Consider the following 56,021-nt stretch of genomic DNA (forward strand, 5'->3'; position numbering starts at 1 on the left):
AAGCTCAGGCTGGTCGAGGCGTTGAGGCGCCAGGGCGCCGTGGTGGCGATGACCGGCGACGGCGTCAACGATGCGCCGGCGCTGAAGGCTGCCCATATCGGCATCGCCATGGGCCGGCGCGGCACCGATGTCGCGCGCGAAGCGGCCAGCCTGGTGCTGATGGACGAGGACCTGGGCCGCCTGGTCGACGCGATCCGCCTGGGCCGGCGCATGGCCGACAACCTGCGGCGCGTGTCCGCCTACATCGCCGCCATCCACGTGCCCATCGCCGGGCTGGCGCTGCTGCCCCTCGCCATCGGGCTGCCGCCGCTGCTGCTGCCGGTGCATGTGGTGCTGATCGAGATGATCATCGACCCGATGTGCTCGCTGGCCTTCGAGAACCTGCCCGACGACCCGCAGGTCATGCGGCGGCCGCCGCGGCCCGCGCACGAGGCCCTGATCGGCTGGCCCAGCTTGTGGCGCGGCCTGCAACAAGGTCTGTTTCTGCTCGTGGCGGTGCTGGCCATCTATGGTCTGGCACTGCAGGCGGGGCGCAGCATTGACACGGCGCGCACGCTGGCGGTGCTGTCGCTGACGGCAGGCAACCTGGCGCTGGCGGCGCTGAACGCCGGCGCGCTGCGGCTGCGCCACCGCGGCCTGCGCCCGTTCTGGTGGGTCGCCGCGGCCACCTCGGCCTTGCTGGCGCTGGCGCTGGCCTGGCCGGCGGCGCGAGCGCTGCTGCGCTGGGAGTTGCCAGCGGGGTGGGACGTGGCGTTGGCGCTGGCCGGCACGGCACTGGCCATCGGACTGGCGGCGCTGCGGACAGGACGACAGGGCAGGGGGCTGCCGCGCTGACGCCACAGGCCTGCTGTTAGGATGCCCCTCGCCATGCGTCCCAGACCCGTCATCCCCCACCGCGCCCAACGCACCGCGCTTCACCGCGCGGGGGCGGGAGCGTGGTGCCTGGGCCTGATGCGCTGGATGCTGGTGCTGCTGCTCGTCGTCGATCAAGTCGGCGCGCCTTTGCACCGGCACCACCACGACTCCGGCATCGATGCGCTGAACTTCGGCGCCGCGGCGCTGCAGGCCGGACCGGGCGGCCTCAGCGTCGTGGAGACCACGGGCCATGACGAGGCCTATGGCCATCCCATGCTGGCCGTGCGCCCGGCCGGCGAGACCAAGACCTCGCTCGCGCAGCCGGACGACGACGCCCGGGACTTGGGCCCGGCGGCCTTCGCTCTTCTGGCGGCGCTGAGCCTGGCGCTGCAGCCCGACGCGGGCGAGGCACGGCCGTTCGACCGCTTCCGCCCACCCGCTGTTTCCGTCCATCGCAGCCTGCCACCGGCCGGCCGCGCCCCACCGCTCCACGCTTGAAAGTCATCGCCGCCAGGGACTGAGTCCAGCCTCCGGCCGCTCGCTTTCGACCGCCGCTTCCGCCTTGGCCGAGGCGCGGTGCCTCCGTGGAGTCTTTCATGTTCGACGCTTTCTTCCGGCGTCCGCTCGCGCATCGTCGCGGCGGCGTGGTCGCGGCTTGTGCCGCCATTTTTCTCCTCTCCGGCCCACCCGCCGCCCAAGCCGGCGAACGGCCCGCGGCCTTCGCGGTAACGGCCGCGCAGATGCGGGCCCTGGGTATCCAGCTGCGGGCCCTGGACGCTGCCACCGACGTTGCCGGTCCGAGCTATCCGGCGCGCGTGGTCGTGCCGCCAGGGCAGCAGCAGATCGTCAGCGCGCCGCTGGCGGGCGTCGTCGACCGGCTGCTGGTGGGCGAGAACGAACGCGTTCGCGCCGGCCAGCCGCTGCTGCGCCTGCTCAGCCCGGAGCTGGGCGAATTGCAGCTGCGCCTGATGGAGGCTGGCACGCGCCAGGCGCTGGCGGCGAAGACGCTGCAGCGCGAACGGCAACTGCTGGCCGAGGGCATCGTCGCGGAGCGGCGCGTCCAGGAGGCCGAGGCCACGGCGGCTGAAGCGTCGGCCCGGGTGAAGCAGGCCAGCGCCGCGCTGCGCCTGGCCGGCCTGGACGAGGCGCAGATACGCCGCCTGGCCGATGGCGGCAGTCCGGTGGAAGGCGCTGTGCTGCTGCGCTCCCGGGTCGCGGGCGTCGTCAGCGAACTCAAGGTCAAGCCCGGCCAGCGCCTGCAGCCGGCCGATCCCGCCGCCGTGGTCGCGGATTCGGCGACGCTGTGGCTGGACGTGCAACTGCCGGTGGCACGCCGCACCGAGGTCGCGACTGCCAAGGGGGCCGCCGTCGCCGTGCTGGGGCGCGAGGGCGTGGAGGCGGTCGTCGCCAGCCTGGGCTCAGCCGTCGACGAGGGGCAGCACCTCGTGCTGCGCGCCGAGGTCCGCAAGGGCGCGCAGGCCTTGCGTGCCGGGGAATTCGTGCAGGTGCGCCTGCCCTTCGCCGACACCCAGGGCTGGGCGGTGCCGTTGCAGGCGGTGGCGCGCGATGGCGACCGGGCCTATGTGTTCGTCCGCACCACCGAGGGCTTCGTGGCCCGGCCGGTCAGCGTCATCGCTGGCGGCGGCCCGCTGCTGCGGGTGCGCGGCGACCTGCAGGCGGGCCAGCAGATCGCCATCTCCTCGGTGATCGCGCTGAAGGCGGCCTGGCAGGGCAAGGGCGGAGGCAATTGAGATGCTGACACGCCTGATTCAATTCGCGCTGGCGCAGCGCCTGTTCCTGCTGCTGGCCGGCGCGCTGCTGGCCGGCGCCGGCTGGTTCGCCTTCAGGAGCCTGCCCATCGATGCCTTTCCGGACGTCTCCAGCACCCAGGTCAAGGTGATCATGAAGGCGCCGGGCATGACGCCCGAGGAGGTCGAGGCCCGCATCGCCGTGCCCATCGAGGTGGAGATGCTGGGCATTCCCAACCAGCGCGTGCTGCGCTCGGTGTCCAAGTACGGCATCGTCGATGTGACCGTGGATTTCCAGGACGGCACCGACATTTACTGGGCGCGCCAGCAGGTGTCCGAACGCCTCGCCAACATCGCCGCCGAGCTCCCGGCGGGTATCAGCGGCGGCATGGCGCCGATCACGACGCCGCTGGGCGAGATGTTCATGTTCACCGTCGAGGCACCGCAGCTGACGCTGGACGAACGCCGCAGCCTGCTGGACTGGGTGATCCGCCCGGCCTTGCGCGCGGTGCCAGGTGTTGCCGACGTCAATGCGCTGGGCGGCAAGGTGCACAGCTTCGAGGTCGTGCCCGACCCGGTGAAGCTGGCCGCGCTGGGCCTGTCGACCGCGCAGGTGCGCGCCGCCATCGAGGCCAACAACCGCAATGACGGCGCCGGCCGGCTCGCCGAGGGCGACGAGGTGCTGCTTGTGCGCGCCGAGGGGCGCATCCGCACGCCCGACGACCTGCGCGGCATCGTGCTGCGCAATGCCCAAGGCGCCTCAGCGCGGCTGGGCGACATCGCCCAGGTCCGCGATGGCAGCGTCACGCGCTACGGCGTCGTGACGCAGGACGGCAAGGCGGAAGCGGTCGAAGGCCTGGTGCTGGGCCTGGCCGGCGCGAACGCGCAGAAGGTCGTCGACGGCGTGACCCGCAAGATCGCCGAGATCCAGCCGACGCTGCCCCGGGGTGTCGAGCTGAAGGTGTTCTACAACCGCGCGGACCTGGTCCGCAAGGCCGTCGCGACGGTATCCAGCGCGCTGATGGAAGCGACCGTGCTGGTGCTCATCCTGCTCGGCGCTTTCCTGGGCAATCTGCGCGCGGCGGTGGTCGTCGCGCTGGTGCTGCCGCTGTCGGCGCTGTCGACCTTTCTGCTCATGCGCCAGGCCGGCATGTCGGCCAATCTGATGAGCCTGGGCGGGCTGGCGATCGCGCTGGGCATGCTGGTCGACGCGGCCGTGGTGGTGGTCGAGAACATCGTGCAGCACATGGGGCAGGACGGGCCTTCGTCCAAACTGCCCAGGCTGCATGTCATCTTCCGCGCGGTGCGCGAGGTCGCCACGCCGGTGGCCGCCGGCATCCTGATCATCGCCGTGGTGTTCCTGCCGCTGCTCACGCTGCAGGGACTGGAAGGCAAGTTCTTCGTGCCGGTGGCGATGACCATCGTGTTCGCGCTCGCCAGCTCGCTGCTGCTGTCGCTGACCGTGATCCCGGTGCTGTCGTCCTTCCTGCTGAAGCGGGTCTCGCATGCGGAACCCTGGCTGCCGCGCCAGCTGCAGCGCGCCTACGAGCCGGTGCTGGCCTTTGCGTTGCGGCGGCAGAAGGCGGTCGGCATCGTGGCCGGCGTGCTGCTGCTGGCGGCCGCCGGCGTGTACACCCAGGTGGGCAAGACCTTCATGCCGACCATGGACGAGGGCGACCTCATCGTGGGCATCGAGAAGCTGCCATCCATCGGCCTGGAGCAGACCGCGGCGCTGGACCTGAAGATCCAGCAGGCGCTGTTGAGCCAGGTCCCGGAGATCACCGGCATCGTGGCACGCGCCGGCGCCGACGAAATCGGCCTGGACCCCATGGGGTTGAACCAGAGCGACACCTTTCTGGTGTTGAAGCCGCGCGCCGAATGGCAGGCACCGAGCAAGGACGCGCTGATCGACAAGATCCGCCAGGTGCTGGACCAGCTGCCCGGCATCAGCTACAGCTTCACCCAGCCCATCGACATGCGCGTGTCCGAGATGATCCTCGGCGTGCGCGGCGACCTGGCCATCAAGGTCTTCGGGCCCGATCTCGCCACGCTGAATCAGTTGGCCGGCGAGATCGAGACCGTGATGAAGCAGGTGCCGGGCAGCCAGGACGTCTACACCGTGCAAAACGACGGCGTGCAATACCTGCGCGTGAGCGTGGACCGCCTGGCGGCGGGGCGCCACGGTCTGTCGGTGGAGGAGGTGCAGGACGCACTGCGCGTTCAGATCGAAGGCCAGCGCGCCGGCCTGGTCATCGACGGCAACCGCCGCATCCCCATCGTCCTGCGCGGCCCGGATGCGGTGAAGCTGTCGCCGGCCGAGTTCGCCGCGCTGCAGCTCACCGGCGGCGACGGCCAGACGGTGCCTTTGCAGGAGCTGGCACGGCTGGAGCGCGAGAGCGGCCCGGTCAAGATCGACCGCGAGATGGGCAGCCGCTACAGCGTCGTCATTGCCAACGTCAGCGGACGCGATCTGGTGGGCTTCGTCGAGGAAGCCAAATCCCGGGTGGCGGCCGCGGTGAAACTGCCCACCGGCTACCGGATCAGCTGGGGTGGGCAGTTCGAGAACCAGCAGCGCGCGGCCGAGCGGCTGACGCTGATGATTCCGCTCGCGCTGGGCATCATTTTCCTGATTCTGTTCTCGACCTTCGGCTCGCTGCGCCAGGCCTTGCTGGTGCTGTCCAACGTGCCGTTCGCGCTGGTCGGCGGCATCGTGGCGCTGTGGGCGGCCGGCGAATACCTGTCCGTTCCGGCCTCGGTCGGCTTCATCGCGCTGCTGGGCATCGCGGTGCTCAATGGCGTGGTGCTGGTGAGCTACTTCAACCAGCTCCATGCCGAGGGTCATGCGCTGCTGGACTGCGTCACCCAGGGCGCGAGACGGCGGCTGCGGCCCGTGCTGATGACCGCGCTGATCACGGCCTTCGGCCTGATCCCGCTGCTGTTCGCCAGCGGACCCGGCTCGGAGATCCAGCGTCCGCTGGCGATCGTCGTCATCGGCGGCCTGATCACCGCGACGGCGCTGACGCTGCTGCTGCTGCCCATCCTCTATCTGCGTTTCGCGCATGCCGCGCCCGGCCGCGCCACGGAGGTTTCCGCCCATGGCTAAGTTGTGCCTCACCCTGCTGTGCCCGCCGTCCGTCGAGGAGGCGCTGATCGACCTGCTGCTCGCCCAGGCGGGCGACGAGACCTTCGTCACCAGCGCCGCGTTCAGCCACGGCCTGGCGCATGCGCGGCTGGCCCCGAGCGAACAGGTGCTGGGCCGCAGCGCATCGGTGGCCATCCAGATCCTGGTCGAGCCGGCCGCAGCCGACGCGCTGCTGATGCAACTGAGAACCCGGTTCAAGGGGACCGGGCTGCGCTACTGGGCCCATGCCCTCGCGCTCGAAGGAGAGATCGAATGAAGCCGCTACTTCTGTTGTCGCTGCTGCTGGCCGGCGCGGCCGGCATGGCCCAGCCGGTGATTCGTCCCGCGCCGCCCGACCTTCCGGACGATGCCGTGAGCCGCCAGCTGATCGGCGAGGAGCCGGCCGTCGTGCAGACGCGCCATGCGCTGGAGGCCGCGCGCCAGCGCGCGCAGGGGCTGTCGGCGGGCGCGCATGAATGGACCGCGCGCGGCAGCCTGCAGCAGCGGCGCGAGCGCTCGTCCGGCGTCGACGCCCGCGAGTGGACGGTCGGGCTGGAGCGCGCCATCCGCGTCGCCGGCAAGGCCGGCATCGACCGCGAGCTCGGTGAAGCGCAGCTGCGCCTGGCGCGGGCCCGCCACGATGAAGCGCGCCACGAGGCCGCGCGCGAGCTGCTGACCCTGTGGCTGGACTGGACCGCGGCGCAGCGCGTGCTGCGGCTCTGGCAGGAGCAGCAGCAGGCGGCGCAGGACAACCTGGAAGCCGTCGACAAGCGGCGCAGGGCAGGGGACGCCTCCCGGCTCGAACTCAACAGCGCACGCGTCGATCTGGCCGAGGTTCAGCGGCAGCAGAGCGCGGCGCGTGCGGACGAGGCCCGGGCGCGCGCGCGTCTGCGCGGCCGGTTTCCAGACCTGTCGCTGCAGCCGGTGCCGGACACGGTGCCCGAAGCGCTGGGCGGCGAGCTGGCAATGTGGCGTGAACGCATCCTCGACGAAAGCGACGCGCTGCGCATCGCGCGCGAAGAGGCGCGCGTCGCCGCGCTGCAGGCGGCGAGGGCGCGCGCCGACCGCGTTGCCGATCCGACGCTGGGCGTGTACGCGAGTTCGGAGCGCTCCGGCGCCGAGCGCGTCGTCGGCCTATCGTTCAGCATGCCGATCGGCGGCGGCTACCGCCGCGCGCAGGAGCTCGAGTCACAGCAACTGGCGCAAGCCGCGCGGGCCGGGGTTGAACGCCGACAGCGCGAGCTGGACGCGGAGATCGCCGCCGGCGCTGCCGAGGCGAGCGGCAGCCTCGAGCGCTGGCACATCGCGGCGCAGGCTCTTGAGGCCAGCCGCGAGAACCTGCGGCTGACGCAGCGCGCCTATGCGCTGGGCGAAGCCGACCTGCAGACGCTGCTGCTGGCGCGCCGCCAGGGCATCGACGCGGCGCTGGGCGCCGAGCAGGCGCGCATCGACGCGCAACGGGTGCGCTATCGCTTCTTCGTCGACGCCCATCTGATCTGGGGGCTGCACGATGAATGACCGCCGCGAGGGCGACCGGGTGCGGCGCCTCGTCGCCGTGGCCGCGCTGGCGTGCTCGGCCTGCGCCAGCGGCACTTTGTATGACGACGAACACCGCCACGCAGACGGCTGGCGCCAGGGCATCGTGCAGCAGGTCGGGTCGCTGACCACGCTTCGGCTCGACGCGGCTCAGGACTGCCGCGCCGGCGCGCTGGCCGGTCAGCGCTTCGCGCTCGTCTGGGTGCGCAGCAACCACGCGATGCGGGCGCTGGTCCTGCCGCTGGCCGAAGGGGCGGAGCCGCGGCCGCGCGACTGGGTCCTGGTGCGGCCGGGGCACTGCGTGCCGCCGGTGTCGGCCGGGGGCTGAATTCAGCCGATCAGCTGGACAACCTGATCCTGGACGCTGCCCTTGAGCACATAGGCCTTCATCTTTTCGAGCAAGCCGATGTAGATCTTGTCGGCCGCCGCCTTGAAGGCGAACTGCGGCACGGCGTCCAGGCTGTCGATGTCGTTGTACCAGTAGACCCGCGTCGCGCCGAAGAGCTCGGTCCCCACGCTAATCTGGAAGCCATAGGTCTTGTTGACGTAGGCGGCCAGCTCGAGTGCCGTCTGCAGCGCGGGGGCGATGCCGGCGCCATGTTCGATCGTGACGGTGCGGGTATAGCGGAACATAGCGACCTCTATTGGTTTACATAATACACATTGTCGACAAATCACATGGACGGATGGCGGCCCGTCTTGCCAGATCAGCGATACCCGTCGGCGAAGCTGTGCACATAGCGCCGCAGCGCATTCAGGCTGGGAATCTCGATGTTGCGGCGGCTCGGCGAGTTGAAGCGAATCAGCTGCTCCCGCTCCAGATTGGTCATCGCGCGGCTGACCGATTCCAAGCGCAGCCCGACGTGGCCACCGATCTCGGCGCGCGAGGTCGGCAGCAGGATCTGGTCGTTGCGCATGCCGCAGTGTTCAAGCTTGTCCGCCCAGCGGCACAGAAATGCCGCCACCCGTCCGGCGGCCGGCAAGGCATGGATGGTGGACATGGCTTCGCGTTCACGCGCGTTCTGGCGTGCAAAGGCTGCGTGCATGGCCCGCAACAAGGCCGGGTGGCGTGCCCCGGCGCGCAGCAGCGCCTCGTAGCACACGGTCAGCAGTTCGCCCACGTCGGCGGCGACGGCGCTGCAGCTGTGGCGGCCATCGGCCATGCCGTCAAAGCCCAGCCAGTCACCCTTGAACAGCATGGCCACCAGGTCCTCGTGGCCCTCGGCGCTGAGGCTGAACTGCTTGCACAAGCCCACGCGCAGCAGGTGAACCTCGCGGAACTTTTCGCCGGCGCGGTAGATCACGTCGCCGGGGCGGAGCTTGCGCCGGACGGCCCGCAGCTCGCGCTCCAACAGGGCTTCCACGCTGTCCTGTTCTCGGTCTTGCGGCGTCGCGGCGGCCGCCTGCGTCTGGGGCTGCGCCCTCCTCCACCTTGAACGCGGCCCGTCGGACAGCTTGGCGCGGTACATCGCCTCGTCGGCACGGTGCAGCAGCGTCAGCACCGCCTCGCCGTCTTCCGGGGAACAGGCCACGCCCGCGCTGATCGACAGCGGCAAAGGGCCGCCTTGGGCCCAGCTGAACGGCGCGGAACAAGACTGCAGCACCGCCTCCATCACCCGTTCGACGTCATTCGCATCGTGCAGCAGCAGCGCAAACTCGTCGCCGCCCAGGCGCGCCGCGGTGTCGGACTGACGTAGGCAACCCGGCAGGCGCTGGGCGATTGCCCGCAAGGCCGCGTCGCCCGCGCGGTGTCCGTGCTCGTCATTGATCGCCTTGAACCCGTTCAGGTCGATCAGGGCCACGGCCACACGCTCGGCACTGCGCTGGGCATGGGACAGGGCTTGCTGAAGCCGGTCGAGGAAGAGTGAGCGGTTGGGCAGGCCGGTCAGCCAGTCGTGGGTGGCCTCATGGCGCAGTTTTTCCTGGGCCGCGACGCGCTGGCTGACATCGCGGCCGCAGGACATGAAATGACTGATGCCCCCTTGCTCGTCGAACAGCGGACGTATGGTCTTTTCCTCGTGGAACAGGCTGCCGTCCCGACGCCGGTTCAGCAGCACGCCGCGAAACTCGCGACCGGCGTGCAACGTGGCCCACATCAGGCGGTAGAACTCGTCTGGCTGCCGCCCCGACTTCAGGATGGCGGGCGTGCGCCCCAGGGCCTGTTGCCGGTCGTAGCCCGTCAAGGCCTCGAACGCCGGGTTCACATACTGGATGGTGCCCACCGGGTCGGTGATGATGCCCGCGTCGCCGCTGCTTTCCAGCAACCAGGACGCGCGTTCCAGGGCCAGGTCTGCTGCCATGTCTGAGCCTCCAGGAGGAATTGCGGCTCACTGTAGAGCGCCCCTGCGCCGGTCGGAATCCACAATCCCCGCAGATCCGGCTACCGGGAAACCGGTATTTCCCGCGTCAGTCTTGCCGGGCGTCAAGCGCCAGATGCAGCGTCGCCCGCGTGCCGTCGTCCGGCACGCTGTGGACCTCCAGACTGCCTCCGATGTAGGACAGGCGCTCCCGGACGCTGGCCAGCCCGACGCCGGAGCCACGGCCGGCATCGCGCCCCTTCGCGGCGAAGCCCACGCCCGCGTCGCTGACGTGAACCGTCAGTTGCCGGCCCTCGCGCAGCAGGCTGACGGTGGCACTGTTGACCCCGGCATGTTTGGCGACGTTGATCAGCAACTCGCGCACCGCGCGGTACACGATGGAGCGGGCCTCCTGCGACAGGGGCTTGGGCGCGCCATCGTCCGCGATGTTCACGATCAGGCCGAAGCGCAGCCAGACCTCCTCGGCCAGCCACTCCAGCGCCGGCTGCAGGCCCAGCTCGTACAGCACCGCGGGCGCCAGCTGGGCGGCGAGGGAACGTGTCGAGCGATTCGCCTGCTCGACCAGTTCGGCAATCGCCACCGCTGCCTCGCGCACCTCGTCATGGGCGTCGCGGCACAGCGGCGCCAGGCGTATGCGGGCCGCGGCCAGCAGCTGCCCCAGGTCGTCATGCAGATCGCGTGCGATCTGGCGCCGCTCGCGGTTCTCCGCCGCTTCCAGTTCGGCGGCCAGGCGGCGCAGCTGTTCGGTGCGCAGCTCCACGCGGCGTTCCAGTTCGTCCGTCAACGCCTGCGCGGCCTGCTCGCGCTGGTGGCGTTGCGTGGCGTCGCGCAGCAGGGCCAGGCAGCGTCCGTCATGCAGCAGCTTGGCCGTGACATCCAGATGCCGGAAGCCGCCGTCGCTGCGGCGCACGGTCCATACGCGCGTCAGCGTGCCGCCCGCATGCAGCTCGGCGGAAAACTCCGCCAGCGCATCGCGACGAGCCGAGACCAGCCAATCGAGCGGGTTGCTGCCGACGACGTCCTCGTGCCGACGCCCCAGCAGAGCGCAGGCGGCCGCATTGGCGTCGACCACCTCGCTGCACTCGACATTGCCGATCAAGATGCCATCGGAGGCTTGGGCAAAGAGCTCGCGCCAGTACTCCTTGCTGTGGCGCAGGGCCACCAGGGCCTGGGCGCGCGACAGCAGCGTGCCCACGCGCGCCCGCAGCTCCTCGACCGCAAAGGGTTTGACCAGATAGTCCTGGGCGCCCTCGCGCAGCAGCTTCACGCGCAACTCGTCGTCGGCGCGTGCGCTCAGCACCACCACCGGCATGTCGTCGAACTCGCGTCGCTGGCGCAGCTCCTTCAGCAACTGCTCGCCGCTGACGCCGGGCATCATGATGTCGGTCAGCACCAGATCCGGCCGCAGCGCCAGCGCCTGCTGCAGCCCCTGGGCGCCATCGAAGGCGGTGGCCACCCGCCATTCGCTGGACAGACAGCGGCAGATCAGCGCGCTCATCGCGGCGTTGTCCTCGACGACCAGCACCAGCGGCCCCTGCCCTTGGGTGGGCAGCGCCGGTGGCGGCGATGCGGCGCGCAGGGCCTCGATGCGGGCGTCGCCGTCCGCCAGTTCCGCCATCGCCGGCTCGACCGCCGCCGGCGTCACCGCGACGCCGGCGGGAACCCGGCGCGGCAGCTCGACGCTGAACAAGGCCCCGCCCTCCGGCGCATCGGCGATCGTGATGCGGCCGCCCATCAGCCGCACGAACTCGCGTGCAATGGACAGGCCCAGGCCCGTGCCCGAGCGTCTCTGGTTCGCATCGGCCTGAAGCTGACGGAAGCGCTCGAAGACGGCGTCACGCCAGGCGATCGGAATCCCCGGCCCGCTGTCGGCCACCTCGAACAGCAGCGCGTCGCCACACGGCCGGAGGCTCAGCCGCACCCGAGACGCGGCGGGCGAGAACTTGAAGGCGTTTGACAGGAGGTTGAACAGCACGCGCTGCAGCATCTGGGGGTCCAGTTGCGCGTCCAGCGACTCGGGCAGCTCGACGCACCAGCGTATGTCCAGGTCCTGCGCCACGACGTCGAAATGGCTGGCCACCCGCCGCGCGAGGGCCGCCGCGTTGAGCTCCGTGTAGGCCGGCGTGGCCTTCTTCTCCTCGAGACGGGCGATGTCCAGCAGGTCCTCCACGTGGTGGAGCAGCAGCCGGGCATTGCGCTCGATCACCTCCAGGTCCTGGCGCAGCGCGGCGTCGGGCGCCTGCTGCAGCAGGCGCCGCGCCGGCCCCAGGATCAGGGTCAGCGGCGTGCGCAGCTCGTGGCTGACATTGGCAAAGAGCTGGGTCTTGAGCCGGTCCAGCTCCCGCGTCTTCTCATAGAGCCGCGACACCTCGGCGTTCGCGCTGCGCAGGTGTTCGTTGACCTGCTGCAGCTCTTGCGCGCGCTGGAAGATCTCGACCTCCATGCTCGCGCTGCGCGTGCGCAGCTCCGCCGTGGTCTTTTCCTGTTCGATGCCACGCTGCGTCAGGCGCACGAACTCGGTGACGTCCTCGACACGGTGAATCAGATAGACCAGGGTGCCTTCGCCATCGAAAACGGGCGAATTGACCGGGCTCCACCAGCGGGCCTCGAAGCCCCCGCCCTGCTCTTGCGGCCGCCGCACGTCGTACTTCTGTACTGCCATCGCGTCGCTGGCGCCGGTGCTGATCGCCCGCCCCAGCGAGGCACTGAGGTTGCGCACGCCGCTGGCCTCGGGGTCGGCCGGATTGTCCGGAAAGATCTCGAACAGGCCGCGGCCGAGAATGCGCTCGCGCTGCGTCATCGTGGCGCGCGCATAGGCGTCGCTGACGGCCACGATGGTGTAGCGCGGCGCATCGGGCCGCAGCACCAGGTACAGCCCCGGGGCGGACTCGAAGAGCAGGCGGAAGTCAGGATCGCCCATCGCCAGCCGTGCCCGCTACAGAGGCACGATGCCCTCGCGCACCGCGTAGCGCGTCAGCTCGGCGACGCTGTGCAGATCCAGCTTGCGCATGATGTTGCGCCGATGGACCTCCACTGTGGCCAGCGAGATGTGCAGGCTCTCGGCAATCGTCTGCGAGCGCGCGCCCTGGGCGATCATCCTCAACACCTCGCGCTCGCGGCGACCCAGTCGCGCGGCCTCGCCGCCATCCAGCACTTCGGAGACCACGGCGCCGGTCACGTCGGGGCTCAGATAGCCGCCACCGGCGGCCACCGCGCGCACGGCGATCACCAGCTCGGTGCCTGCCGCGGCCTTGCTGACGAAGGCCGAGGCCCCGGCGCGCAGCATCTCGGTGACAAAGCGTTTGTCGGAGTAAGCCGACAGCGCCACGATGCGCGTCGGCGTGCGCAGCTTGTGGATTCGAGCCGCCACATCGATGCCGTTCAAGTCGGGCAGGCCGATGTCCAGCACCACCACGTCGGGCCTGAGCTCGCGCACACACGCGATGGCGGCCTCGCCCTCGCCCACCTCGGCGACGACACGGACCCCGCTCTCCCGGGCCAGCGCATCGCGCAAGGCCTCGCGCACCAGTCGGTGGTCGTCCACCAGCACGACGGTGATCGGTCCCTTCGAATCGGCAAGGTCCATGGGTCCAGCGCTTCCGACACAGCCCCGCGAACGCCGCGAGAAGCTGGTCCACTATGCAAGCACAGGCTTGGGATTTGCTGACAGCGGCCCCGGCCCCCGGCCGCGGGGCGCTTGACCGCCCGTCCCGCCCCCAAGCGGGCCAACGCTCTCCCCCGCCCGCAAGCCGCCACTCGCTGGGCCACGGGAGGCCAAAAACGTGAACGACCTCACAAATGGCGACAGTCGGCCACCCAAATAAGGGGGGCGGCTACGTGTTTGCCTTCATGTGAACTTCAGTGAAGTTTTGTTAACTTAACAATCCCTTTACGCGCGAGCCATCGCCAGCGCCTTCAACCGATGTCTTCCGCTTCCGATCCCCTCGTCATCGTTCATGTCGTTTTTTCGTCCCGTATCGCCGGGGGCGAGCAGCATTGCGTGGATCTGGCCAATGCCCAGGCGGCCCTGGGCCACCAAGTCCATGTGGTGGGACCGGCCCGCTCCGCCGTCAGCGGGGCGCTGACTCCGGCGGTCCGCTACCACGGACTGGCCGTGCCGCTGCTGCGCGGCACGCGCCTGCGCTGGCTGACGGCGCGCTTGAATGCGGACATTTGCCATGCCCATCTGGGACCGGCCTGCAAAGCCGCGGCGGTCACGCGCGGCGCCGTGCGCCTGGGTACCCTGCACGTGGGCTACAAGACGCACCATCACCAGGCGCTGGACGGGCTGATCTGCGTGAACCGGGTGCAGAACGAGGCGCTGCCCGGATTCCGCGGTCTGTCCCGCGTGATCCACAACTGGGCGCCGCTGCGGGCGCAGTCGCAGCAAGGCGGCGAGCTGCGCCGCGAATTGGGCTTGCGGGCGGACCAGATGCTGGTCGGTTCGGTCGGCCGGCTGCATCCCAGCAAGGGCATGGATCTGCTGATTCGCGCCTTCCGCAAGAGCGCGCCCGCCGATGCCGTGCTGGCCATCCTGGGCGAAGGCAAGGACCTGCGCGAACTGACCCAGCTGGCCGACGGCGACCCGCGCATCCGGCTGCTGGGCTTCCGGCCCCAGGTGGAGGCGGCGCTGAGCAGCATGGATTTGTTCGTGTCGCCTTCGCGCGAGGATGCCTTCCCGCTGGCGGTGCTGGAGGCGATGCGCGCCGGACTGCCCATCGTGGCCACGGCCACCCAGGGACCGACGGAAATGCTGTCCGGCCAGCCGGCCACGCTGGTCCCCGTGGGCGACGTGGACGCACTGGGCCAGGCCCTGGGAGAGCAACTGGCGCAGCTGCGACCGCTGCCCTCCGGCCATCCGCTGCGCCGCGTTCGCTACGACCTCAGTGCCTACGACCGTGACCGCGCGGTGGACAAGGTTCTGGGCTTCTACCGCGAGCTGATGGCCTCGCGCGTACCGGTGCGGACCTGGGCGGGAGCCCTCGGTGCTTAAGCGCCCGCGCACCGACTTCTGGCGCGTGGGCATCGTACCGGCGCCCATCCATGGGCTGGACCGCCCGGCGCTGGCGGCGCTGCAGCCGCACACGGTCTGGCTGCCGGACGCCGGCGCCTGGCGCTACCTGGCCGATCCCTTCGGACTGCTGCGCGGCGACACCCTGCATGTCTTCGTCGAGGCCTTTGACTACCGCAGCAAGCATGCCGTCATCGAACGCCACGACCTTGACATGGCCGAGCTGCGCTGGCGCCGCAAGCGCACCGTGCTGGCGCGGCCCTTCCACCTGTCCTACCCCTTCGTCTTCGAAGATGAGGGGCAGACCTACATGGTGCCCGAGAGCCACCAGGCCAACGAGATCGCGCTGTACCGCGCGACCGATGCCAGCCTCGATCACTGGGAGCGCGAATGCGCGCTGCTCAGCGACCTCCCGGGCGCCGACGCCTCGCTGCTGCAGCACGAGGGCCGCTGGTGGATGTTCTACACGCTGGTCGGTCCCAACGGACGTGACCAGCGCGAGCTGCACCTGGCCCACGCCCCGTCGCTGAAAGGGCCCTGGCAGCCGCTGGAGCAGAACCCGGTGCGGGTGGACCTGGCGGGCGCGCGCCCGGCGGGCCGGCCCTTCCACGACGACAACGGCAGCGTGCTGCTGCCGGTGCAGGACAGTTCGACCGGCTACGGCGGCGCCGTGCGCATGCTGCGCTTCATGCGGCTGTCCCCCAGCCAGGTGCTGCTGCAGCCCACGCCGCTGCACCTGACCGGCGAACTGCTCAGCACCGACCATGTGCAGGGCCTGCATACCTTCTCGGCCTGCGGCCCCTTCACGCTGGTGGATGTGAAGCGCGTGGACCATTCGCGCCAGAAGCAGTGGCTGGACCTGAAGCGCCGCGCACGCCGCCTGCGGGGACAGCTTGCCGGGCTGCTCGGATTGCGCGCCGCCTGAGGCGGCGGCACGGCGCATCGACCGCGGCCGCTCAGCCGCGCTGCACGGACACGCCGCCGTCCACCAGCATGGCCGTGCCGGTCATGAACGAAGACGCCGGCGACGCCAGGAACAGCGCGGCCTGCGCCAGTTCCTCCGGCTGGGCCAGGCGCTTGAGCGCATGCAGCTGGGCCACCTGTGCCAGCGACTCCGGGCTGGCATTCATCTCGCGCGCCATCGGCGTGTCGGTGCCGCCCGGCAACAAGGCGTTGACGCGCACGCCCTGGGCGCCGAACTCCGTGGCCAGGGCCTGCGTGAGGCCGACCAGCCCGGCCTTGCTGGCCGCGTAGGCCGCCGTGCAGGGGAAGCCGGCGGTATGGCCGACGAAGGTGGACGTGAAAATCAGGCTGCCACCACCGCGCCGCAGCAGTTCGGGGATCTGGTGCTTGGCGCCCAGGAAGGCGCCGGTCAGATTGGTGTCCAGCGCGGCCTGCCAGGCCTCGCGCGAAACCTCGGGCGTGGGCTGCAAGGGGCCCAGCGTACCGGCGTTGTTGAAGGCGATGTCCAGGCCGCCGAAGCGGCTCACCGCCAGCTGCACCAGGGCGCGGGCGAAGTCTTCGTCGCCGACGTCGCCGGCCAGCCGTACGCCGGTGCCGCCGGCCTGTTCGATCTCCTGCAGCAGCGCGTCCAGTGGCGCCTGACGGCGGCCGCCCAACACGACGGCGGCGCCTTCGCGCGCAAAGAGCAGTGCGGCAGCCCGACCTATGCCGGTGCCGGCGCCGGTGATCAGGGCAATCTTGCCTGCGAGTGCGTTCATATGTCCTCCTGGGTTGAAACAGGCGACAGTGTCTCGATTGCCCCGCTCCCGGTCTGGCCGCTTCCGGACATGGAATTCCGGTCCGGGAGACCGGCCTCAGGCGGCGCGCAGGCGCCGCGCCGCGTCGACCATGCGTCGCAGCGCGGCCTCGGTCTCGGGCCAGGCCCGCGTCTTCAGCCCGCAGTCCGGGTTGACCCAGAGCTGGGCGGCCGGAATCACCGCGCCCGCCTTGCGCATCAGGCGCAGCATCTCCTCCGTCGTCGGCACGCGCGGCGAATGCACGTCATAGACGCCCGGGCCGATGCCATTCGGGTAGCGGAAGGCGCCGAAGGCCGCCAGCAGCTCCATGTCGGAGCGGCTGGTTTCGATCGTGATCACGTCGGCGTCCATCGCCGCGATCGCCGGCAGGACGTCGTTGAATTCCGAATAGCACATGTGGGTGTGGATCTGCGTGTCGTCGCGCACCGCGCTGGCGGCGATGCGGAAGGCCCGTGCCGCCCAGTCCAGATAGGCCGGCCATTGCGCGCGGCGCAGCGGCAAGCCCTCGCGGAAGGCCGGCTCGTCGATCTGGATCACCGCGATGCCGGCCGCTTCGAGGTCGGCCACCTCGTCGCGCAGCGCCAGCGCCAGTTGCAGCGCGGTGGTCTCGCGAGGCTGGTCGTCGCGCACGAAGGACCACTGCAGCAGCGTCACCGGTCCGGTCAGCATGCCCTTCACCGGCTTGTCGGTGAGCCCCTGGGCAAAGCGCGTCCAGTCCACCGTCATCGCCTGGGGACGCGACACATCGCCGTACAGCACGGGCGGCTTCACGCAGCGCGACCCGTAGGACTGCACCCAGCCGTTGGCGCTGATCGCATAGCCGGCGAGCAGCTCACCGAAATACTCCACCATGTCGTTGCGCTCCGCCTCGCCGTGGACCAGCACGTCCAGCCCCAGCGCCTCCTGGCAGCGCACGGCACGCTCGATCTCGCGCTCCATCGTGCCGCGGTAGGCCGCGTCGTCCAGTGCGCCGCGGCGTCGCGCCGCGCGCGTGGCGCGGATCTCGGCCGTCTGCGGGAAGGAGCCTATCGTGGTGGTCGGGTACTCCGGCAGCGCCAGTCGGTGCTGTTGCAGCGGCTGGCGCTTGGCATAGGGCGAGGAGCGCCGGTCCAGGTCGGCAGGCAACTCGGCCAGGCGGCGCGCGACCGCCACATTGCGCACCCGGGCGCTCGTGCGCCGCGCCGCGACCGCCGCGCGCGACCGCGCCAGCGCCTCGGCCACGCCCGCCTCGTCTCCCCACAGCGCGCGCTGCAGCAGGCGCAGCTCGTCCAGCTTCTCGTCGGCGCCGGCCAGCCAGCTGCGCAGTTCCGCATCCAGCCCCGCGTCGGCCGACAAGGCGTAAGGCACGTGCAGCAGCGAACACGAGGCCGACACCCAAAGTCGCCCGCCACGCAGCGCGCGGACGCGCTGCAGCGTGGCCAGCGCCGCGTCCAGGTCGGTGCGCCAGACATTGCGTCCGTCGATGATGCCCACCGACAGTTCGCGCTCGGGCGGCAGCTGCCGGGCCACCTGCTCCAGCTCCTGGGGCGCGCGCACCGCGTCGACATGGAGCCCGGCGACGGGCAGCGTACAGGCCAGCGCCAGGTTGTCCTCCAGCGGCGAGAAATAGCTGGCCAGCAGCAGTTCGCAGTCGGCGCCGGACAGCACCTGGTAGGCGCGCCGCAACGCGTCCCGCCAGGCCGGGGCCAGGTCCAGTCCCAGGATGGGCTCGTCCAGCTGCACCCAGGTCACCCCGCGCGCCGCCAGCCGCGTCAGCAGCTGGGCATAGACGGGCAGCAAGGCCTCCAGCAGGTCCAGCCGCTCCCAGCCCTCGACCTTGGACTTGCCCAGGAACAGAAAGCTCACCGGCCCCAGCAGCGCCACCTTGGGGCTGGCCGGCAGCGCGATGGCCTCGTCCACCTGGGCCAGCAGCGGTTCGGCCTGCAACGCGAAGCGCGTGGTGGGGGCGAACTCGGGAACCAGGTAGTGGTAGTTGGTGTCGAACCACTTGGTCATTTCCAGCGCGGCTTGTGGCTGCGAGGTCTCGTGCTGGCTGCAACCCTCGCCGTCGGAGCTGGCGTGCTGGGTGCCGCGCGCCATCGCGAACGCGCGTCGCAGCGGAGAGTCGTCCGGCCCGAAGCAAAAGCGACTGGGCTCGCAGCCCAACAGCTGGATCAAGTCCAGCACCTGGTCATAGAGCGCGAAGTCCCCGACCGTGACGAAATCCAGCCCCGCTTCGCGCTGGCGCTGCCAATGGCGCCGACGCAGTGCCCGGCCGGTTGCCTGCAGCGCGGTTTCGTCCAGTTCGCCGCGCCAGAAGCGCTCCAGCGCCTGCTTCAGTTCGCGTTGGGCGCCGATGCGCGGGAAACCCAGAACATGAGTCTTGATCATGAAAATTTCGGTGAACATGAAATTGATCGTTGATCATCGAGGGTCTCCATCTATGATTCAAACGAATTGTTTTCTTGAAATGATTGAATTTCATTCATGACAACACCCTTGGAACTGCGCCATCTGCGCACCCTGATCGCGTTGCGCGAGGCCGGCAACCTGTCGCGCGCGGCGCAGCTGCTCAACCTCACCCAGTCCGCGCTGTCGCACCAGCTCAAGGCCCTGGAGCACTACTACGGCGTGCCGCTGTTCGAGCGCAAGTCCTCGCCGCCGGTGTTCGGCATGGCCGGGCAGCGCCTGCTGCGCCTGGCCGAACAGGTGCTGCCGCTGGTCGATGACGCCGAGCTGGACCTGCGCCGGCTGGTGGCCGGATCCGCCGGGCAGTTGCGCATCGCGGTGGAGTGCCACACCTGCTTTGACTGGCTGATGCCGGCGATGGATGCCTTCCGTGCGCGCTGGCCGGATGTCGAGTTGGACATCGCGTCGGGCTTCCATGCCGACCCGGTCGGCCTGCTGCACCAGGGGCGTGCAGAGCTGGCCGTGGTCTCCGAGGTGGACGCCGGCGAGACCGGCGTGCAGGTGCACCCGCTGTTCAGTTTCGAGATCCTGGCCTTGCTGCCCAAGGGCCATGCGTTGCTGGACAAGCCCTGGCTGGAGGCCACCGACTTCGCCGCCCAGCCGCTGATCACCTACCCCGTCCCCGACGAGATGCTGGACCTGGTGCGGCGCGTGCTGCAGCCGGCCGGCGTTTCGCCGCCGCGGCGCACCAGCGAGCTGACCGTGGCCATTCTGCAGCTCGTGGCCAGCGGGCGCGGGCTGTCCGCCCTGCCCGCCTGGGCCGTCGAGAGCTATCTGAAGCGCGGCTATGTGGCCAGCCAGCGCATCGGCGAGCAGGGCCTGACCGGCAGCTTGTATGCCGTCAGCACGCGCGCGCTGGCCGAGCGGCCCTTCCTCGCCGACTTCGTGCGCATCATGCGTGAATCCTCGCTGCTGAACCTGCCCGGCATCAGCCTGCTGTGATCCTGGATCCCCGCCGTGGCGGCTCAGCCATGGGCGGGTGCCGGCGGCGGCGCGAAGCGCTGTAGCACATGGCCGCTCATGCCCCGGGCCAGTTCCTCTTCGCCATAGAACACGGTGCCCAGGCCCTCGCGGCGTAGCAGCTGCGAGGTCTCCTCGCTGTGGGTGCGCAGCACGACCTCGATGCCCGGGTTGAGCAGGCGCGCCGTCTCCACCATCTTGCGCGCGCCCAGCGGGTCCGGCGTCGCGACAACCAGCATCGCCGCGTTCGCGATGTGCGCCTGGATCAGCACCGCGGGGTCGGCGGCGTCGCCGGACACCGCGGCCTTGCCGGCGGCGCGCAGCGCCTCCACCAGCTCGCGGTTCTGCTCGGCCACCACGTAGGGAATGCCGCGTCCATCCAGCGCCTCGGCGATGCGCCGGCCGACCCGGCCCAGGCCCACCAGCACGACCTGACCCTCCAGGTATTTGCGCTCGGTGTCGGTGGGCAGCTCGGCATAGGGATCGCCACGCTGCTCCAGCCGGCGCGCCAGCGCCGAACGGTCCAGAATCCAGCGCCGCAGCGGCTGGACGGCCGCGAACAACAGCGGGTTGAGCGCGATCGAGATCAGCGCGCCCGCCAGCATCAGGCTCATGCCCTCCTGCGGCAGCAGCCCCAGCGACAGCCCCAGCCCGGCGAGGATGAAGGAGAACTCGCCGATCTGCGCCAGGCTGGCCGAAACCGTCAGCGCCGTGTTCAGCGGGTAGCGCAGCGCCAGCACCAGCAGCAGCGCCGCGGCCGACTTGCCCAGCATGATGATCGCCACCACGACCAGCACATGCAGCGGCTTGTCCAGCAGGATGGCGGGCTCGAACAGCATGCCCACGGCGACGAAGAACAGCACCGAGAACGCGTCGCGCAGCGGCAGCGACTCCTGCGCGGCGCGGTGACTGAACTCGGACTCGCGCATCACCATGCCAGCGAAGAAGGCGCCCAGCGCGAACGAGACGCTGAACAACTGGGCCGCGCCATAGGCGATGCCGATGGCCGCGGCGACGACCGACAGCGTGAACAGCTCGCGCGAGCCGGTGCGCGAGATCTGCCACAGCAGCCAGGGCAGCACGCGCCGCCCCGCCACCAGCATCAACGCGATGAAGGCCGCGACCTGCAGCAGGGTCCAGCCCACGGTGCGCCACAGCGGATCGGCGCCGGCGGCCGGACCGGTTCCGCCGCCCAACACGCCGGCCAGCGGCGGCAGCAGCACCAGCACCAGCACGGTCGCCAGGTCCTCGACGACCAGCCAGCCCACCGCGATGCGGCCGTTCATGCTCTCCAGCACGCCGCGCGCCTCCAGCGCCTTCAGCAGCACCACGGTGCTGGCGCAGGACAGCGACAGCCCGAACACCAGCGCGCTGCCCCAGGACCAGCCCCAGAGCCAGGCCACGCCCATGCCCAGCAGCGTGGCCAGCGTCATCTGCACCACGGCGCCGGGCACGGCGATGCGGCGCACCGCCAGCAGGTCGCGCAGCGAGAAATGCAGGCCGACGCCGAACATCAGCAGCATCACGCCGATCTCGCTGAGCTGCGAGGCGAGCTTGACATCGGCGACGAAGCCCGGCGTGCCCGGACCGATGATGATGCCCGCGACCAGATAGCCCACCAGTGCAGGCACGCGCATGCGCTCGGCGAGGAAGCCCAGGATCAGCGCCATGCCGAAACCGGCGGCCAGGGTGGTGATCAGCGGGATGTGGTGATCCATTCAGGCGTGGCGGTGAAAAAGGACGAAGGGATGGCCGATTGTGACGGACGACACGCCCGCGCCGCGCGCACGGGCGTGCGCCGTCCGCGCAACGGTGGCCGCTGCGGTGGGGCGGCAGGCCGGGCCGCGGCGCCAAATGTGGATTCCTTCCTTAGCGGCGGCGCCATCTTGGTTTTCAATCCGGGCATGCGGCCGCGGGCGCGGCTGCAGACAATCGGACGGCCACAGGAAACGGGACTGCCGAGGGGCGCAATGTACGAACTGCCGTTGACGGGACTGGTGCTGAGCGGAGGCGGCGCGCGCGCGGCCTATCAGGTGGGCGTGTTGCGCGTGATCGCGCGCCTGCGTCGCGAGGCCTTCGGTCGCCATGTGCCGCGCAGCAATCCCTTCGGCGTGATCACCGGCACCTCGGCTGGCGCGATCAACGGCGCGGCGCTGGCCTGCCATGCCGACGATTTCGATGCCGCCGTCGAGCGGCTGGCGCAGACATGGGCCGGCATCCATGTGGACCAGGTCTACCGCAGCGACACCATCGGGCTGATGGGCAGCGCGCTGCGCTGGCTCACCATGCTGACCCTGGGTTGGGGCCCGGCGCGCGGCGTGCAACCGCGCGCGCTGCTGGACAACCGCCCGCTGCTGGGTCTGCTGGAACGCCTGGTGCCAATGGAGCGGCTGCCGCAGATGCTGCAGCAGCACCATCTGCATGCCTTCGCCGTCACGGCCTCGGGCTATAGCGACGGCATGCACATGAGCTTCTACCAGAGCGGACGTCCCATTCCCCCGTGGAAGCGCAGCCAGCGCCTGTCGTCGGCCGCGTCGCTGCGTCATGCCCACCTGATGGCTTCGGCGGCCATCCCCTTCGTGTTCGAGCCGGTGCGGCTGGACGATCCGGCCGGCGCCGCCTGGTATGGCGACGGCTCCATGCGCCAGAGCGCACCGCTGTCGCCGGCCATTCATCTGGGCGCCAAGCAGCTGCTGATCATCGGAGCGGGCCGGCTGCAGGAACCGCAGACCCTGCCGCGGCGCGACCCGGCCTTCCCCAGCCTGGCGCAGATCGCCGGCCATGCGCTGTCCAGCATCTTCCTGGACGCGCTGGCGGTAGACATCGAACGGATGGAGCGCATCAACCGCACGCTGGCCCTGCTGCCGCCCGAGCTGCGCCACCTCAGCCCGCTCAAGCCGCTCAGTGCGCTGGTCATCGCGCCCAGCGAGCGGCTGGACGCGATCGCCGCCGACCATGTGCGCGCGCTGCCGCGCACGCTGCGCGCGCTGCTGGGCGCGGTGGGCGTGAGCCAGGGCAAGGCGCAGGGCGGCGCACTGGCCAGCTATCTGCTGTTCGAATCGGACTACACGCGCGCGCTGATGGACCTGGGCGAAAAGGACGCGCTGGCGCAGCGCGACCGCCTGCTCGAATGGCTGGCGCCGCAGGCGCAAGACCTGGCCCCGTCCGACGACGAGGACGACGCCGGCACCCCCACGCTGCCCAGCATGGACAGCTATTCGCCCAGCGCATAAGCTCGCGCCGAAATCGCACAAGAACATGCCGGGGCCGGCCCTGCCCGCTCGGCACAATCACGACCGGCCCGGCGGCCGATGGGCCGCCGGCGAGCGATAGGAGACGCGCAATGCCCCCCAACCCCGCGAAGCGGCTCGCGGCCGCGGTGCTGCTGGCCGGATTCGGTTCGGCCGCCCTGGCCCAGGCCGCTCCCGACGTCCATCCGCTGCTGGCACGCAACCTGGCGGCCACCTGCGCCAACTGCCATGGCACCCAGGGCGCGTCGCACGGCGAACTGCCCAGCCTGGCCGGTCGCGACGCCGCCGAACTTCAACGGCTGCTTGCCGAATTCCGCAGCGGCGCGCGCGCCGGCACCATCATGCCGCAGATCGCCAAGGGCTACAGCGAGGAACAGCTGCGCCTGATCGTCGGCTATTTCGCGGCCCAGCCGCATCCCAAGCGCTGACGGAGCCCGGCATGGAAGCCAACAACAAGATGGAAACCCCAAGCCGCCGCGAGCTGCTGCTGGGCGCGCTGGCGCTGGGCGCGGGGCCGCTGCTGGGCTGCGCCGCCTCCCCCACCGGGCCCGGCCTGGGCCGGGTGGTCGTCGTGGGCGCGGGCTTTGGCGGCGCCACCGCGGCGCGCTATCTCAAGCTCTGGGGCGGCAACATCGAGGTGACGCTGGTGGACCGCAACCCCGCCTTCGTGTCCTGCCCGCTGTCCAATCTGGTGCTGGGCGGCCATCGTCAGATGGCCGACATCACACGCGATTACGCAGGGCTGGACGCGCTGGGGGTGCGTCGCATCCAGGCCGAGGTCGCGGCGATCGACGCCGATGCGCGCCAGGTCCGTCTGGCCGACGGCACGCGGCTGACCTACGACCGCCTGGTGCTGTCGCCCGGCGTGGACTTCATGGCCGACACCGTGGACGGGCTGCGCCCGGCGCTGGACAGCGGCCAGGTGCTGCATGCCTGGAAGGCCGGCCCGCAGACGCTGGCCCTGCGCCGCCGCCTGGAGGCGCTGCCCGACGGCGGCGTGGTCGCGATGACGGTGCCCAAGGCGCCCTACCGCTGCCCGCCCGGCCCCTACGAGCGCGCCTGCATGATCGCCAGCTATCTGAAGCAGGCCAAGCCGCGCGCCAAGCTGCTCGTGCTCGATGCCAACCCGGAGATCCAGTCCAAGAAGGCGTTGTTCGAACGTGCCTTCAAGACGCACTACGCGGACCAGCTGGAGTACCGCCCCAATGCGGAACTGAAGGAGCTGGCCGAGGGTGGCCGGCTGGCGCGGCTGGAGTTCGAGGACGTGCGCGCCGACCTGTTCAACGTCATTCCGCCACAGCGCGCGGCCGACCTGGCGCTGGCCGCCGGCGTGGTCAACGTCAACCAACGCTGGGCCGCGGTGAACTGGCTGACCCTGGAGTCCACCGCCGTGCCCGGCCTCCATGTGCTGGGCGACGCGCTGTTTCCCGGGCCGGGCATGCCCAAGTCCGGCCACATGGCCAACCAGCAGGCCAAGCTGGCCGCGGCGGCCATCATCCAGCTGCTCAAGGGCGAGGCAGTCAACCCGACGCCGGTGCTGATGAACACCTGCTACAGCTTCGTCACCGCGCAGGACGTGATCCACGTCGCCTCGGTGCACCAGTACGACGCCGCGGAGCGCGGCTTCAAGCCGGTGGCCGGCGCGGGCGGCGTGTCGGAGTCGGCCAGCGCACTGGAAGGCCGCTATGCCCAGTCCTGGGCCTACAACATCTGGGACGACATGCTGGGCGGCAAGACCTGACCCCCGGCGCGCCGGCGCTCAGGCGCCGATCAGCGCGTCCTCGCTGCGCCGGTTGCCGCGGTTGTCCACCCAGGCCACCGTGACCTTGTCGCCGGCCTTGGCGCCACGGATCACGATCTGGATGAAGGGGTTCTTGGACACCGAGGGGCCCCATTCCGCGTTGAGCAGTTCGCGGCCCTTCCAGCTGATGCGGACCTCGTTGATGAACCAGGCCGGCACCAGCGCACCGCTGCCGTCCTTGCGCTGGCCGGTTTCCATTTCGTGGGGGATCAGCACGCGCAGCGTGGCCTTGTCGCCGTTGAGCTGGGCGCGGATGCGCATCGCGTTGTTGTTCTGCGTGTCGGACATCGTGTTCCTCCGTCAGCCGCCGCAGCCGCCCAGCGTGACCTTGACCTCGCGCTGCGCATAGAGCACGCGCATGTCCTGGGTCACGGCCACCCCATAGACCAGCGAGGACTGGCTCAGCTTCACGCGCGTCAGCACCTGCGGCTCCAACTCGGGCGTCAGGTGGTAGACCGCGGCCAGCGCGGCGGGATTTTTCTCGATCAGCACCAGCAACTGGCGCACGCCCGGCAGGCTGGCGCTGACGCCCACCGGCACGGCGGCACCGTTCTCGGCGATATCCGGCACATTGAGCTGGACCTGGTTGCTCTCCTGCGGCGCCGCATAGCCCAGCGCGCGCAGCGCCTCGGCCATGGACTTGGCCTCGAACGCGGCCTTGGACGCCCCGCTACCCGTGGCCTGGGCAGGGGCAAGCGCCCCGCAGCCCAGCAGCAGCGCCGAGACACCGGCGCCCTGCTCCAGCAGCGCCCTGCGACTGATCGTCATTCCTGATACCTCCAACGCGCCCAGGCACCCCGGCCTTCGGCGATGGCGGCATTGTGCATGGGCGGCGCCTGGCTGCGGATGCGCCCACAGCGCACGGCGACGACCGCGGGCGCTCGACGCCCGGTCGACCACCCGCTAGATTCCCGACATGGCGGCCCCATCAGGAATGTCCTTGGAAAGCACAGCGGGCGTTCAGTCCGAGGCGATGTATCAGCAGCGATCCGCCTGCGGCGTGGCATTCGGCCTGGCCGACTTCACGGAAACCACGGGGCGGTCGGTCCAGCGCCTCGAACCGAGTCAGCCACGCCTGAAAATCCTCATCGCCCAACAGGACATTGCGCTGGGCGGGCTCCAGGAGGTGCTGACAACGCACAAGGCCTTTGTCGTCGGGCCGTCCTGCCCCCCGCTGCGCTCGATGCATGACGGCACCCTGAGCTGTCTCGAAATCGACCTGCCCCCCTGGGCCGGCACCGCCGTATTCGGCGAGCCCGGGCATGACGGGCCGCTGGCGCTTTCCGACCTGATCGGTTCGGCGGCCGACGCGCTGGCCGAGCAGCTGTCAGCCGCCGCGGACGCGCCGGCGCGGCTGGCTCTGGCGGAGCGCTTTGTCGCCCGTCGGCTGGAGGCCGGGGCGCAGCGCATCTGTCCGGAGATCCGCTGGGCCTGGGACAGGCTCCAGGATGGCGGAGGGCGGAACTCCATCCGGGCGCTGGCGGACGACATCGGCTGGAGCGGGCGTCACTTCGGACAACGCTTTGCCCAGCAAACCGGCCTGCTGCCCAAGACCGCGCTGAGGATGATGCGCTTCGACCGGGCCTGCCGCCTCGTCGAGCAGACACAGCAGCCGCTGGCCGACATCGCGTTCGCCTGCGGCTACGCGGACCAGAGCCATATGACGCGGGAATTCCTGGCCTTCGCCGCCCGCCCGCCCGATGCCCATCGAAAGGCCCGCCTCGCCGACCTGCCCGGCACATCGCCGGCGCCGGCGCCAGCGTAGGCTTGGGTCATTTCCGTTCAAGACGCCCACCCTCGTCGGGACCTACCCTGCCGCCACCTCAGACCCAACGGACAAGGGAGCGAACACATGACTGGAGATGTGGGCTACATCGAGATCGGCAGCGGCGACGCGGCAATCACCTCGCGATTCTTCGCCGATCTTTTCAACTGGCGCTTTCACGCCATGGGCGATGCGGGCGACGGCTGGTTCGAAACGCCGGGCATGAAGGCGGGGCTGCATGGCCAGGATGCGAGCCACGGCATGGTGGTCTACTTTCGCGTGGCCGACATCGACCAGGCGGCCGCGCGCGTGCGCGCGCTGGGCGGCGAAGTCGACGGGCCAGGGGCCGACGAACCGGGCTTTGGTCGCTTCTGCAACTGCCGCGACCCGCAGGGCCTGCGCTTCGGCCTGTTCCAGGCCTGACGCCTCCCTACCGCCGCATCCGCGAAGAAAGGGAACGCGCCGGGCGCATGCGCCCGGCCCGGTGTTGCGAGGGTGGGCGTCGGCCCGCGGTGGCTACAGCGGGCCGTGTTCCGCGAGCCGCTCCAGACCCTGCTGGTCCTGCACCTGCACGCGGTAGCCGCGCATGCTGATCAGCCCGCTGTGCTGCAGCTGGCGCATGATGCGCGAGAAGGTTTCGGGCGCCACGCCCCATTGCGACGCGATGTATTTCTTGCGCTGCTTCAGCTGGATCTGCCCACCCTGTTCGTGGTGCTGCTCCAGCAGCCAGGCCGCGGCGCGGCTGCTGGCGTCGGGCACGCTGCGGCGCTGGCCCAGCTGCACCAGCCGACGGTTCTGCGCCGCCAGCGCGGCGACCATGGCGGGCATCAACGCGGACCACAGCGCCGGCCGCAACCGGCCCAGCGCCTGCAGATCACCCAGCGAAAAGCCGTGCACCGTGGAGGCCTCGGCGGCCACCGCTTCCTCGAGATAGCTGCCGCCCAGCCAGGCGCTGGTCAGGTCCACCCACTGACCGGCGGACAGCATGCGCGACTGCTGCCACTGCCCCTTGTGGTCATGATGGCCCATGCACAGCGTGCCCGAGACCAGCAGCCACAGCTCGGTGGCCGGCTGCTGCATGGACAGCAGGGTTTCGTCCGCTTTCAGCGTGCGCGTCTGCCCCAGGCTGGCCAAGGCTTCCAGCGCCTCTTCACCGGGGTCCTGCCAACCCAGCGCCCGATGCAGCGCCTGCATCAGCGCTTCGCTGGCGGGCATGCCCTTGAGGCCTCCCAGGCCCATCGGCGCGCGTGCCCGGGCGGCCGGGCTCCCCACCCATTCGTTTCTCATGTGCTGCCTCCGACGAGATTGCCTGGCGCCACTCTTGCGCAGGCTCAAGACGGCGGCTTTGCGCTGGCTCAAGCCCCAGGTCACCCCAACCTGGGCGGGAAGCACTGGATGCAGCGAGTTTGATCTAGCTCTTGGAAGACGGCGGCGGCGCGGCGTTGGACGGCGATGATCCGGCCGGGTGGATCAAGCTCTCCATCAACGCGTCCTTTTCCTGCCATTGCTGCTCCACCCAGGCGGACAGGCGCGCGCGCAAGGCCTTGTCGGTCTGCGGGTTGCCGCCGACCAGGTCCGCCGGAATCTCGCGCCGCTGCACCCGCACCACGACCGGGCCGCTGCGCCCGCACAGCAGCTGCCAGAAGCTGGGCGCGCCCTGCGGATAGACCAGGGTCACGTCCAGCAGCGCCTCGAACTGCTCGCCCATGGTCGCCATCGCCATGCCCAGCGCGCCGATCTTGGGACGCAGCAGATGCCGGTATGGGCTGCGCTGCTGCGCATGCTTGGCGGGCTGGAAGCGCGTGCCTTCGACGAAATTGATCACCGTGGTGGGGATGGTCTTGAACTTCTCGCAGGCGCGCCGCGTCGTGGCCAGGTCGGCGGCCTGCGCGCCGGCATTGCGTCCGCGCTTCATGAAGGGGAAGTCCAGCGCCCACCAGGCCAGGCCGATCACCGGCACCCAGATCAGCTCGTGCTTCAGAAAGAACTTCAGGAAGGGAATGCGGCCATGGAAGACGCGCTGCAGCACCAGAATGTCCACCCAGGTCTGGTGATTGGGCGACACCAGGTACCAGCCGCGCTCATGCAGCCCGTCCACGCCCTGCACATCCCAGTGCGCCGGCCCGACCGCCGCGATCCAGGCGTTGTTGACCGCTACCCAGGCCGAGGCCGCGCCATTGAGCCAGCGATCGCAAGCCCGGCGCAGCGCACCGGCGGGTAGCACCAGCTTCAGCAGCGCGGCCGGAATCATCAGGCTGAAATGGAAGATCGTGTTGAGCACCAGCAGCAGGCCGGTCAGCACGCCGCGCAACGGAGCAGGGAGAAATCTCAGCATGGAGTCCTTCATCAAGACGACACAGGGCCGGGCAGGCAAAGCGGCTATTGTCCACGGCCGCTGCGCCTTCCGACCGCCCCGCCCGCCTCCGCCGTCCCCCTTGATGGCGGCCGACTTTAAGGTAGATCAAGGAGTTTGCTTTCGCCGCCCCCAGCGCTCAGAATGCGCGGGCTTGGGCGTCCACGATGGACGTGCCCGACAAGGAAGCCGATGCGACTGACCACGATGACCGACTATGCGCTGCGCCTGCTGATCTACCTCGGTCGGCACCCAGATCGCTTGTGCACCATCGCCGAAGTCGCGCAGGCCTACCAGATTTCCGAGGCCCACTTGACCAAGATCACCCACCAGCTGGGCCTGGGCGGCTGGATACAGACCGTACGCGGCAAGGGCGGTGGCATGCGCCTGGCGCTGGCGCCGGAACAGATCAGCGTCGGACGCCTGGTGCGCAGCGTGGAGCCGGACTTCGCGCTGGTCGAATGCCTCGGCGAACAGGACGACTGCAGCCTCAGCGGTCGCTGCCGGCTTACCGGCATCCTGGGCGAGGCGCTGGCGGCCTTCCAGCAGACGTTGGAGCGCTACACGCTGGCCGACCTGCTGGCGGCACCGCCAGCCCGCGCCGCGCGTCGCCAGACCGTGGTGTCGCCGCCGGTCCGGCACCGCACGACCTGACTTGGCTCAAAACCCTGAGGCCAGCGGCTTGATACGGTCCAGGGTTCCATCACCCTGCGCCCATTTCGGGCCACGACCATGAGCCAGCCCCTGTCCTCTCCTGCCGCCGCATCGCCCAGCCTGGCCCCCGATCTGCAGGACTGCTGGAGCGGCAGCGGCCTGCGCCCGCTGCAGTTGCGCGGACGCAGCCTGCTGCCCATCGTGCAGGGCGGCATGGGCGTGGGCGTCAGCGCCCAGCAGCTGGCCGGCGCGGTGGCCTCGGCCGGCGGCATGGGCACGATCAGCTCGGTGGACCTGCGACGCCTGCATCCGGACCTGATGGCGCGCAGCGCCGGCCCGCTGGGCGACCCCGAGACCAAGAAGCGCATCAACGACGCCAACCTGGAGGCCATCGCGCGCGAGATCGGCGGCGCGCGCGAGCGCGCCCAGGGGCGAGGCCTGGTCGCGATCAACGTGATGCGCGCGCTGGACGCCTATGCCGAGTCGGTGAAGCAGGCCCTGGCCTGCGGCGTCGACGCGGTCGTCGTCGGTGCCGGGCTGCCGCTGGACCTGCCCGACCTGGCCCAGGACCATCCCGACACCCTGCTGGTGCCCATCCTCAGCGATGCGCGCGGCGTGCAACTGCTGATGCGCAAGTGGGAACGCAAAAAGCGCCTGCCCGATGCGGTGGTGATCGAGCACCCGGCGCATGCCGGCGGCCACCTTGGCGCGGCGCGCATCGCCGACCTGCCCGACGGCCGCTTCGAATTCGAGCGCGTGATCCCCGAATGCCTGGCCTTCTTCCGCCAGGCCGGCGTCGAAGGCCGCATCCCGCTGATCGCCGCCGGCGGCATCCGCAGCCACCAGGACATACGCCGGCTGCAAGACCTGGGCGCCGACGCGGTGCAACTGGGCACGCCTTTCGCCGTCACCGAGGAATGCGATGCCGCGCCCGAGTTCAAGCGCGTGCTGGCCGAGGCCCGCGACGAGGACATGGTGGAGTTCACCAGCGTCGCCGGCCTGCCCGCCCGCGCGGTGCGCACGCCCTGGCTGAACGCCTACCTGAAGGTGGAGTCCAAGCTGCAGGCGGTGGCGCAGATCAAGAAGCGCTGCACCAAGGCCTTCGATTGCCTCGCCCAGTGCGGACTGCGCGATGGCTTCAAGGACTGGGGCCAGTTCTGCATCGACCATCAGCTGGCCGCCGCGCTGCGCGGCGATCTCTCCAAGGGCCTGTTCTTCCGCGGCAAGGGCGCCCTGCCCTTCGGCGACCAGGTGCGCTCGGTGATGGACCTGATGAAGCACCTGCTGACCCCGCTGCCCAGCTCCGCCACCGCCGGCGCATGACTTCCCGCATGGGCGATTGATCGCCAGACGCACCCGCGGCGGCGCGGGCGGTACAAACGACGATGCATCGGGGGCGTCGCGCTGACTATGCTGTGCGACGTCAAACCATCCCCGAAGACGTCGTCGATGAAGCACAAGACCTGGCCCTCGCCGCGCGCCGCCGCGGCGCTCGCCGCCCTGCTGAGCCTGGCCCTCCCCGCCGCCACGCAGGCCCAGAACGCCGACAAGGGCAGCGCCGAGAAAGCCCCGGGCGCCGCGCGCTGGGACGTCAACGCGCCGCCGGGCCCGTCCACCCGCGCGCAGCTCGATGTGCGCAGCGGCACCTGGATGAGCGTGGACGTCAGCCCGGACGGCCGCTGGATCGTCTTCGACCTGCTCGGCGAGATCTACCTGATGCCCGCCGAGGGTGGCGAGGCACGCCCGCTGACGCGTTCCATCGCCTGGGACATGCAGCCGCGCTTCTCGCCGGATGGGCGCCAGATCGCCTATGTCTCGGACGCCGGCGGCGGCGACAACATCTGGGTGATGAATGTCGACGGCAGCGGCGCGCGGGCGATCAGCAAGGAGGACTACCGCCTGCTGAACAACCCAGTCTGGCATCCGAGCGGCCGCTACATCGCCGCGCGCAAGCATTTCACCGGCACGCGCTCGCTGGGCTCCGGCGAGATCTGGCTCTACCACCTGGATGGCGGCAAGGGCCAGCAGCTCAACGAAAAGCCCAACTGGCAGAAGGACCTGGGCGAACCGGCGCTGTCACCGGACGGGCGCTACCTCTACTACTCGCAGGACGCCACCGCGGGGCGCAGCTTCGAGTACAACAAAGACAGCAACACCGAGATCTTCCGCATCTACCGCCAGGACCTGAAGGACGGCACGGTGGAGCCTTTCGTCACCGGTCCGGGCGGCGCGATCCGTCCGACGCCATCGCCGGACGGGCGGCATCTCGCCTTCATCCGTCGCGTGCGCGCCGACGATGATCGCCAGGCCAGCGCCCTCTTCCTGAAGGACCTGAAGACCGGCCGCGAGACGCGCGCCTGGACCGGGCTGGAGCGCGACATGCAGGAGTCCTGGTCCATCCAGGGCGTCTACCCCGGCATCGCCTGGACGCCGGACAGCAAGGCCGTGGTCGCCTGGGCCGAGGGCAAGCTCTGGCGCATCGATCCGTTCAAGGGCGCGGCGGCCGAGATTCCCTTCCATGTGAAGGACAGCCGGGAGGTCCGCGAGGCGCTGCGCCTGCCGCAAGACCTGACCCCGAAGCCTTTCGAGGCACAGCAGCTGCGCTGGGTGAAAGTGGCGCCGGACGGCCGCCGCGTGGTCTATTCGGCGCTGGGCCAGCTCTGGCTACGCGATCTGCCGCAGGGCGAGCCGCGGCGGGTCACGCAACAGAATGACCAGCTGGAGTTCTTCCCCAGCTTCTCGCGCGATGGCCGCGAACTGGTCTATGTGAGCTGGAGCGACGCCCGCCAGGGCCGCGTGATCCGCCGCGACCTCGCCAGCGGCCGCGAGACCGTGCTGACGCCCGAGGCCGGCAAATACCTGAGCCCGGTGTTCTCGCCGGACGGCCGCCAGGTGGCCTATGTGAAGTCCCGAGGCGGCTACCTCACCGCGCCGTGGAACGGCATGGACCCCGGCGTCTACCTCGTGTCCGCCGACGGCAAGGGCGAGCCCCATCGCATCACCAAGGACGGCGAGGCGCCGCAGTTCGGCGCCGATCCGGGCGAACTCTATGTGACGCGCAGCAAGCGCAGCAGCGAGGTGGACATGCCCCGGCTGCTGGTGCGCATCCGGCTGGACACGCGCGAGGAGACCGAGCTGGTCAAGAGCGAGCATGCCAGCGCCTTCGCGGTCTCGCCCGACGGCCGCTGGCTGGGCTACACCGAGCGCTTCCACACCTACCTGACCCCGCTGCCGCCGTCCGGCAAGCTGCTGTCGGTTGGCCCCAAGGCCGAGGCCATGCCGCAACGCCGACTGGACCTGGACGCCGGCGACTACCTGCACTGGAGCGGCGACAGCCGCGGCCTGCACTACGCGCTGGGCAACGAGCTGTTCAGCGTGAGCACCGACGCGGCGATGGCCCCCGGCTTCAAGCCGGCATCGAGCGGCCTGAAGATCGCGCCGACCGTGCAGCCCGATCGGGTGCGTGGCCGGCTCGCGATCGTCGGGGCACGGCTCATCACGATGAACGCGGCCCGACCGGACGAGGTGATCGAGGACGGCGCGCTGCTGATCGAGGACGGCCGCATCCTCGCGCTGGGCCCGCGCGCGCAGGTGCAGATCCCGGCCGGTACCGAGCTGATCCAGGCGCAAGGCAAGACCGTGATCCCCGGGCTGATCGACGCCCACTGGCACGGCAGCATGGGCGAGACCGAGATCACGCCGCAGCAGAGCTGGGTCAACTACGCGTCGCTGGCCTTCGGGCTGACCTCGCTGCACGACCCGTCCAACCGCACCAGCGACATCTTCACGCAGGCCGAGATGCAGCGCGCCGGACGCATCGTGGGGCCGCGCATCTTCTCCACCGGCACCATCCTTTACGGCGCCAAGGCCGACGTCACGGCCGAGATCAACAACCTCGACGACGCGCTGACCCACCTGCGCCGCATGAAGGCCGGCGGCGCGTTCACGGTGAAGAGCTACAACCAACCGCGGCGCGACCAGCGCCAGCAGGTCATCGAGGCGGCGCGCCAGACCGGCATGATGGTGGTGCCCGAGGGCGGTTCGCTGTTCCAGATGAACATGAGCATGATCGTCGACGGCCATACCGGCATCGAGCATGCGCTGCCCGTGGCCAAGGTCTATGAGGACGTGCTGCAGCTGTGGCCGCAGACCCGCGTGGGCTACACGCCCACCCTCAACGTGGCCTATGGCGGGCTGGACGGCGAGCATTACTGGTACGCCCACACCGAGGTCTGGCGCCATCCCATCCTGAGCCGCTTCGTGCCGCGCAGCGTGCTGCAGCCACGCAGCGTGCGCCGGCCGCTGGCGCCGCTGCAGGACTACAACGTGATCCAGGTCGCGCGCGCCGCGACCCAGCTGCAGCGCGCCGGCGTGCCGGTCAACATCGGCGCGCACGGCCAGCGCGAAGGCCTGGGCGTGCATTGGGAGATGTGGAGCCTGGCGCTGGGCGGCATGACCCCGCTGGAGGCTCTGCGCAGCGCGACGCTGAATCCGGCGCGCTACCTGGGGCTGGATCGCTTCGTCGGATCGCTGGAGCCGGGCAAGCTGGCCGACCTGGTCATTCTGGACGGCGATGTGCTGAAGGACATCCGCCAGAGCGACCAGATCCGCAGCGTGATGCTGGGTGGCCGCCTCTACGAACTGCCGACCATGAACGAGGTCTGGCCGCGCCGCAAGCCGCGCGCGCCCTTCTTCTTCGAGGATGCGCGCGGCGAGATGGCGGTGGACGCCGACCTGGCCGCCGAGGCCGGCGCCCACGGCAGCCACGGCCACCAGCACTGATCAGTTCAGTTGCGCCAGCCCAGCCCGATCGACGCCTGCCAGGCATTGCGCCGCTCGACGATGGGGCTGTCCGCCGCCGGGCCCAGCATGCGGCTGACGCCGACGCCGCTGCTGAGCACCCAGTGCGGCCCCAGCGACATCAGCCAGCCCACGCCCGCATGCACGTCGCGCAGCCCGGCGCCGGGCTGGTAGGCGGGCCAGCGCGGGTGGCCTTCGGGGACGCCGAAATAGCTGCGCAGATTGCGCGCATCGCCGCCGGTGAGGCCGCCGCCGATGGAGAGTTCCCGCCCGGGCGCATGCCAGAGGCGCCAGGACAGGTCCGTGTTCAGCACCATGCCGCCCTTGTGGCCCAGCAGGTCCTGCGACAGGGCCGCCGACCATTGCCAGTCCGGCGCGAAATTCCAGCTGCCGTAGAAGCGGGCCCGCAGGGTTCGTTTGACGTCGGGCAGTCCCGCGGTGTTCTCGCTGCGGCTGCTGTTGCGACCGTTGTCCATGCGCAGCGCCACGCCCAGGCGCAGGTCGCCACGGCGCAGCAACTCGGTGCTGGCGCCCGGGCCGGCCGCGCCGCGGCCGAAGCCCAGCATGGACCCGGCGGACGATGACGAGATGCGCCAGCGGCCCCAGCGCAGCGCGAACAGCGGGCGCAGCTTGAGCTCGCGCGAGCTGGCGCCTTCGCCATCGGGCTGGGAGACCAGCTGCGCTCCCAGCAGATAACGCAACTCAGGCTCCTCGTCGCCTTGCGCCGGCTTGCGCTCAGGCTCGGCACGCGCCGCGGGTTGGGGTTGCGAGACGGGTGGGCTCGGGTCCACCGGCTGGGCTTGTGCCGCGCCGGCCAGACCGGCGAGCAGAACGGGGATGGCGGGCGTCATGCGCCCATCTTGCCATGCGCCCCATCGGGCGCCAAATGCGTCCCAATGTCGCGTCCGGGGTCAGGCCTTGCCGGTGCGCGGTCAGGTCGACGGGGGCCTTCTCAAGCCTTCTTCTGGGACTTCAGCGACGCCAGCATGTCGTCCACCATCGCGTCCAGGTCATAGGCCAGCTTCCAGCCCCAGTCGCGCGCCGCCACGCTGTCGTCGATGGCCTGCGGCCAGCTGGCCGCGATGCCCTGGCGGAAGTCGGGGGCGTAGTCGATCTGGAAGTCCGGCAGGTGGCGGCGTATGGACTGCGCGATCTGCACCGGCGTGAAGCTGACGCCCGCGAGGTTGTAGCTGCCCCGCTCGCGGATCGCGTCGGCTGGGGCGTGCATCAGCTCCAGTGTCGCGCGCAGCGCATCGGGCATGTACATCATGGGCAGGGCCTGGTCTTCCTGCAGGAAGCAGGTGTAGCGGCCCTGGGCCAGCGCCTGGTGGAAGATGTCCACCGCATAGTCGGTGGTGCCGCCGCCGGGCGGCGTCTTCCAGCTGATCAGGCCGGGATAGCGCAGGCTGCGCACATCCACGCCGTGGTTGGCGTGGTACCAGCGGCACCAGCCTTCGCCGGCCAGCTTGGAGATGCCATAGACGGTGCTGGGGTCCATCACCGTGGCCTGTGGCGTGCCCAGCTTGGGCGTCTGCGGTCCGAAGGCGGCGATGGAACTGGGCCAGAACACGCGCTCCAGCTTGGCAGTGCGGGCCAGCTCCAGCACATTGAGCAGACCCTTCATGTTCAGGTCCCAGGCCCACATCGGGTGCTTCTCGCCGGTCGCCGACAGCGCCGCGGCCAGGTGGTAGATCTGGGTGATGCCGTGGCGCTTGACGATCTCGGCCATGGCCGCCGCGTCGGTGCAGTCCAGCATCTCGTGCGTCAGCTGCGGCACGCGGCCCTGGGGGGCCAGGTCGCTGGTGATGACGTTCTCGTTGCCATGGATCTTGGCCAGTTCGACGGCCAACTCGGTACCGATCTGCCCGTTGGCACCGATCAACAGAATCTTGCTCATGCGCGTTCGCTTGGGGTTCTTGTCTTGAGGTCTTGCGCTTACTTCACCAGGCCCAGTTCGCGGCCGGCCTGCGCGAAGGCGGCCACCGCGCGCTCCAGATGCTCGCGCTCGTGCACCGCGGAAATCTGCACGCGCACCCGTGCCTGGCCCTTGGGCACCACGGGATAGAAGAAGCCCACGGCATAGACGCCCAGCTCCAGCAAGCGGGCGCTGAGCTGCTGGGCCTTGACCGCGTCGTACACCATCACCGGCGTGATCGGGTGGGTGCCCGGCTTGATCTCGAAGCCGGCGGCCTGGATGGCCCCGCGGAAGTAGGCGGTGTTGAGCTCGAGCTTGTCGCGCAGGGCGGTCGAGGCTTCCAGCAGGTCCAGCACCGCGATGGAGGCGCCGACGATGCTGGGCGCCACGGTGTTGGAGAACAGATAGGGGCGCGAGCGCTGGCGCAGGATCTCGATGACCTCCTTGCGGCCAGTCGTGAAGCCGCCGGATGCGCCGCCCAGCGCCTTGCCCAGCGTGCCGGTGATGATGTCCACCTTGCCATAGACGCCGCGGTGCTCATGCGTGCCGCGCCCGGTCTTGCCCATGAAGCCGCTGGCATGGCATTCGTCGATACCCAGCAGCGCGCCGTGGCGGTCGCAGAGCTCGCGGATGCGGTCCAGCTGCGCGATGGTGCCGTCCATCGAGAACACGCCGTCGGTGAACACCATCACATGGCGCGCCCCGGCCGCGCGCGCCTCCTGCAGGCAGCGCTCCAGGTCGGCCATGTCGTTGTGTTTGTAGCGAAAGCGCTTGGCCTTGCACAGGCGGATGCCGTCGATGATGGACGCGTGGTTCAGCTCGTCGCTGATGATGGCGTCTTCCTCACCCAGCAGCGGCTCGAACAGGCCGCCGTTGGCGTCGAACGCGGCCGCGTAGAGGATGGTGTCCTCGGTGCCCAGGAAGCGCGCCAGGCGCTGTTCCAGCGTCTTGTGCAGGTCCTGCGTGCCACAGATGAAGCGCACCGACGACAGACCGTAGCCATGGGTGCGCAAGGCCTCGTGCGCGGCCTCCAGCACCTGCGGATGGGCGGACAGGCCCAGGTAATTGTTGGCGCACAGGTTGATCACCTCGCGGCCGTCCTGCGTGCGCACGATGGCGCCCTGCGGGCTCACGATGATTCGTTCGCTCTTGTAGAGGCCGGCATCGCGGATGCCTTGCAGTTCCTGGCGCAGGTGGTCGTAGAAGGCTTGGGTGGTGCTCATGGCGGGTGGGCAGTGGGGGCGTGCGGAGGATTGGTGCACAATCCGTTAAATCGAACGAGTTCGCTATATCGAACAGCTGTTCAGTATCAAGGATCCACCCCTGTCCGGTCAAGCGCCGATGTCCGCCAATCCCTCCGAAAAGTTCGAACCGCCGCGCGTCGGCGCCACCTTGCAGGCCTTGCGGCAAGCTCAGGGCCTGTCACTGGACGAGCTGTCGCGGCGGGCCGGGGTTTCCAAGTCCATGCTGTCGCAGATCGAGCGCAACCAGGCCAATCCCACCGTCGCGGTGGTCTGGCGGCTGGCCAATGCGCTGCGCGTGGAGCTGTCGGACCTGCTCAGCGGCGAGCGCCCGGCGGCACCGGGCATCGAGCTTGTCGCCGCCCATGCCACGCCGGCGCTGTCCAGCCCGGACGGGCTGTGCCGGCTGCGCATCCTCGGCCCCATCGATCTGGCCGGCCAGTTCGAGTGGTACGAGCTGACCGTGCAGCCGGGCGGCGCGCTGGAGTCCGAGGCCCACGAGCCCGGCTCGCGTGAACACCTGAGCGTGCTCAGTGGCGAGCTGGAGGTCAGTGCCAGCGGCAGCCGCCAGCAGCTGGGCGCCGGCGAAACGGCGCGCTACGCGGTGGACGGCCCGCACGCGATACGCAACCACGGCGGGCAGCCCGCGACGGCAATGCTGGTGGTGCTGCACGCCTGAGCAACCCGGGCCTCCCATCGGCGAGGCGGATGGAAGGCGCCTTACCCGCGCCGCAGCAAATCGTCCAGCTTGAGCCCGGCCCAGCCCGAGCGCTCCCACAGCGGCATCAGCGGGGTGCTGCGTTCGGCCAGCAGCCGGTCCAGCAGCGGCGCGGCGGCTGTCTGCGCCGGCTCGCACAGCAGCACCAGGCGGTGCATGCCGCCTTCCTCCAGACGGCCGACCCAGTCCAGCGCGACCAGATCCTCGATCACCGGCTCCAGTTGCAGGGGATCCAGGCGCAGCCGCCGCGCCAGCGCCTGCTGGTGCAGGCCCACATGGCCTTGCCCGCGCGCCTCGCCCAGCTGGCGCAGCACCTCCAGCGCCAGCTCGAAACCCAGCCCGGGCACCGGCCGGCGCAGCGCCAGCCCGCCGGCCAGCGCCGGCGCATTGGCGGCCAGGATGGCGCCCAGCAGCACGATGGACCAGCCCACGTAGAGCCAGATCAGGAAGATGGGCACGGTGGCGAAGGCGCCGTACAGCGTGGAATAGGTCGGCACCTGCTTCACGTACCAGGCCAGCAGGCTCTTCGCGACATGGAAGGCCACCGCGACGAAAGCGCTGCCCAGCAGCGCATGGCGCCAGCGCACGTCGGTGTTGGGCACGTAGCGGAACAGCCCCGCGATCGCCGCCCACAGCACCAGCAGATCCAGGCTGGAGAGCAGCACCACCAGGTTGTCGGGCAGCTTGGCGACCAGTCCCTGCCCCGCGGAAACCGCGTAGCTGGTCAGCGTCAGGCTACCGCCCAGCATCAGCGGCCCCAGCGTCAGCGCCGCCCAGTACACCAGCACGCGCTGCGCAATGGGCCGCGGCCGCTGCACGCGCCAGATCTGGTTCAGCGTGCGGTCAATCGTGAGCATCAGCATCAGCGCCGTGAAGCCCAGCACCACCAGGCCCAGCGCACCCAGCCGGTTGGCCTTGGCGGCGAACTGGGTCAACGCGGCCAGCACGGGGCGCGCGATGTTGTCGGGAATCAGTGATTTCAGGAAGTACTTCTCCAGCGCGATCTGGAAGCTGGAGAAGATGGGGAAGGCGGTGAAGAGCGCCAGCATCACCGTCAGCAGCGGCACCAGCGAGATCAGCGTCGTGAAGGTCAGGCTGCCGGCGGTGAGGCCCAGGCGCTCCTCGCGGAAGCGCTGACGGAAGGTGGACAGGGTCTGGCGCCAGGGCCAGTGCAGAAAGGCCTGCCAGGCGGCGGTGGCGATCTCGCGCCAGGACTGCCGGGGCTCCCCGCCCTCGGCGCGCGGGCTCGTCTTGATGTTCATGCTGGCTATGATGCCAGCCATGTCAAGATCGGCCCGCCCTCCCCTCGTTCCCAGCACGCGCAGCCAGCCCACGGCCGGCGAAACGCGCAGCCGCAACATCGCCTGCGCCGCCGTGCTCGCGCTGGCCCTGCTGTGCCTGGCCTGGGAGCTGTGGCTGGCGCCCACCGGACGTGGCACGCTGGCGATCAAGGCGCTGCCGCTGCTGCTGCCGCTGCCGGGGCTGTGGCGCTACCGCATGTACACCTATCGCTGGGTTTCGCTGATGCTGTGGCTTTATGTGGCCGAGGGCGCGGTGCGCGGCGGCAGCGATCCCCATGCGCTGTCCGCGCTGCTGGGCTGGGGCGAGGTGGTGCTGGCCATCGCCGCCTTCGTCGCCTGCGCGGCCCATGTGCGCCAGCGCCTCGCCGCGGCGCGCGCCAGCCAGCCCGCGGAGGGCACGCCAGGGACGGTTTCATGACACAGGCCTTGCTGCTGCGCGACCTGCGCGAACGCCTGGGCGACGCCCATGTGCTGCAACCCGACACGCATGAGCTGAGCGCCTACCAGCGCGACTGGCGCAAGCGCTACGAAGGCCGCGCGCTGGCGGTGCTGCGCCCCGGCAGCACTGGCGACGTCGCCGCGGTGATGGCGCTGGCCGCACGCCATGGCGTCGCCGTCGTGCCGCAGGGCGGCAACACCGGCCTGGTGGGCGGCGGCGTGCCGGATGGTTCCGGCACCCAGCTGCTGCTGAGCCTGCAGCGCCTGAACCGGGTGCGCGGCGTCGACAGCGCCAACCTCACGCTGGTGGCCGAGGCCGGCTGCGTGCTGCAGCATGTGCAGCAGGCAGCGCAGGCGCAGGGGCTGCTGTTTCCGCTGAGCCTGGCGGCCGAGGGCTCCTGCACGTTGGGCGGCAATCTCTCCACCAATGCCGGCGGCACGCAGGTGCTGCGCTACGGCAATGCGCGCGAGCTGTGCCTGGGGCTGGAGGTGGTGACGGTGGACGGGCGGGTCTGGAACGGGCTTTCCGGGCTGCGCAAGGACAACACCGGCTATGACCTGCGCGACCTCTTCATCGGCGCCGAGGGCACGCTGGGCGTGATCACCGCGGCCACGATGAAGCTCTACCCGCAGCCGCGCGCGCGCATGACCGCGCTGGCCGCCTGCGACAGCCTGCAGGCTGCGGTGGACCTGCTGACGCAGGCGCAGCAGCATTGCGGCGCCGCGCTGACCGGCTTCGAGGTCATGAACGCGCTGTCGCTGGCGCTGGTGGCGCGCCACTTCCCGCAGCTGGCCCAGCCCCTGGGGCCCCGCCCCTGGACCGTTCTGCTGGAGCTGTCCGACAGCGAGAGCGAAGCCCACGCGCGCGAGCGCTTCGAGAGCCTGCTGGAGCGCGCGCTGGAGCGCGGGCTGATCGACGATGCCGCGGTGGCCGAGAGCCTGGCGCAGAGCCAGGCCATGTGGCATCTGCGCGAGTCCATCCCGCTGGCGCAGAGCGAGGAAGGACTGAACATCAAGCACGACATCGCCCTGCCCGTCTCGCGCATCCCGGCCTTCGCCGAGCGCTGCGACGCGGCGCTGGCCCAGGCCTTCCCGGGCTCGCGCCTGGTGTGCTTCGGCCACCTGGGCGACGGCAACCTGCACTACAACCTGCAGGCCCCGGCCGGCGTGCCGGCGGCGGAATTCCTGCGCACGCACGAGGCCGCGGTGAACACCCTGGTCTATGACCAGGTGCTGGCGCATGACGGTTCCATCTCCGCGGAGCACGGCATCGGCCAGCTCAAGCGCGGCGAGCTGGCGGCCCGCAAGGACGCGGTCGCGCTGCAGCTGATGCGCGCCATCAAGGCCGCGTTGGATCCGCAGGGGCTGATGAACCCGGGCCGCGTGCTGTAGGCGCCGCCATTCACCCGTTCTTCAGATCGCGCTGGCCCAATGTGGGCGCATGATGAACATCCTGCTGCTGGAAGACGATCTGGACCTGGGCGAGGCGGTGCGGCTGGCTTTCGAGTCCGAGGGCTACCGCGTGGTCTGGGTGCGACGGCTGGACGATGCGATGGCCTCGCTGCAATACAGCGAGCCCGAGCTGCTGGTGCTGGACCTGGGCCTGCCCGATGGCGACGGCCACCAGTTGCTGGCCTGGCTGCGGCGCGAGCAGCGCAAGGTGCCGGCGCTGATCCTGAGCGCGCGCGACGGTCTGGAGGAGCGCCTGCGCGGCCTGGATGGCGGCGCGGACGACTACCTGGTCAAGCCCTTTGCGCTGCGCGAGCTGCTGTCGCGGGTGCGCGCGCTGGCACGACGCAGCTATGGGCTGGAAGAAGGCCTGCTGAGCCTGCGCGGGCTGCAGGTGCACGAGGCCTCGATGCGGGCCAGCCTGGACGGCCGGGCGCTGGAGCTGTCGCCCAGCGAGTTCCGCCTGCTCGCCGCGCTGCTCAAGCGCGTGGACCGCGTGCTGACGCGCCGCTTCCTCGAGGAGCAGGTGCTCAGCGGCAGCGCGGCCGAGAGCAATGTGCTGGACGTGCACATCTCCAGCCTGCGCCGCAAGATCGGCGAAGGCTATATCCGCACCATACGCGGGCTGGGTTACGTGATTGACCGACTGCCCGCCGGAGCCGGACGGTGACGCGTTGGTGGCGCCGCCTGATCGAACCTTCGGTCCTGCGCGGCCTGGTGTTGGCGCAGGTGGTGCTGGCCAGCCTGCTCTGGCTGAGCCTGGTGGGCCTGGTGGTCTGGGACAGCCAGCAGGAAACGGTGTTGCACCAATCCATCCCGGCGATGGAAGCCGTGGTGGACGCGGTCGAAGGCCTGGCCGACCGTCCCGAGGCGCTTGAGCGGGTGCTGCGCCGCGTCGACGCCTGGAACCGCGCCGGCTCCGGCGAGCAGGACGACCCCACGCTCAGCACCGGCATGCTGGTCTGGCGCGGCGAGCAGCGCATCTTCGCCAGCGCCGGCATGCCGGGCGAGCTGCTGCTGCGCCATCCCGAAGGGCTGCACAAGCTGGCCAGTGGCGAGCGCCGCTGGCAGGTGCTGACCGTGAGATCGGCGGCCGAGGACATTCGCGTCAGCCTCGTCTATCCGGACAGCTTCATGGCCGTGGTGCTGACGCTGAACAGCCGCGGCTATCTGCTGTTGCCGCTGATCGTCAGCCTGCCGCTGCTGGTGCTGCCGGCCTGGCTGTCGGTGCGCTGGGCGCTGAAACCCTGGCGCCGGCTCAGTGCCGAGGTGGCCCGGCGCGACGAGCAAGACCTGTCCCCCATCGCGCTGCCGGCGCGCGAACGCGAGCTGCGCCCGCTGCTGGAGGCGGTCAACCGGCTGTTGGGCCGGCTGCGTGGCGCGCGGGCGCGCGAGCGGCGCTTCGTCGCCGATGCCGCGCACGAGTTACGCACGCCGCTCAGCGCAATGAGCCTCTATGCCGAATCGCTGCAGCGCCTGACACTGCCGCCGTCCGCGGCGCCGCTGCTCCGCGGCATGCTGCGCAGCGGCGAACGGGCGACGCGGCTGGTCAACCAGCTGCTGACGCTGACGCGCAGCGAGGCCGACGCCCAGCGGCCGGCCGAGCGGCTGGACCTGGCCGCGCTGGCCGGCGATGTGCTGGCCGAGGTGGCGCTGCTGGGCAGCGCCCGCGCGGTGCAGCTGGACTGCGATCTGCGCGGTCCGCTGTGGATGCTTGGCCAGGCCGAAGGCCTGGGCTCGCTGTTCGGCAACCTGGTCGAGAACGCGATCAAGTACAGCCCCGAGGGCGGTCGTGTCACCGTGCGCCTGTGGGCCGAGGACGGCGAGATCGCCGCGCTGATCGACGATCAGGGCCCTGGCATTCCCCCGGCCTGGCGCGAACAGGTGTTGCAGCGCTTCGCCCGCATGCCGGACCAGGGCCAGGCCGGCTCCGGGCTGGGGTTGGCCATCGTGCAAAGCGTGCTGCAGGCGCATGGCGGCCGCCTCGCGCTGGACGACGCGCCCGAGGGCGGGCTGCGCGTCCAGCTGTGGCTTCCGGCCGAGGACGCGGGACGCGCCCCCCGGGGCTGCGGCCGCTGAACCATCACGCGGCGGCCGGGCACGACGCCCGGCCGTCAGCGCCCGTCAGGCCGCCCGTGCCGGCTTGCCCAGCATGCCGAAGCTCAGCAGATGGAGCAGCTTGCGCGGCTGCGTGAGCAGCCGATAGACCAGCCGCAGCAGGGTCAGCGCCAGCAGAGCCTCCACGAAGGTCAGCACGAAGGCCACCGCGGTGTTCCAGCGCGCCTCGCGGCGCTTGAACTTGGCAAACATGCGGTCGCGCGTGATCTCGATGCTGTCGTAGAAGCTCGGCACCATCAGCAAGGTCAGGAAGGTGGAGGTGATGGTGCCGCCGATGATGGCCACCGCCATGGGGCGGTAGAACTCGCCGCCCTCGCCCACGCCGATGGCCACCGGCAGCATGCCGGCGATCAGCGCGAAAGTGGTCATCAGGATGGGCCGGAAGCGCTTGCGTCCGGCGTGCATCAGCGCCTCCTCGCGGTTCACGCCCGCGGCTTCCTCCTGGCGCGCCGCGTCCAGCAGCAGGATGGCGTTCTTGGCCACCAGTCCGGCCAGCATGATGATGCCGATGAAGCTCATCAGGTTCAGCGTGCCCTTGGTCAGCAGCAGCGCGACGACCACGCCGATCAGCGACAGCGGCAGCGACAGCATCACGCCCAGCGGCGCGGTGAAGGAGCCGAACTGCATCACCAGGATCAGATACATCAGCGCGATGCCGGAGATCAGCGCGATGCCCATCTCCCGGAAGACCTCCTGCTGGTCCTTGGACGCGCCGGCCAGCTCGATGCCGTAGCCGGGCGGGAAGCTCATGGACTTGGCCAGTTTGACGGCCTCGGCCGTCACCTCGCCGGGCGAGCGCCCCTGCACATTGGCCGAGACGGCGATCATGCGCTTGCCGTCGGCGTGCTGGATCTTGGCCGGGCCCTTGCCCATGGTCACGGTGGCGATCTGCTCCAGCGGCACCATCACGCCGGTGCCGCTGACGGCGATGGGCAGGCGCTCGATATTGCTGGCATCCACGCGGTCCTGCGGGGCCAGGCGCACGGCGACGTCGCGCGTCTCGCCGCTGGGATCCACCCAGTCCCCCACCTCGACGCCGGCGAAGGCCACGCGCAGCGCGGTCGCGGCGTCGCCCACCGAGATGCCCAGCGAGTTGGCCAGGCCGCGGTTGAGTTCGATCTGCAGCTCGTCCTGCGGGTCCTGCTCGGACAGGCCCACGTCCACCGCGCCCGGCACCTGGCGCAGCTTGGCCATGTAGTCAGTGGTGATCTCCATGAGCTTGCGCGAGTCGGCGCCCGAGAAGCGGATCTGCACCGGCTTCTGCGCGCCGTTGTTCAGGTCGTCCAGCACGGTGAACTCAGCGCCGACCAGCGTGGCGATGCGCTGACGCAGGTCGGTCGCGATCTCGATGGCGCCGCGCTTGCGCTCGGTGCTCTTGCCGATGTCCACATAGATGCGGCCGCCCGTGGTGTTGACGTACTCGTTCGTGGCCTTGGTTTCGGGCAGCTCGCGCGCCACCTTGGACGCCGCCGCCATCTTCAGCCGCGCGTACTCCAGGCTCGCGCTGGCCGGCGTCCGCACCTCGATCGCGAGCGTGCCGTAGTCCGAGCTGGGCAGGAAACTGGAGCCGCCGAACTTGGCTTGCAGCACGATGGCGCCGACGAAGCTGGCCACCGCAAAGGCGGCCATCCAGCGGCGGTGGTGCAGCGCCCACGCGATCACGCGCCCGTAGCGATCAGCCTGGTGGTCGAACCAGTCGTTGAAGCGCTGCAGCTGCTTGGAGATGCCGGTCTTGGGCGCATGGTGGTGCCCCGGAGGATCGCCCCAGTAGGCCGACAGCATGGGGTCCAGCGTGAAGGAGATGAACAGGCTCACCAGCACCGAGGCCACCACGGTCAAGCCGAAAGGCCGGAACCACTCGCCGGAAACGCCCGGCATGAAGGCCACCGGCACGAACACCGCGACGATGGAGAAGGTGGTGGCGGCCACCGCGAGGCCGATCTCGGCCGTGCCGTTGAGCGCCGCGCTGCGGCGGTCGGCACCGCGCTCCATGTGGCGCACGATGTTCTCGCGCACCACGATGGCGTCGTCGATCAGCACGCCGATGGCCAGCGACAGGCCCAGCAGGCTCATGAAGTTCAGCGTGAAGCCGCACAGCCAGACCGCGATGAAGGCCGCGACCACCGAGGTGGGCAGCGACAGCGCGGTGATCAGCGTGGAACGCCAGGAGTTCAGGAACACATAGACGACGAAGATGGTCAGCCCGGCGCCGAACACCAGCGCGTGGATCACGTTGTTCAGGCTGTTCTGCGCGTCCTTGCCGCCATCCTGCGTGACCTCGATGGTGCTGCCCTTGGGCAGGGTCTTCTGGATCTCGTCGACCATCTTGCGCACGTCGTTGGCGACGCTGACGGTCGAGGCATCGCGCGAGCGCGTCACCGAGATGCCGACGTTGGGTTTGGCGTTGCGCACCGAGAAGCCGCTCTGCTCGGCAAAGCCGTCGCGGATGCTGGCCACCTGCCCCAGCCGGATCAGGTCGCTGCCGCTGCGCTTGACGACGATGCGCTCGAACTCGGCCGGCGACTCCAGCCGGCCCAGCAGGCGGATGCTCTGGTCCTCCAGCTGGCCCTTGACCTTGCCCACCGGCGCGGTGGTGTTCTGGCTGCGCAGCGCGTTGACGACGTCGGTCACCGAGACGTTGAATTCGCGCAGCTTCTCGGCGTTGAGCAGCACCGACAGCTCGCGCTTGAGCGAGCCGTTGACGGTGACCGTGGCGACGCCAGCGATGCCGCGGAAGCGGTCCGCCAGCTGGTCCTCGGCCAGGCGCGAGATCTCCGCGTGGCTCTGGCTGGACGAGGACAGCGCGATCTGCATGATGGGCTGGGCCGCGGGGTCCACGCGCTGCAGCACCGGCTCGCGCATCTCGGTCGGCAGCTTGTGGCGCACCGACGCGATCGCGTTGCGGACCTCGTCGGCCGCCTCGATCATGTTCTTGTTGAAATTGAAGAACAGCACCAGCTGGGCGCTGCCTTCGCTGCCGGTGGAGCGCACCTCGGTCACGCCGGAGATGCTCTGCAACGACTTCTCGATGCGGTTGACGATCTCGCGCTCGGAAGTCTCCGGCGACGCGCCGGGATAGCTGATGCTGACCACCAGGATGGGCTGCTCGACATCCGGGATCTGATTGACGCGCAGCTTGGACAGGGCCAGCAGGCCCAGGCACATCAGGCCGATGATGATGACCACCATCGCCACCGGCTTCTTGACGCTGAAATTGGAGAGCAGCATGTCAGCCTCCCGAGGCCACGGTGGAGGGACGCGCTGACGAGGACGCCGGGGCGGCCACGGCCGGTGTCATCGCCAGCGGCTGGCCATCCTGCAACGTGCTGGCGTTGTGGCGCAGGATGCGGTCGCCGGCGTTGAGCCCGCTCTTGACCACATAGACGCCCAGGCGTTCGTCGCGCTCGCCCAGCTTGAGTTCGGTCTTGACCAGCTTGTCGCCGGCAATGCGCCACGCGAAGGCCTTGTCGCCCTCGCGGGCCAGCGCGGCATCATGGATGGTCAGCGCACTGACCGACTGGGTCTGCACCCGGCCTTCGGCGTACAGCCCGGCCACGGTGGGCTGCTGCTCGCCGACGAAGTCCACCAGCAGCTCCACCTGGCGGGTGTTCGCGTTCGCGGCCTGCGCGATGCGGCGCACCTTGCCCTGGAAATCGGCGTGGCCGTAGCCGTTGACGCGGAAGAAGACGGTCTGCCCCAGCTGCAACTCGGACATGCGGTCGGCCGAGACCAGGCCTTCGAAGCGCATGCTGCTCGGATCCAGCACCTTGATCAGCTCCTTGCCGATCTGCGCCGTGTCGCCGGGCGAGACCTTGCGGTCGCTGACCACGCCGTCGAAGGGCGCGCGCACCTCGGTGCGCTGCATCTGCTGGCGCGCGGACGCGGCGCGCGCCTTGGCGGCGACCAGCTCGCTCTGCGCGTTGTTGCGCCGCACCTCGGCGTCCTCCATGGCCTGCATCGAACTCATGCCCTGGGCCTGCAGGGTCTTGAGGCGCTGGAACTGGCGCTCGGCCTGCTCGAAGCTCTGGCTGCTGGCGCGCACTGCCTCCTCGGCGGAGGACAGGCTCTCGCGCAGCGCGCTGTCGTCCAGACGCACCAGCAGGTCGCCGCGCTTGACGCGCTCGCCGTTTTCCTTGACCACCTGCAGCACCACGGCCTGGACCTCGGCACGCAGATCGGCGCGCCGCTCGGGCTGAATGGACCCGGAGATCACCGGCCCGCTGCTGAAGCTGCTGACGCCCACCGTCTGCACGTCCTCCGCGGCGACGGTCAGCTTGGGCGCGGCCTTGGCGGCGCTGCCGGGTTTGCCTCCGTTCGTCGGTTCACTGGGCGGCTTACCGCAGGCAACAAGCAGGGTGGCGGCAACGATGGCAAGCAGCGGTGTACGCATCAGCGAGGCTCCCGGAGGATGGGTCTGAAGAAGAACAGCCCGCGAGCTTACCCGCGATCACCTCGATTGGCCTGAGGTCATGCGATGAGATGTCCGACGCCGCGGACAGGCTGCAGCCCTGCGGCGGGAACGGTGCCGGCGGCACCGCCGAACGCGCTATTGCAGCGGTTCCTTCAGCGCCGCGGGCAGAGGCAGCGCGACGATGTCTATGCCCTCCTCCGCCAGGTCGCGCGCTTCCTCGCGCGTGGCCTGTCCGCGGATGCCGCGCTCCGGCGCTTCGCCGTAGTGGATGCGGCGAGCCTCTTCGGCGAAGCGGGCTCCCACGTCCTCGGTCGCGGCCATCAGCTGGCGCAGCCCCTGCATCAGCTGCGCCTGCAGGGCCTGGGGCAGCGCGTTGGCGGGGCTGCCCTCCGGTGCGGGCGCCGGCCGGGGCCGAGGCTCGGCGGCCTGCGCAGGCCCAGACAGGTTGAGCCGTGGCGCGCTGGGGCGGCGCGTCACATGCGCGCTGTTGCAGACCGGGCAGCTCAGCAGCCCGCGCTGCTCCTGAGAGGAAAAATCATCGGCCGAGGCAAACCAGCCTTCGAAGGTATGGCCCTGCTCGCAGGCCAGATTCAGCACCAGCATGGCCGAATCCTAATCGCGGGGCGCAGCCCCTGCAGGACGCCAGTCCAAAGGCCACTGACCGCTACGCCAACGCGACAGCCACAGCAGGCCGATCAGGGTCTTGGCGTCGGTGAGCTCGCCGCGGCGCGACAGCTCGTCGAGCTCCGCCTCGCTGTGCGTCACCAGGTCCAGAAACTCGCCTTCGTCCAGGCGCCGCGTGCCAGCCACCAGGCCGCGCGCAAAGAAGATCTCGATGCCTTCGTCGGAATAGGCGATCGCGTTGTGCAGCACGCCGGCATGGGCCCATTCGGAGGCGCTGTAGCCGGTCTCCTCGAGCAGCTCGCGCTGCGCGCAGGCCAGCGGCGTTTCCTGCGGATCCAGCTTGCCGGCCGGGAACTCCAGCATCACCCGCTGCATCGGGTAGCGGTACTGGCGTTCCAGCAGCAGCCGGCCGCCCGGCAGCAGCGGAACGATCATCACCGCACCGGGATGCTGGATGTATTCGCGCGTCGCGGTCTTGCCGTCCGGCAGTTGCACGCGGTCGCGGCGGACCTGCAGAAAGCTGCCGCAATACACCTGTTCGCCGGCAATGGCGAGTTCGCGCAGATGCGCGTCGTCGGGCGGCTGGCTCATCGGGTCAGGCGCCGTCGGCGACTTCTTCGAGCACCGCGCTGCGTCGGCGCAGATAACGCCAGACAAAGCCCGGGAAGCCCAGGGTCAGAAACAGGCACAGCGCCGCGGCGTAGAACTCCCAGCCCTGCGGCGCGCGCTGCCCCTGCCAGGACTCCAGCGCGAAGCCCAGGCCCAGGGTCAGCAAGGCCATCAGGAACAACTCCAGCAGCAGCCAGCCCGCGGGCTTGGGCGCGCGGCGCGGGCCCACCAGACCCAGGCGATGGGTCAGGTAGGGCGCGTTGGCGGCCAGCACGGCCACCACGATGGTCAGCCAGACGGCCAGCGTCTGATCCATGCGCTCAGCGTCCCAGCGTCTGCACGATGGCGCGGGTGCACAGGTCCGCCAGGCCACCAGGCAGCAGGCCGAAGACCAGCACGGCCGCGCCGTTCAGCGACATCACCAGGCGAGCATCGGCCGGCGCATGCAGCGGGCCGCGCTCGGCGGGCTCGTCGAAGAACATCACCTTCACGACGCGCAGGTAGTAGAAGGCGCCGATCAGCGACAGCAGCACCGCGGCCACGGCCAGACCGATGTACAGCGGCTGGCCGCTGACGATCATGGCCTGCAGCACGGCCAGCTTGCCGTGGAAGCCCACGGTCGGCGGAATGCCGGCCAGCGAGAACATGAAGAGCGCCATCACCAGCGCATACCAGGGGCTGCGCTTGGCCAGGCCGGCCAGGTCGGAGATCTGCTCGGACTCAAAGCCCTGGCGCGCCAGCAGCATGATCAGGCCGAAGGTGCCCAGCGTGGTCATCACGTAGGTCACGGCGTAGAACATCGACGAGCTGTAGGCGTTCAGCGCGGTGGCGGTGCTGTTGTTGATCACGCCCGAGGCCAGGCCCAGCAGCATGAAGCCCATCTGCGCGATGGTCGAATAGGCCAGCATGCGCTTCAGGTTGGTCTGCGCAATGGCGGCCAGGTTGCCCACCACCAGCGAGGCCACGGCCAGCACCAGCAGCATCTGCTGCCAGTCCGCCGCGACCGGCAGCATGCCCTGCACCAGCAGGCGGATGGTGATCGCGAACGCGGCCAGCTTGGGCGCGCCACCGATCAGCAGCGTGGCGGCGGTCGGCGCGCCCTGGTAGACGTCCGGCACCCACATGTGGAAGGGCGCGGCGCCCAGCTTGAAGGCCAGGCCGGCGACCACGAAGACCACGCCCAGGACCAGCACGCCCTTGTTGGGTGCGCCGCCGGCGATCACGGCGAAGACCTGCGGGATGGTCAGCGTGCCGGTGGCCCCGTACATCATCGACAGGCCGTAGAGCAGGAAGCCGCTGGCCAGCGCGCCCAGCACGAAGTACTTCATCGCCGCCTCGGTGGCCAGCGTGTGGTCGCGGCGCAGCGCCACCAGCGCATACAGCGACAGACTCATCAGCTCCAGGCCGAGGTAGACCATCAGGAAGTTGTTCGACGCCACCATCACCGCCACGCCCAGCAGCGAGAACAGGCTCAGCGTGAACAGCTCGCCCTTGAGCATCTCGCGCGGCTGCGCATAGGGCCGCGAATAGACCAGCGTGATGATCAGCGCGATGCCGGCGAAGGCCGCCAGCAGATGGCTCATCGGGTCGGTCAGCAGCATGCCCTGCGCGGCCAGCTGCGACTGTCCGCCGGCGAAATGGCTGAAGTGCATGGCCGAGAACACGGCCAGGGTCAGCTGCGTCAGCCAGTAGGTCGGCGTGCGGCGCGGGTCGGTGACGAACAGATCCACCAGCGCGACCACGCAGGTCATCGCCAGCAGCACGATTTCGGGAGAGATCGCGACCCAGTTCATGTCGTTCATCGTTGGGCCCTTATTGAATCTTGGAGACTGCGACGTGCTTCAGCAGCTCGGTCACGGACTGGTGCATCACGTCGGTGAAAGGCTTGGGATGCAGGCCCATCCACAGCACGGCCACGGCCAGCACGGCCAGCATCAGGTACTCACGGCCATTGATGTCCTTGAGCTCGCGAACATGGTCGTTGGCGATGGCGCCGAAGTAGACGCGCTTGACCATCCACAGGCTGTAGGCGGCGCCGAAGATCAGCGAGGTCGCGGCCAGGAAGCCGATCCAGAAGTTGAACTTCACCGCGCCCAGGATCACCATCCACTCGCCAACAAAGCCGGCGGTGGCGGGCAGGCCGCAGTTGGCCATCGCGAACAGCACCGCGAACATCGTGAACTTGGGCATGGTGTTGACCACGCCGCCGTAGTCGGCGATTTCGCGCGAATGCACGCGGTCGTACAGCACGCCGATGCACAGGAACATGGCGCCGGACACGAAGCCGTGCGCAATCATCTGCACCAGGCCGCCGGCCACGCCCAGCTCATTGAACATGAAGAAGCCCAGGGTCACGAAGCCCATGTGCGCGACCGAGGAGTAGGCCACCAGCTTCTTCATGTCCCGCTGGACCAGGGCCACGACGCCGATGTACAGCACGGCGATCAGCGACAGCGCGATGATGAAGCCGGCGTATTCGCGCGCGGCATCCGGCGCGATGGGCAGCGAGAAGCGCAGGAAGCCGTAGGCGCCCAGCTTCAGCATGATGGCCGCCAGCACCACCGAGCCACCGGTGGGCGCCTCGACGTGGGCGTCGGGCAGCCAGGTGTGCACCGGCCACATCGGCACCTTCACCGCGAACGCGGCGAAGAAGGCGAAGAACAGCAAAGCCTGCGCGTTCAGCGGCAGCGGCAGCTTGTGCCAGGTCTGGATGTCGAAGCTGCCGCCCGACTGGAAGTACAGGTACAGCAGCGCCACCAGCGTCAGCAGCGAGCCCGCCAGCGTGTAGAGGAAGAACTTGAACGCGGCATAGACGCGCCGCGGACCGCCCCAGACGCCGATGATGATGTACATCGGGATCAGCGTGGCCTCGAAGAACACATAGAACAGCATGCCGTCCAGTGCCGAGAACACGCCCACCATCATGCCGGAGAGGATGAGGAAGGCGCCCATGTACTGGTTCACGCGCGTCTCGATCACCTCCCAGGCCGAGATCACCACGATGATGGTGATGAACGCGGTCAGCGGCACGAACCACATCGAGATCCCGTCCACGCCCAGGTGGTAGTGGATGTTGAAGCGTTCGATCCAGGACGCCTTCTCGACGAACTGCATCGCGGCGGTCGAGGTGTCGAAGCCGGCGATCAGCGGCAGCGTGACCAGGAAGCCCGCGATGGCGCCGATCAGCGCCAGCCAGCGGACCGCCTTCGCCTGCTCGTCGCGGCCCAGGGCCAGCAGGATGCCGCCCCAGGCGATGGGCAGCCAAATGGCAAGACTAAGCAACATTCTTGTTCTCCGCCCCCGTCACAGACCCAGCAGGGCCTTGAATTGAGGGCCCATGTAAGGCCACAGCTGCCAGGTCATCAGACCGACGACACCCAGGATCATCACCAGCGCATACCAGTACAGATGGCCGGTCTGCACGCGGCGCACCAGCCCCGCGATGCCGCCGACCGTGCGTGCCGAACCATTGATCAGCACACCGTCGATCAGGCCCTGGTCCCCCGCCTTCCAGAAGCCCGTGCCCAGGGCACGCGCACCGGCGGCGAAGATGTTCTCGTTGATCCAGTCCATGTAGTACTTGTTCTCCATGACCGTGATCAGCGGACGCAGCACGCGCGCCAGCGTCGCCGGGATGGACGGCGCCACCATGTAGAACACATAGGCCGTCGCGACACCGCCGATGGCCAGCCACAGCGGCAGCGTGCTCAGCGAGTGCAGCGCCATCGCCAGCGCGCCGTGGAACTCCTCGGCCAGCTCGGCCATCGCGTGGTGCTGCGCGCCGTTGACGAAGATGGCGTCCTTGAAGAAGTCGCCATACAGCATGGGCTGGATGGTCAGGTAACCGATCACCACCGACGGGATGGCCAGCAGGATCAGCGGCACCGTCACCACCCACGGCGACTCGTGCGGCTCATGGTGCTCGCCATGGTCGTCGTGGTGGTCATGCTCGCCCGGGAAGGGCTTGTGATGGAAGTTCTCCTTGCCGTGGAAGACCAGGAAATACATCCGGAAGCTGTAGAAGGCGGTCACGAACACGCCCGCGATCACCGCGAAATAGGCGAAGCCGGCGCCGGGCAGATGGCTGGCGTGCACCGCCTCGATGATGGAGTCCTTCGAGTAGAAGCCGGAGAAGAACGGCGTGCCGATCAGCGCCAGCGAACCCAGCAGCGAGGTGATCCAGGTGATGGGCATGTACTTGCGCAGGCCGCCCATGTTGCGAATGTCCTGGTCATGGTGCATGCCGATGATCACCGAGCCGGCGGCCAGGAACAGCAGCGCCTTGAAGAAGGCGTGCGTCATCAGATGGAACACGGCGACCGAGTAGGCCGAGGCGCCCAGCGCCACCGTCATATAGCCCAGCTGCGACAGCGTGGAATAGGCGACCACGCGCTTGATGTCGTTCTGGATGATGCCCAGGAAGCCCATGAATAGCGCCGTGATCGCGCCGATCACCATCACAAAGTTCAGCGCCGTGTCGGACAGCTCGAACAGCGGGCTGAAGCGGCTGACCATGAAGATGCCGGCCGTCACCATGGTGGCGGCGTGGATCAGCGCGGAGATCGGGGTCGGGCCTTCCATCGAGTCGGGCAGCCAGACATGCAGCGGGAACTGCGCGCTCTTGCCCATCGCGCCGATGAACAGGCAGATGCAGGCCACGGTCAGCAGCATCCACTCCGAGCCGAAGATGCCGGTCAGGATGGGGCTGGCGAACTTGATCTGTGCCAGCTCGCCCGCCTTCGCGAAGGTCTCGGTGTAGTTCAGCGAACCGCCGTAGGCCACCAGCAGACCGATGCCCAGGATGAAGCCGAAGTCGCCGACCCGGTTGACCAGGAAGGCCTTCATGTTGGCGAAGATGGCGGTCGGCTTGGTGTACCAGAAGCCGATCAGCAGGTAGGAAACCAGGCCCACCGCTTCCCAGCCGAAGAACAGCTGCAGCATGTTGTTGCTCATCACAAGCATCAACATCGAGAAGGTGAACAGCGAGATGTAGCTGAAGAAGCGCTGGTAGCCGGGGTCTTCCTCCATGTAGCCGATGGTGTAGATGTGCACCATCAGCGACACGAAGGTCACCACGCACATCATCATCGCCGACAGGCCGTCGATCAGGAAACCGACCTCCATCTTCAGCCCGCCCAGCACCATCCATTCGTAGACGGTCTGGTTGAAGCGCGCGCCATCCAGCGCCACCGCCTTCAGCGTGATCGCCGACAGCACGAAGGCAATCAGCACGCCGAGGATGGTGACGACATGGGCGCCCCGGCGCCCCACCTGCTTGCCGAACAGGCCGGCCACGATGGCGCCGACCAGCGGCGCCAGCGGCACCGCCAGCAGCATGTTCTGTGAGAGTTGTGCAGACATTGTTTTCTCGCCCAAATCCTGAAGGTTTCGACTATTGGCTGTCTCGTCGATTCAGGTCATCAGCCCTTCAGCGCGTCCAGCTCCTGCACGTCGATGCTGCTGCGGTTGCGGAACAGCACGACCAGGATGGCCAGGCCGATCGCGGATTCGGCGGCCGCCACGGTCAGGATGAAGAACACGAACACTTGGCCGGCCATGTCGCCCATGTAGTGGGAGAAGGCCACGAAGTTCAGGTTGACGGCGAGCAGCATCAGCTCGATCGCCATCAGCAGCACGATCAGGTTCTTGCGGTTCAGGAAGATGCCGATCACCGACAGCGCGAACAGAAACGCGCCCAGCGTCAGGAAATGGCCCAGGGTCAGCGCGCCCATCATGCAGCTCCTTCGTTCTTGTCGGCGGCGGCCGCCGGGGCTTCGACGGTCGGCGCCATCTTGACGATGCGCAGGCGGTCGCCCTTCTTGACCTTCACCTGTTCGGACGGGTTCTGGGCGCGCGAGTCCTTGCGCTCACGCAGCGTCAGCGCGATGGCGGCGATGATGGCCACCAGCAGCAGCACCGCGGCAATCTGCAGCGGGAACAGATAGTCCGTGTAGATCGCAATGCCCAGCAGCTTGGCGTTGCCCATCTTCGCGGCCGCGGCGTCCAGCGCCGGCACCTCGCTGACACGGAAGCCCCCCATCAGGATGGCCGCCATCTCCAGCGCGATGAAGGCGCCGACCAGCCCGGCCAACGGCAGATGCTTCCAGAACCCCTGGCGCACGGCGTCGGAGTTGAAGTCCAGCATCATCACGACGAACAGGAACAGCACCATCACGGCGCCGATGTACACCAGCACCAGCGTGATGGCGAGGAACTCGGCCTTCAGCAGCATCCAGATGCAGGAGGCGTTGAAGAAAGCGAGGATCAGGAACAGGGCCGAGTGCACGGTGCTGCGCGCCGTGATCACACGGAACGAGGCACCCAGCAACACGGCCGAGAAGACGTAGAACAGTGCGGTGGTGGTATCCATGGTGTTCCCACAAATTCGTTGCCCCGGGGCTTTGAGAGCCGCCTGACGGGCCGCGCCAGGTCAGACCCTTTGCAGCCACGCGCCGAAGACAGGAGGCCCTGGCCGGCTGTCTTCGGCATCCCCGGGGAGCGTCCAGGGCGGCAGCCCTGGGCGAGGGGTCAACGATATTTGGCGTCGGCCTCCTTGCTGGCAGCGATGTCCTTTTCGTAGCGATCCCCCACCGCCAGGAGCATTTCCTTGGTGAAGTAGAGGTCGCCACGCTTCTCGCCGTGGTATTCGAAGATGTTGGTTTCGACGATCGAGTCCACCGGGCAGCTTTCCTCGCAGAAGCCGCAGAAGATGCACTTGGTCAGGTCGATGTCGTAGCGCGTCGTGCGGCGCGAGCCGTCGTCACGCACATCCGATTCGATGGTGATGGCCATCGCCGGGCAGACCGCCTCGCACAG

At 69.5% G+C, this 56,021-nt stretch carries 49 protein-coding genes (2 of these 49 cut by a window edge); 23 read left to right on the plus strand and 26 right to left on the minus strand.

The genetic code is table 11. The features are described 5' to 3' along the window. The 7 genes from LZ017_RS15665 to LZ017_RS15695 all read left to right on the plus strand — a co-directional run. On the plus strand, positions 1-834 hold the final stretch of the coding sequence (locus LZ017_RS15665) for an HAD-IC family P-type ATPase (RefSeq protein ID WP_241397826.1). It extends 1,695 nt beyond the left edge of the window; the window shows 834 of its 2,529 coding nt (coding positions 1,696-2,529); its start codon lies off the left edge, out of view; the stop codon is at positions 832-834. A gap of 33 nt (positions 835-867) precedes the next feature. Beyond that, positions 868-1,353 (plus strand): hypothetical protein, encoded by a 486-nt coding sequence (locus LZ017_RS15670; protein ID WP_241397827.1) that lies wholly within the window; start codon positions 868-870, stop codon positions 1,351-1,353. A 98-nt stretch (positions 1,354-1,451) separates the two neighbouring features. Further along, the gene (locus tag LZ017_RS15675; RefSeq protein WP_241397828.1) at positions 1,452-2,606 is read left to right on the plus strand and encodes an efflux RND transporter periplasmic adaptor subunit; all 1,155 of its coding nucleotides are present in this window, start codon (positions 1,452-1,454) and stop codon (positions 2,604-2,606) included. Position 2,607: 1 nt separating this feature from the next. Beyond that, positions 2,608-5,706, plus strand: a complete 3,099-nt coding sequence (locus LZ017_RS15680) for an efflux RND transporter permease subunit (protein ID WP_241397829.1) — start codon at positions 2,608-2,610, stop codon at positions 5,704-5,706. Continuing rightward, positions 5,699-6,001: a DUF3240 family protein gene (locus LZ017_RS15685; protein ID WP_241397830.1), complete on the plus strand. Its 303-nt coding sequence runs from the start codon at positions 5,699-5,701 to the stop codon at positions 5,999-6,001. Before LZ017_RS15680 ends, LZ017_RS15685 begins: the two co-directional genes overlap by 8 nt. Next, positions 5,998-7,242, plus strand: coding sequence for a TolC family protein (locus LZ017_RS15690; protein ID WP_241397831.1), 1,245 nt, complete (start codon positions 5,998-6,000; stop codon positions 7,240-7,242). The genes LZ017_RS15685 and LZ017_RS15690 overlap by 4 nt, the downstream gene beginning before the upstream one ends. Then, a complete protein-coding gene (locus tag LZ017_RS15695; RefSeq protein ID WP_241397832.1) occupies positions 7,235-7,588 on the plus strand; it encodes a hypothetical protein in 354 nt (117 codons plus the stop codon). Before LZ017_RS15690 ends, LZ017_RS15695 begins: the two co-directional genes overlap by 8 nt. Before the next feature lie 2 nt (positions 7,589-7,590). Here LZ017_RS15695 and LZ017_RS15700 read toward each other — a convergent pair whose 3' ends face one another. From LZ017_RS15700 to LZ017_RS15715, 4 genes are all read right to left on the minus strand, one after another. Beyond that, positions 7,591-7,893 (minus strand): hypothetical protein, encoded by a 303-nt coding sequence (locus tag LZ017_RS15700; RefSeq protein WP_241397833.1) that lies wholly within the window; start codon positions 7,891-7,893, stop codon positions 7,591-7,593. Positions 7,894-7,967: 74 nt separating this feature from the next. Then, positions 7,968-9,560, minus strand: a complete 1,593-nt coding sequence (locus tag LZ017_RS15705; RefSeq protein ID WP_241397834.1) for a diguanylate cyclase domain-containing protein — start codon at positions 9,558-9,560, stop codon at positions 7,968-7,970. Between the two features lie 106 nt (positions 9,561-9,666). Then, complete coding sequence (locus LZ017_RS15710; RefSeq protein ID WP_241397835.1) at positions 9,667-12,498, minus strand: ATP-binding protein; 2,832 nt, start codon at positions 12,496-12,498, stop codon at positions 9,667-9,669. Between the two features lie 15 nt (positions 12,499-12,513). Then, positions 12,514-13,164 carry a response regulator transcription factor gene (locus LZ017_RS15715; RefSeq protein ID WP_241397836.1) on the minus strand — a complete coding sequence of 217 codons (651 nt, stop codon included), beginning with the start codon at positions 13,162-13,164 and terminating at the stop codon, positions 12,514-12,516. Between the two features lie 336 nt (positions 13,165-13,500). Here LZ017_RS15715 and LZ017_RS15720 point away from each other — a divergent pair, with 336 nt between their 5' ends. Together LZ017_RS15720 and LZ017_RS15725 are read left to right on the plus strand one after the other, a co-directional pair. Beyond that, positions 13,501-14,571, plus strand: a complete 1,071-nt coding sequence (locus LZ017_RS15720) for a glycosyltransferase (RefSeq protein ID WP_277604728.1) — start codon at positions 13,501-13,503, stop codon at positions 14,569-14,571. Further along, positions 14,564-15,514 (plus strand): hypothetical protein, encoded by a 951-nt coding sequence (locus tag LZ017_RS15725; protein WP_241397838.1) that lies wholly within the window; start codon positions 14,564-14,566, stop codon positions 15,512-15,514. Before LZ017_RS15720 ends, LZ017_RS15725 begins: the two co-directional genes overlap by 8 nt. A 31-nt stretch (positions 15,515-15,545) precedes the next feature. Here the strand turns inward: LZ017_RS15725 and LZ017_RS15730 are convergent, their stop codons facing one another. Together LZ017_RS15730 and metE are read right to left on the minus strand one after the other, a co-directional pair. Then, positions 15,546-16,310 (minus strand): SDR family oxidoreductase, encoded by a 765-nt coding sequence (locus tag LZ017_RS15730; protein ID WP_241397839.1) that lies wholly within the window; start codon positions 16,308-16,310, stop codon positions 15,546-15,548. A 96-nt stretch (positions 16,311-16,406) separates the two neighbouring features. Then, the gene (gene metE / locus LZ017_RS15735) at positions 16,407-18,737 is read right to left on the minus strand and encodes a 5-methyltetrahydropteroyltriglutamate--homocysteine S-methyltransferase (RefSeq protein WP_241397840.1); all 2,331 of its coding nucleotides are present in this window, start codon (positions 18,735-18,737) and stop codon (positions 16,407-16,409) included. 78 nt (positions 18,738-18,815) lie between these two features. Here metE and LZ017_RS15740 point away from each other — a divergent pair, with 78 nt between their 5' ends. Next, on the plus strand, positions 18,816-19,739 hold the full coding sequence (locus tag LZ017_RS15740; protein ID WP_241397841.1) for a LysR family transcriptional regulator: 924 nt from the start codon (positions 18,816-18,818) through the stop codon (positions 19,737-19,739). A 23-nt stretch (positions 19,740-19,762) separates the two neighbouring features. Here the strand turns inward: LZ017_RS15740 and ybaL are convergent, their stop codons facing one another. Further along, positions 19,763-21,475 carry a YbaL family putative K(+) efflux transporter gene (gene ybaL, locus LZ017_RS15745; protein ID WP_241397842.1) on the minus strand — a complete coding sequence of 571 codons (1,713 nt, stop codon included), beginning with the start codon at positions 21,473-21,475 and terminating at the stop codon, positions 19,763-19,765. Positions 21,476-21,727: 252 nt separating this feature from the next. Between ybaL and LZ017_RS15750 the strand changes: the two genes are divergently transcribed. The 3 genes from LZ017_RS15750 (at position 21,728) to LZ017_RS15760 (ending at position 24,749) form a co-directional block, all read left to right on the plus strand. Next, on the plus strand, positions 21,728-22,990 hold the full coding sequence (locus LZ017_RS15750; protein ID WP_241397843.1) for a patatin-like phospholipase family protein: 1,263 nt from the start codon (positions 21,728-21,730) through the stop codon (positions 22,988-22,990). Between the two features lie 110 nt (positions 22,991-23,100). Further along, positions 23,101-23,436 carry a c-type cytochrome gene (locus LZ017_RS15755; protein ID WP_241397844.1) on the plus strand — a complete coding sequence of 112 codons (336 nt, stop codon included), beginning with the start codon at positions 23,101-23,103 and terminating at the stop codon, positions 23,434-23,436. Between the two features lie 11 nt (positions 23,437-23,447). Then, positions 23,448-24,749, plus strand: a complete 1,302-nt coding sequence (locus tag LZ017_RS15760; RefSeq protein WP_241397845.1) for an NAD(P)/FAD-dependent oxidoreductase — start codon at positions 23,448-23,450, stop codon at positions 24,747-24,749. An 18-nt stretch (positions 24,750-24,767) separates the two neighbouring features. Here the strand turns inward: LZ017_RS15760 and soxZ are convergent, their stop codons facing one another. Together soxZ and soxY are read right to left on the minus strand one after the other, a co-directional pair. After that, positions 24,768-25,097 carry a thiosulfate oxidation carrier complex protein SoxZ gene (soxZ, locus tag LZ017_RS15765; protein WP_241397846.1) on the minus strand — a complete coding sequence of 110 codons (330 nt, stop codon included), beginning with the start codon at positions 25,095-25,097 and terminating at the stop codon, positions 24,768-24,770. A gap of 12 nt (positions 25,098-25,109) precedes the next feature. Beyond that, positions 25,110-25,577, minus strand: a complete 468-nt coding sequence (gene soxY / locus LZ017_RS15770; RefSeq protein WP_241397847.1) for a thiosulfate oxidation carrier protein SoxY — start codon at positions 25,575-25,577, stop codon at positions 25,110-25,112. A 172-nt stretch (positions 25,578-25,749) separates the two neighbouring features. On the opposite strand from soxY, the gene LZ017_RS15775 reads away from it, so the two are divergent. Then, on the plus strand, positions 25,750-26,574 hold the full coding sequence (locus tag LZ017_RS15775) for an AraC family transcriptional regulator (protein ID WP_241397848.1): 825 nt from the start codon (positions 25,750-25,752) through the stop codon (positions 26,572-26,574). Between the two features lie 87 nt (positions 26,575-26,661). Beyond that, positions 26,662-26,997, plus strand: a complete 336-nt coding sequence (locus tag LZ017_RS15780) for a VOC family protein (RefSeq protein ID WP_241397849.1) — start codon at positions 26,662-26,664, stop codon at positions 26,995-26,997. Positions 26,998-27,090: 93 nt separating this feature from the next. Here the strand turns inward: LZ017_RS15780 and LZ017_RS15785 are convergent, their stop codons facing one another. Together LZ017_RS15785 and LZ017_RS15790 are read right to left on the minus strand one after the other, a co-directional pair. Then, the gene (locus LZ017_RS15785; protein WP_241397850.1) at positions 27,091-27,861 is read right to left on the minus strand and encodes a Crp/Fnr family transcriptional regulator; all 771 of its coding nucleotides are present in this window, start codon (positions 27,859-27,861) and stop codon (positions 27,091-27,093) included. A gap of 124 nt (positions 27,862-27,985) precedes the next feature. Beyond that, complete coding sequence (locus LZ017_RS15790; RefSeq protein ID WP_241397851.1) at positions 27,986-28,909, minus strand: acyltransferase; 924 nt, start codon at positions 28,907-28,909, stop codon at positions 27,986-27,988. Positions 28,910-29,119: 210 nt separating this feature from the next. On the opposite strand from LZ017_RS15790, the gene LZ017_RS15795 reads away from it, so the two are divergent. The 3 genes from LZ017_RS15795 to LZ017_RS15805 all read left to right on the plus strand — a co-directional run bounded on the left by LZ017_RS15795 (position 29,120) and on the right by LZ017_RS15805 (position 34,363). Beyond that, complete coding sequence (locus tag LZ017_RS15795; protein ID WP_241397852.1) at positions 29,120-29,581, plus strand: Rrf2 family transcriptional regulator; 462 nt, start codon at positions 29,120-29,122, stop codon at positions 29,579-29,581. A 78-nt stretch (positions 29,582-29,659) separates the two neighbouring features. Continuing rightward, positions 29,660-30,904: a nitronate monooxygenase family protein gene (locus LZ017_RS15800; RefSeq protein WP_277604730.1), complete on the plus strand. Its 1,245-nt coding sequence runs from the start codon at positions 29,660-29,662 to the stop codon at positions 30,902-30,904. 126 nt (positions 30,905-31,030) lie between these two features. Continuing rightward, positions 31,031-34,363, plus strand: a complete 3,333-nt coding sequence (locus LZ017_RS15805; protein WP_241397853.1) for an amidohydrolase family protein — start codon at positions 31,031-31,033, stop codon at positions 34,361-34,363. Positions 34,364-34,368: 5 nt separating this feature from the next. Here the strand turns inward: LZ017_RS15805 and LZ017_RS15810 are convergent, their stop codons facing one another. From LZ017_RS15810 to kbl, 3 genes are all read right to left on the minus strand, one after another. Beyond that, positions 34,369-35,232: a MipA/OmpV family protein gene (locus LZ017_RS15810; RefSeq protein WP_241397854.1), complete on the minus strand. Its 864-nt coding sequence runs from the start codon at positions 35,230-35,232 to the stop codon at positions 34,369-34,371. A 101-nt stretch (positions 35,233-35,333) separates the two neighbouring features. Beyond that, a complete protein-coding gene (locus LZ017_RS15815; protein ID WP_241397855.1) occupies positions 35,334-36,278 on the minus strand; it encodes an NAD-dependent epimerase/dehydratase family protein in 945 nt (314 codons plus the stop codon). A 38-nt stretch (positions 36,279-36,316) separates the two neighbouring features. Beyond that, positions 36,317-37,519, minus strand: coding sequence for a glycine C-acetyltransferase (kbl, locus tag LZ017_RS15820; protein WP_241397856.1), 1,203 nt, complete (start codon positions 37,517-37,519; stop codon positions 36,317-36,319). A 118-nt stretch (positions 37,520-37,637) separates the two neighbouring features. Here kbl and LZ017_RS15825 point away from each other — a divergent pair, with 118 nt between their 5' ends. Then, positions 37,638-38,216 (plus strand): helix-turn-helix domain-containing protein, encoded by a 579-nt coding sequence (locus LZ017_RS15825; protein WP_241397857.1) that lies wholly within the window; start codon positions 37,638-37,640, stop codon positions 38,214-38,216. Between the two features lie 41 nt (positions 38,217-38,257). Here the strand turns inward: LZ017_RS15825 and LZ017_RS15830 are convergent, their stop codons facing one another. After that, positions 38,258-39,517 carry a YihY family inner membrane protein gene (locus LZ017_RS15830; RefSeq protein WP_241397858.1) on the minus strand — a complete coding sequence of 420 codons (1,260 nt, stop codon included), beginning with the start codon at positions 39,515-39,517 and terminating at the stop codon, positions 38,258-38,260. 19 nt (positions 39,518-39,536) lie between these two features. Here LZ017_RS15830 and LZ017_RS15835 point away from each other — a divergent pair, with 19 nt between their 5' ends. The 4 genes from LZ017_RS15835 to LZ017_RS15850 are packed head-to-tail and all read left to right on the plus strand — an operon-like array spanning position 39,537 to position 43,522. Continuing rightward, positions 39,537-39,974, plus strand: a complete 438-nt coding sequence (locus LZ017_RS15835) for a DUF2069 domain-containing protein (protein WP_241397859.1) — start codon at positions 39,537-39,539, stop codon at positions 39,972-39,974. Further along, positions 39,971-41,386, plus strand: coding sequence for an FAD-binding oxidoreductase (locus tag LZ017_RS15840; RefSeq protein WP_241397860.1), 1,416 nt, complete (start codon positions 39,971-39,973; stop codon positions 41,384-41,386). The genes LZ017_RS15835 and LZ017_RS15840 overlap by 4 nt, the downstream gene beginning before the upstream one ends. Before the next feature lie 52 nt (positions 41,387-41,438). Beyond that, positions 41,439-42,113 (plus strand): response regulator transcription factor, encoded by a 675-nt coding sequence (locus LZ017_RS15845; RefSeq protein ID WP_241397967.1) that lies wholly within the window; start codon positions 41,439-41,441, stop codon positions 42,111-42,113. After that, on the plus strand, positions 42,110-43,522 hold the full coding sequence (locus LZ017_RS15850; RefSeq protein ID WP_241397861.1) for a cell wall metabolism sensor histidine kinase WalK: 1,413 nt from the start codon (positions 42,110-42,112) through the stop codon (positions 43,520-43,522). Before LZ017_RS15845 ends, LZ017_RS15850 begins: the two co-directional genes overlap by 4 nt. 45 nt (positions 43,523-43,567) lie before the next feature. Here the strand turns inward: LZ017_RS15850 and LZ017_RS15855 are convergent, their stop codons facing one another. The 11 genes from LZ017_RS15855 to nuoI form a co-directional block, all read right to left on the minus strand. Continuing rightward, positions 43,568-46,789 carry an efflux RND transporter permease subunit gene (locus LZ017_RS15855; protein ID WP_241397862.1) on the minus strand — a complete coding sequence of 1,074 codons (3,222 nt, stop codon included), beginning with the start codon at positions 46,787-46,789 and terminating at the stop codon, positions 43,568-43,570. A 1-nt stretch (position 46,790) separates the two neighbouring features. After that, positions 46,791-47,951, minus strand: coding sequence for an efflux RND transporter periplasmic adaptor subunit (locus LZ017_RS15860; protein WP_241397863.1), 1,161 nt, complete (start codon positions 47,949-47,951; stop codon positions 46,791-46,793). A gap of 156 nt (positions 47,952-48,107) precedes the next feature. Beyond that, positions 48,108-48,575 (minus strand): DUF1178 family protein, encoded by a 468-nt coding sequence (locus tag LZ017_RS15865; RefSeq protein WP_241397864.1) that lies wholly within the window; start codon positions 48,573-48,575, stop codon positions 48,108-48,110. Between the two features lie 9 nt (positions 48,576-48,584). Beyond that, a complete protein-coding gene (locus LZ017_RS15870) occupies positions 48,585-49,187 on the minus strand; it encodes an NUDIX domain-containing protein (RefSeq protein ID WP_241397865.1) in 603 nt (200 codons plus the stop codon). A gap of 4 nt (positions 49,188-49,191) precedes the next feature. After that, positions 49,192-49,521 carry a DUF2818 family protein gene (locus LZ017_RS15875; protein ID WP_241397866.1) on the minus strand — a complete coding sequence of 110 codons (330 nt, stop codon included), beginning with the start codon at positions 49,519-49,521 and terminating at the stop codon, positions 49,192-49,194. Between the two features lie 4 nt (positions 49,522-49,525). Continuing rightward, positions 49,526-51,007: an NADH-quinone oxidoreductase subunit NuoN gene (gene nuoN / locus LZ017_RS15880; protein ID WP_241397867.1), complete on the minus strand. Its 1,482-nt coding sequence runs from the start codon at positions 51,005-51,007 to the stop codon at positions 49,526-49,528. Positions 51,008-51,017: 10 nt separating this feature from the next. Next, entirely contained in the window at positions 51,018-52,490 is a 1,473-nt protein-coding gene (locus LZ017_RS15885; protein ID WP_241397868.1) for an NADH-quinone oxidoreductase subunit M, read from the minus strand. A gap of 18 nt (positions 52,491-52,508) precedes the next feature. Continuing rightward, positions 52,509-54,566, minus strand: coding sequence for an NADH-quinone oxidoreductase subunit L (nuoL, locus tag LZ017_RS15890; protein WP_241397869.1), 2,058 nt, complete (start codon positions 54,564-54,566; stop codon positions 52,509-52,511). A gap of 59 nt (positions 54,567-54,625) precedes the next feature. After that, positions 54,626-54,937, minus strand: coding sequence for an NADH-quinone oxidoreductase subunit NuoK (gene nuoK, locus LZ017_RS15895; protein WP_241397870.1), 312 nt, complete (start codon positions 54,935-54,937; stop codon positions 54,626-54,628). Beyond that, positions 54,937-55,575, minus strand: coding sequence for an NADH-quinone oxidoreductase subunit J (locus LZ017_RS15900; RefSeq protein WP_241397871.1), 639 nt, complete (start codon positions 55,573-55,575; stop codon positions 54,937-54,939). Before LZ017_RS15900 ends, nuoK begins: the two co-directional genes overlap by 1 nt. Positions 55,576-55,733: 158 nt before the next feature. Beyond that, positions 55,734-56,021: the 3' portion of an NADH-quinone oxidoreductase subunit NuoI gene (nuoI, locus tag LZ017_RS15905; RefSeq protein ID WP_241397872.1), read on the minus strand. 210 nt of this gene lie beyond the right edge of the window; 288 of the gene's 498 nt are visible here — the last part of the coding sequence; its start codon lies beyond the right edge, outside the window; it ends in the stop codon at positions 55,734-55,736.

It is taken from the genome of Pelomonas sp. CA6 (assembly GCF_022549225.1).
Classification (GTDB): Bacteria; Pseudomonadota; Gammaproteobacteria; order Burkholderiales; family Burkholderiaceae_C; genus Roseateles.

Bases quoted from the DNA above. Each gene is read 5' to 3' on its own strand.
- LZ017_RS15840 (WP_241397860.1), top strand. From the start codon at position 39,971: ATGACACAGGCCTTGCTGCTGCGCGACCTGCGCGAACGCCTGGGCGAC.
- LZ017_RS15700 (WP_241397833.1), bottom strand. From the start codon at position 7,893: ATGTTCCGCTATACCCGCACCGTCACGATCGAACATGGCGCCGGCATC.
- LZ017_RS15690 (WP_241397831.1), top strand. From the start codon at position 5,998: ATGAAGCCGCTACTTCTGTTGTCGCTGCTGCTGGCCGGCGCGGCCGGC.
- LZ017_RS15680 (WP_241397829.1), top strand. From the start codon at position 2,608: ATGCTGACACGCCTGATTCAATTCGCGCTGGCGCAGCGCCTGTTCCTG.
- nuoN (WP_241397867.1), bottom strand. From the start codon at position 51,007: ATGAACGACATGAACTGGGTCGCGATCTCTCCCGAAATCGTGCTGCTG.
- kbl (WP_241397856.1), bottom strand. From the start codon at position 37,519: ATGAGCACCACCCAAGCCTTCTACGACCACCTGCGCCAGGAACTGCAA.
- LZ017_RS15855 (WP_241397862.1), bottom strand. From the start codon at position 46,789: ATGCTGCTCTCCAATTTCAGCGTCAAGAAGCCGGTGGCGATGGTGGTC.
- LZ017_RS15830 (WP_241397858.1), bottom strand. From the start codon at position 39,517: ATGAACATCAAGACGAGCCCGCGCGCCGAGGGCGGGGAGCCCCGGCAG.
- LZ017_RS15730 (WP_241397839.1), bottom strand. From the start codon at position 16,310: ATGAACGCACTCGCAGGCAAGATTGCCCTGATCACCGGCGCCGGCACC.
- nuoK (WP_241397870.1), bottom strand. From the start codon at position 54,937: ATGGGCGCGCTGACCCTGGGCCATTTCCTGACGCTGGGCGCGTTTCTG.
- LZ017_RS15885 (WP_241397868.1), bottom strand. From the start codon at position 52,490: ATGTTGCTTAGTCTTGCCATTTGGCTGCCCATCGCCTGGGGCGGCATC.
- LZ017_RS15815 (WP_241397855.1), bottom strand. From the start codon at position 36,278: ATGAGCAAGATTCTGTTGATCGGTGCCAACGGGCAGATCGGTACCGAG.
- LZ017_RS15760 (WP_241397845.1), top strand. From the start codon at position 23,448: ATGGAAGCCAACAACAAGATGGAAACCCCAAGCCGCCGCGAGCTGCTG.
- LZ017_RS15865 (WP_241397864.1), bottom strand. From the start codon at position 48,575: ATGCTGGTGCTGAATCTGGCCTGCGAGCAGGGCCATACCTTCGAAGGC.
- LZ017_RS15810 (WP_241397854.1), bottom strand. From the start codon at position 35,232: ATGACGCCCGCCATCCCCGTTCTGCTCGCCGGTCTGGCCGGCGCGGCA.
- LZ017_RS15800 (WP_277604730.1), top strand. From the start codon at position 29,660: ATGAGCCAGCCCCTGTCCTCTCCTGCCGCCGCATCGCCCAGCCTGGCC.
- LZ017_RS15755 (WP_241397844.1), top strand. From the start codon at position 23,101: ATGCCCCCCAACCCCGCGAAGCGGCTCGCGGCCGCGGTGCTGCTGGCC.
- LZ017_RS15900 (WP_241397871.1), bottom strand. From the start codon at position 55,575: ATGGATACCACCACCGCACTGTTCTACGTCTTCTCGGCCGTGTTGCTG.
- LZ017_RS15825 (WP_241397857.1), top strand. From the start codon at position 37,638: ATGTCCGCCAATCCCTCCGAAAAGTTCGAACCGCCGCGCGTCGGCGCC.
- LZ017_RS15845 (WP_241397967.1), top strand. From the start codon at position 41,439: ATGAACATCCTGCTGCTGGAAGACGATCTGGACCTGGGCGAGGCGGTG.
- LZ017_RS15795 (WP_241397852.1), top strand. From the start codon at position 29,120: ATGCGACTGACCACGATGACCGACTATGCGCTGCGCCTGCTGATCTAC.
- LZ017_RS15835 (WP_241397859.1), top strand. From the start codon at position 39,537: ATGTCAAGATCGGCCCGCCCTCCCCTCGTTCCCAGCACGCGCAGCCAG.
- LZ017_RS15685 (WP_241397830.1), top strand. From the start codon at position 5,699: ATGGCTAAGTTGTGCCTCACCCTGCTGTGCCCGCCGTCCGTCGAGGAG.
- LZ017_RS15740 (WP_241397841.1), top strand. From the start codon at position 18,816: ATGACAACACCCTTGGAACTGCGCCATCTGCGCACCCTGATCGCGTTG.
- LZ017_RS15705 (WP_241397834.1), bottom strand. From the start codon at position 9,560: ATGGCAGCAGACCTGGCCCTGGAACGCGCGTCCTGGTTGCTGGAAAGC.
- LZ017_RS15860 (WP_241397863.1), bottom strand. From the start codon at position 47,951: ATGCGTACACCGCTGCTTGCCATCGTTGCCGCCACCCTGCTTGTTGCC.
- LZ017_RS15670 (WP_241397827.1), top strand. From the start codon at position 868: ATGCGTCCCAGACCCGTCATCCCCCACCGCGCCCAACGCACCGCGCTT.
- soxY (WP_241397847.1), bottom strand. From the start codon at position 25,577: ATGACGATCAGTCGCAGGGCGCTGCTGGAGCAGGGCGCCGGTGTCTCG.
- LZ017_RS15710 (WP_241397835.1), bottom strand. From the start codon at position 12,498: ATGGGCGATCCTGACTTCCGCCTGCTCTTCGAGTCCGCCCCGGGGCTG.
- LZ017_RS15695 (WP_241397832.1), top strand. From the start codon at position 7,235: ATGAATGACCGCCGCGAGGGCGACCGGGTGCGGCGCCTCGTCGCCGTG.
- soxZ (WP_241397846.1), bottom strand. From the start codon at position 25,097: ATGTCCGACACGCAGAACAACAACGCGATGCGCATCCGCGCCCAGCTC.
- LZ017_RS15790 (WP_241397851.1), bottom strand. From the start codon at position 28,909: ATGCTGAGATTTCTCCCTGCTCCGTTGCGCGGCGTGCTGACCGGCCTG.
- LZ017_RS15750 (WP_241397843.1), top strand. From the start codon at position 21,728: ATGTACGAACTGCCGTTGACGGGACTGGTGCTGAGCGGAGGCGGCGCG.
- LZ017_RS15715 (WP_241397836.1), bottom strand. From the start codon at position 13,164: ATGGACCTTGCCGATTCGAAGGGACCGATCACCGTCGTGCTGGTGGAC.
- LZ017_RS15785 (WP_241397850.1), bottom strand. From the start codon at position 27,861: ATGAGAAACGAATGGGTGGGGAGCCCGGCCGCCCGGGCACGCGCGCCG.
- ybaL (WP_241397842.1), bottom strand. From the start codon at position 21,475: ATGGATCACCACATCCCGCTGATCACCACCCTGGCCGCCGGTTTCGGC.
- nuoL (WP_241397869.1), bottom strand. From the start codon at position 54,566: ATGTCTGCACAACTCTCACAGAACATGCTGCTGGCGGTGCCGCTGGCG.
- LZ017_RS15870 (WP_241397865.1), bottom strand. From the start codon at position 49,187: ATGAGCCAGCCGCCCGACGACGCGCATCTGCGCGAACTCGCCATTGCC.
- LZ017_RS15875 (WP_241397866.1), bottom strand. From the start codon at position 49,521: ATGGATCAGACGCTGGCCGTCTGGCTGACCATCGTGGTGGCCGTGCTG.
- LZ017_RS15675 (WP_241397828.1), top strand. From the start codon at position 1,452: ATGTTCGACGCTTTCTTCCGGCGTCCGCTCGCGCATCGTCGCGGCGGC.
- LZ017_RS15805 (WP_241397853.1), top strand. From the start codon at position 31,031: ATGAAGCACAAGACCTGGCCCTCGCCGCGCGCCGCCGCGGCGCTCGCC.
- LZ017_RS15780 (WP_241397849.1), top strand. From the start codon at position 26,662: ATGACTGGAGATGTGGGCTACATCGAGATCGGCAGCGGCGACGCGGCA.
- metE (WP_241397840.1), bottom strand. From the start codon at position 18,737: ATGTTCACCGAAATTTTCATGATCAAGACTCATGTTCTGGGTTTCCCG.
- LZ017_RS15720 (WP_277604728.1), top strand. From the start codon at position 13,501: ATGTCTTCCGCTTCCGATCCCCTCGTCATCGTTCATGTCGTTTTTTCG.